Origin of the sequence: Nocardia sp. NPDC049190 (assembly GCF_040648115.1) — a bacterium.
Taxonomy (GTDB): domain Bacteria; phylum Actinomycetota; class Actinomycetes; order Mycobacteriales; family Mycobacteriaceae; genus Nocardia.
In genome coordinates, this window is sequence record NZ_JBEZDE010000037.1 from 1 (window position 1) to 56,495 (window position 56,495).

General features: G+C 64.6%; 41 protein-coding genes and 6 pseudogenes. 25 read left to right on the forward strand and 22 right to left on the reverse strand.

Annotated features, from left to right (window positions below; translation table 11 throughout):
* Positions 1-1,115: 1,115 nt before the first annotated feature.
* On the reverse strand, positions 1,116-2,696 hold the full coding sequence (locus tag AB0B25_RS25775; protein WP_357184354.1) for a hypothetical protein: 1,581 nt from the start codon (positions 2,694-2,696) through the stop codon (positions 1,116-1,118).
* 159 nt (positions 2,697-2,855) lie between these two features.
* Here AB0B25_RS25775 and AB0B25_RS25780 point away from each other — a divergent pair, with 159 nt between their 5' ends.
* Positions 2,856-7,268: an FHA domain-containing protein gene (locus AB0B25_RS25780; RefSeq protein WP_357184357.1), complete on the forward strand. Its 4,413-nt coding sequence runs from the start codon at positions 2,856-2,858 to the stop codon at positions 7,266-7,268.
* Positions 7,249-7,527 carry a hypothetical protein gene (locus AB0B25_RS25785; RefSeq protein WP_357184360.1) on the forward strand — a complete coding sequence of 93 codons (279 nt, stop codon included), beginning with the start codon at positions 7,249-7,251 and terminating at the stop codon, positions 7,525-7,527. Before AB0B25_RS25780 ends, AB0B25_RS25785 begins: the two co-directional genes overlap by 20 nt.
* Before the next feature lie 686 nt (positions 7,528-8,213).
* Here the strand turns inward: AB0B25_RS25785 and AB0B25_RS25790 are convergent.
* Positions 8,214-9,080 carry a hypothetical protein gene (locus tag AB0B25_RS25790; RefSeq protein WP_357184362.1) on the reverse strand — a complete coding sequence of 289 codons (867 nt, stop codon included), beginning with the start codon at positions 9,078-9,080 and terminating at the stop codon, positions 8,214-8,216.
* A gap of 23 nt (positions 9,081-9,103) precedes the next feature.
* Positions 9,104-9,313, reverse strand: a complete 210-nt coding sequence (locus AB0B25_RS25795) for a hypothetical protein (RefSeq protein WP_357184365.1) — start codon at positions 9,311-9,313, stop codon at positions 9,104-9,106.
* 953 nt (positions 9,314-10,266) lie between these two features.
* On the opposite strand from AB0B25_RS25795, the gene AB0B25_RS25800 reads away from it, so the two are divergent.
* Positions 10,267-12,042 carry an ATP-binding cassette domain-containing protein gene (locus AB0B25_RS25800; protein WP_357184368.1) on the forward strand — a complete coding sequence of 592 codons (1,776 nt, stop codon included), beginning with the start codon at positions 10,267-10,269 and terminating at the stop codon, positions 12,040-12,042.
* A 376-nt stretch (positions 12,043-12,418) separates the two neighbouring features.
* On the opposite strand, the gene AB0B25_RS25805 is transcribed toward AB0B25_RS25800, so the two are convergent.
* The 7 genes from AB0B25_RS25805 to AB0B25_RS25835 form a co-directional block, all read right to left on the reverse strand.
* The gene (locus AB0B25_RS25805) at positions 12,419-14,011 is read right to left on the reverse strand and encodes an HD domain-containing phosphohydrolase (protein WP_357184371.1); all 1,593 of its coding nucleotides are present in this window, start codon (positions 14,009-14,011) and stop codon (positions 12,419-12,421) included.
* 58 nt (positions 14,012-14,069) lie between these two features.
* The gene (locus AB0B25_RS25810) at positions 14,070-14,879 is read right to left on the reverse strand and encodes an ABC transporter ATP-binding protein (protein ID WP_357184373.1); all 810 of its coding nucleotides are present in this window, start codon (positions 14,877-14,879) and stop codon (positions 14,070-14,072) included.
* A complete protein-coding gene (locus AB0B25_RS25815) occupies positions 14,876-15,841 on the reverse strand; it encodes an ABC transporter substrate-binding protein (protein ID WP_357184376.1) in 966 nt (321 codons plus the stop codon). Before AB0B25_RS25815 ends, AB0B25_RS25810 begins: the two co-directional genes overlap by 4 nt.
* A 43-nt stretch (positions 15,842-15,884) precedes the next feature.
* Positions 15,885-16,760: an ABC transporter permease gene (locus tag AB0B25_RS25820; protein WP_357184379.1), complete on the reverse strand. Its 876-nt coding sequence runs from the start codon at positions 16,758-16,760 to the stop codon at positions 15,885-15,887.
* The gene (locus AB0B25_RS25825; RefSeq protein ID WP_357184382.1) at positions 16,757-17,605 is read right to left on the reverse strand and encodes a rhodanese-like domain-containing protein; all 849 of its coding nucleotides are present in this window, start codon (positions 17,603-17,605) and stop codon (positions 16,757-16,759) included. The genes AB0B25_RS25820 and AB0B25_RS25825 overlap by 4 nt, the downstream gene beginning before the upstream one ends.
* Positions 17,602-18,975 (reverse strand): NtaA/DmoA family FMN-dependent monooxygenase, encoded by a 1,374-nt coding sequence (locus AB0B25_RS25830; protein WP_357184385.1) that lies wholly within the window; start codon positions 18,973-18,975, stop codon positions 17,602-17,604. The genes AB0B25_RS25825 and AB0B25_RS25830 overlap by 4 nt, the downstream gene beginning before the upstream one ends.
* A 151-nt stretch (positions 18,976-19,126) precedes the next feature.
* Entirely contained in the window at positions 19,127-19,249 is a 123-nt protein-coding gene (locus AB0B25_RS25835) for a hypothetical protein (RefSeq protein WP_357184388.1), read from the reverse strand.
* A 443-nt stretch (positions 19,250-19,692) separates the two neighbouring features.
* On the opposite strand from AB0B25_RS25835, the gene AB0B25_RS25840 reads away from it, so the two are divergent.
* Positions 19,693-20,304: a GntR family transcriptional regulator gene (locus AB0B25_RS25840; RefSeq protein ID WP_357184391.1), complete on the forward strand. Its 612-nt coding sequence runs from the start codon at positions 19,693-19,695 to the stop codon at positions 20,302-20,304.
* A 239-nt stretch (positions 20,305-20,543) separates the two neighbouring features.
* Here AB0B25_RS25840 and AB0B25_RS25845 read toward each other — a convergent pair whose 3' ends face one another.
* Positions 20,544-21,590, reverse strand: a complete 1,047-nt coding sequence (locus AB0B25_RS25845; RefSeq protein WP_357184394.1) for an oligopeptide/dipeptide ABC transporter ATP-binding protein — start codon at positions 21,588-21,590, stop codon at positions 20,544-20,546.
* Positions 21,571-22,572, reverse strand: a complete 1,002-nt coding sequence (locus AB0B25_RS25850; RefSeq protein WP_357184397.1) for an ABC transporter ATP-binding protein — start codon at positions 22,570-22,572, stop codon at positions 21,571-21,573. The genes AB0B25_RS25845 and AB0B25_RS25850 overlap by 20 nt, the downstream gene beginning before the upstream one ends.
* Before the next feature lie 245 nt (positions 22,573-22,817).
* Between AB0B25_RS25850 and AB0B25_RS25855 the strand changes: the two genes are divergently transcribed.
* The 8 genes from AB0B25_RS25855 (at position 22,818) to AB0B25_RS25890 (ending at position 32,266) form a co-directional block, all read left to right on the forward strand.
* A complete protein-coding gene (locus AB0B25_RS25855) occupies positions 22,818-24,026 on the forward strand; it encodes a membrane dipeptidase (RefSeq protein WP_357184400.1) in 1,209 nt (402 codons plus the stop codon).
* Positions 24,027-25,610, forward strand: a complete 1,584-nt coding sequence (locus AB0B25_RS25860) for an ABC transporter substrate-binding protein (protein ID WP_357184403.1) — start codon at positions 24,027-24,029, stop codon at positions 25,608-25,610.
* A gap of 5 nt (positions 25,611-25,615) precedes the next feature.
* Entirely contained in the window at positions 25,616-26,581 is a 966-nt protein-coding gene (locus AB0B25_RS25865; RefSeq protein ID WP_357184406.1) for an ABC transporter permease, read from the forward strand.
* On the forward strand, positions 26,578-27,468 hold the full coding sequence (locus AB0B25_RS25870; protein ID WP_357184409.1) for an ABC transporter permease: 891 nt from the start codon (positions 26,578-26,580) through the stop codon (positions 27,466-27,468). The genes AB0B25_RS25865 and AB0B25_RS25870 overlap by 4 nt, the downstream gene beginning before the upstream one ends.
* 3 nt (positions 27,469-27,471) lie before the next feature.
* Positions 27,472-28,638: a Xaa-Pro peptidase family protein gene (locus tag AB0B25_RS25875; RefSeq protein ID WP_357184412.1), complete on the forward strand. Its 1,167-nt coding sequence runs from the start codon at positions 27,472-27,474 to the stop codon at positions 28,636-28,638.
* A 25-nt stretch (positions 28,639-28,663) separates the two neighbouring features.
* Positions 28,664-29,506 (forward strand): alpha/beta hydrolase, encoded by an 843-nt coding sequence (locus AB0B25_RS25880; RefSeq protein WP_357184415.1) that lies wholly within the window; start codon positions 28,664-28,666, stop codon positions 29,504-29,506.
* Complete coding sequence (locus AB0B25_RS25885) at positions 29,499-30,488, forward strand: Lrp/AsnC family transcriptional regulator (protein WP_357184418.1); 990 nt, start codon at positions 29,499-29,501, stop codon at positions 30,486-30,488. The genes AB0B25_RS25880 and AB0B25_RS25885 overlap by 8 nt, the downstream gene beginning before the upstream one ends.
* 578 nt (positions 30,489-31,066) lie before the next feature.
* Positions 31,067-32,266, forward strand: coding sequence for a lipase family protein (locus tag AB0B25_RS25890; RefSeq protein WP_357184421.1), 1,200 nt, complete (start codon positions 31,067-31,069; stop codon positions 32,264-32,266).
* A 408-nt stretch (positions 32,267-32,674) separates the two neighbouring features.
* Here AB0B25_RS25890 and AB0B25_RS25895 read toward each other — a convergent pair whose 3' ends face one another.
* Positions 32,675-33,853 carry a cytochrome P450 gene (locus AB0B25_RS25895; protein WP_357184423.1) on the reverse strand — a complete coding sequence of 393 codons (1,179 nt, stop codon included), beginning with the start codon at positions 33,851-33,853 and terminating at the stop codon, positions 32,675-32,677.
* A gap of 236 nt (positions 33,854-34,089) precedes the next feature.
* Positions 34,090-34,725, reverse strand: a complete 636-nt coding sequence (locus AB0B25_RS25900; protein ID WP_357184426.1) for a GNAT family N-acetyltransferase — start codon at positions 34,723-34,725, stop codon at positions 34,090-34,092.
* 607 nt (positions 34,726-35,332) lie between these two features.
* Here AB0B25_RS25900 and AB0B25_RS25905 point away from each other — a divergent pair.
* The 4 genes and pseudogenes from AB0B25_RS25905 to AB0B25_RS25920 all read left to right on the forward strand — a co-directional run bounded on the left by AB0B25_RS25905 (position 35,333) and on the right by AB0B25_RS25920 (position 38,843).
* Complete coding sequence (locus AB0B25_RS25905) at positions 35,333-35,968, forward strand: BTAD domain-containing putative transcriptional regulator (RefSeq protein WP_357184429.1); 636 nt, start codon at positions 35,333-35,335, stop codon at positions 35,966-35,968.
* Positions 35,969-37,695: 1,727 nt separating this feature from the next.
* Positions 37,696-37,911: a hypothetical protein gene (locus AB0B25_RS25910; protein WP_357184433.1), complete on the forward strand. Its 216-nt coding sequence runs from the start codon at positions 37,696-37,698 to the stop codon at positions 37,909-37,911.
* 147 nt (positions 37,912-38,058) lie between these two features.
* Positions 38,059-38,298, forward strand: a pseudogene (locus AB0B25_RS25915) (hemerythrin domain-containing protein); the annotation flags it as partial.
* A 23-nt stretch (positions 38,299-38,321) separates the two neighbouring features.
* On the forward strand, positions 38,322-38,843 hold the full coding sequence (locus AB0B25_RS25920; protein ID WP_357184469.1) for a hypothetical protein: 522 nt from the start codon (positions 38,322-38,324) through the stop codon (positions 38,841-38,843).
* Between the two features lie 1,076 nt (positions 38,844-39,919).
* Here AB0B25_RS25920 and AB0B25_RS25925 read toward each other — a convergent pair.
* The gene (locus AB0B25_RS25925) at positions 39,920-40,267 is read right to left on the reverse strand and encodes a hypothetical protein (protein ID WP_357184435.1); all 348 of its coding nucleotides are present in this window, start codon (positions 40,265-40,267) and stop codon (positions 39,920-39,922) included.
* A gap of 1,915 nt (positions 40,268-42,182) precedes the next feature.
* Between AB0B25_RS25925 and AB0B25_RS25930 the strand changes: the two genes are divergently transcribed.
* The 4 genes and pseudogenes from AB0B25_RS25930 (at position 42,183) to AB0B25_RS25945 (ending at position 45,594) form a co-directional block, all read left to right on the forward strand.
* Entirely contained in the window at positions 42,183-43,175 is a 993-nt protein-coding gene (locus tag AB0B25_RS25930) for a DUF4226 domain-containing protein (RefSeq protein ID WP_357184438.1), read from the forward strand.
* 711 nt (positions 43,176-43,886) lie between these two features.
* Positions 43,887-44,213, forward strand: a pseudogene (locus tag AB0B25_RS25935) (leucine zipper domain-containing protein); the annotation flags it as partial.
* An 86-nt stretch (positions 44,214-44,299) separates the two neighbouring features.
* Positions 44,300-44,722, forward strand: a complete 423-nt coding sequence (locus tag AB0B25_RS25940) for a hypothetical protein (protein WP_357184441.1) — start codon at positions 44,300-44,302, stop codon at positions 44,720-44,722.
* A 545-nt stretch (positions 44,723-45,267) separates the two neighbouring features.
* The gene (locus AB0B25_RS25945; RefSeq protein WP_357184444.1) at positions 45,268-45,594 is read left to right on the forward strand and encodes a hypothetical protein; all 327 of its coding nucleotides are present in this window, start codon (positions 45,268-45,270) and stop codon (positions 45,592-45,594) included.
* 341 nt (positions 45,595-45,935) lie between these two features.
* On the opposite strand, the pseudogene AB0B25_RS25950 reads toward AB0B25_RS25945, so the two are convergent.
* From AB0B25_RS25950 to AB0B25_RS25975, 6 genes and pseudogenes are all read right to left on the reverse strand, one after another.
* A pseudogene (locus tag AB0B25_RS25950) lies at positions 45,936-46,163 on the reverse strand (hypothetical protein); the annotation flags it as partial.
* Positions 46,164-46,532: 369 nt separating this feature from the next.
* Positions 46,533-47,071, reverse strand: a pseudogene (locus AB0B25_RS25955) (SAM-dependent methyltransferase).
* A gap of 2,077 nt (positions 47,072-49,148) precedes the next feature.
* Positions 49,149-49,511: an IS30 family transposase gene (locus tag AB0B25_RS25960; RefSeq protein ID WP_357184461.1), complete on the reverse strand. Its 363-nt coding sequence runs from the start codon at positions 49,509-49,511 to the stop codon at positions 49,149-49,151.
* Positions 49,512-49,736: 225 nt separating this feature from the next.
* Entirely contained in the window at positions 49,737-50,318 is a 582-nt protein-coding gene (locus AB0B25_RS25965; protein WP_357184447.1) for a helix-turn-helix domain-containing protein, read from the reverse strand.
* A gap of 863 nt (positions 50,319-51,181) precedes the next feature.
* A complete protein-coding gene (locus AB0B25_RS25970; protein WP_357184449.1) occupies positions 51,182-51,991 on the reverse strand; it encodes a hypothetical protein in 810 nt (269 codons plus the stop codon).
* An 834-nt stretch (positions 51,992-52,825) separates the two neighbouring features.
* Positions 52,826-53,563 (reverse strand): helix-turn-helix domain-containing protein, encoded by a 738-nt coding sequence (locus AB0B25_RS25975; protein ID WP_357184452.1) that lies wholly within the window; start codon positions 53,561-53,563, stop codon positions 52,826-52,828.
* Between the two features lie 1,201 nt (positions 53,564-54,764).
* Between AB0B25_RS25975 and AB0B25_RS25980 the strand changes: the two genes are divergently transcribed.
* Complete coding sequence (locus AB0B25_RS25980) at positions 54,765-55,040, forward strand: glycine--tRNA ligase subunit beta (protein ID WP_357184464.1); 276 nt, start codon at positions 54,765-54,767, stop codon at positions 55,038-55,040.
* On the opposite strand, the gene AB0B25_RS25985 is transcribed toward AB0B25_RS25980, so the two are convergent.
* Entirely contained in the window at positions 54,928-55,287 is a 360-nt protein-coding gene (locus AB0B25_RS25985) for a hypothetical protein (protein ID WP_357184455.1), read from the reverse strand. The two genes, AB0B25_RS25980 and AB0B25_RS25985, sit on opposite strands and share 113 nt — an antisense overlap.
* On the opposite strand from AB0B25_RS25985, the gene AB0B25_RS25990 reads away from it, so the two are divergent.
* The 4 genes and pseudogenes from AB0B25_RS25990 to AB0B25_RS26005 all read left to right on the forward strand — a co-directional run.
* On the forward strand, positions 55,219-55,569 hold the full coding sequence (locus tag AB0B25_RS25990; protein ID WP_357184466.1) for a glycine--tRNA ligase subunit beta: 351 nt from the start codon (positions 55,219-55,221) through the stop codon (positions 55,567-55,569). The genes AB0B25_RS25985 and AB0B25_RS25990 overlap by 69 nt on opposite strands.
* A 53-nt stretch (positions 55,570-55,622) precedes the next feature.
* Positions 55,623-55,670: pseudogene (locus tag AB0B25_RS25995) on the forward strand (hypothetical protein); the annotation flags it as partial.
* A 58-nt stretch (positions 55,671-55,728) separates the two neighbouring features.
* Positions 55,729-56,055 carry a glycine--tRNA ligase subunit beta gene (locus tag AB0B25_RS26000; RefSeq protein WP_357184458.1) on the forward strand — a complete coding sequence of 109 codons (327 nt, stop codon included), beginning with the start codon at positions 55,729-55,731 and terminating at the stop codon, positions 56,053-56,055.
* Positions 56,018-56,495, forward strand: a pseudogene (locus tag AB0B25_RS26005) (transposase); the annotation flags it as partial. The gene AB0B25_RS26000 and the pseudogene AB0B25_RS26005, both read left to right, overlap by 38 nt.

The window sequence follows — 56,495 nt, forward strand, 5'->3', positions numbered from 1 at the left end:
ATTCGGCGCTACATCATCTGGCGGAACAAGCACGTCGAGGACCAACGGCTACACGAAATCGTCAACAGGGCAAACGTAGCCTGATGCGGCACTAGTCCGTGGCATCAGTCCTCGCGTTGACGGTTCTCTCGGCGCCTCGTTTTTCAACAGAAGCCGATGACGACGTTGCGTCGACGGGTCCCGGTAGTCTTCGCCGCAATTCGGGCGGTTATGCCGTAATAGGTTGGTAGAGAGCCGCTTTCGTGTGGTGATTCGGTTGGGTTACATCCGTGGCGTGGGGCCGCTGACGATGCGGTGGATGGTGGGAACGGCCGACGCTGTATCCCTCGGCGAGGTCGGCCAGGCTCGCGTCCGGGTCGTGGTAGCGGCGGTGGATCGTTTTCCATACTGCCAGAGGCAGTTTCGGCCGCTTGTCCTCGAGCCGGTTTAAATCTCGACGTCTTCTTCGTCGGTGGAGCAACGGCAGTATCCGACGCGGAACGGCTCGCTCATGCCCTCAAATGTTCCATATCGCGGGTCCTGACCGGGACAGTGCGCGGAACACCCTTGTACACCCCAGCATCGCCGGGGACATCCCGAGGTCCGGCACGATTTGCGGGCCGAGCGAACCCACCAGGAACAGCTAGAGCATCGAGAACGCCATCGCCGCGGTCAGCGCTCCGGTAACGGATGCCGTCGCCACCCGATCGGCGCGCATTTGTGGGTGTGTCCGCAGCATTGTTCTCCTCCCGGCCACAGCGCCATTCGACGGTCCCGAACCCACGTAGTCGGTCAGGAGGTGCTCCTGGTTCCCCGCGAAACTCTTGGGTTCACCATCCGACGAAGACGCGGCTACCGGCGACCAGCAGGAGTCGGCCTGCGGGGTGGTGAAGAACCAAAGAGTCCCAGCGCGATCACTTCGGTGGTCGATTCATGCCCACCCGGGGCGTTCGCGCACACACCCTTCCGGGCGGGGGACGAACGCTCACAGAGTTCGTCGATCTCCGCAGGCTGTCACCAGCGCCAGCCGAGTCGCTTCGTCATCCTCGGCAAGCCTCGGCACTGATCGCCGGTTCGATGGAATGCCTCTCGGCTATTGCGCTGATGCGAAACGGTGTGCCCGCCAACAACTGATCTCAATCGGCGGCGATCGGCGGGGGTGATCCGGCGGTGCGGACCAGCAGGCCGTGTAGCACCTGCGCGGGCGGGGTGGCGCGGGTGGCATTGAGCACCACGTCGGTGAATGCGTCGGCCAAGGCATTGGCGGGGTCGAGTAGTCCGTAGCTGAAGCTTCGGCCGCTCAATTGTGACCGCCAGGCTCGGTAGCCGGACACCGTGCGGTTCACCGCTCCTCGGTCTTCGCGATCATGCAGCGGTAGGTATGCCGTGATCAGTTCACGTTGGGCCGTGCCGTGCGCGCGGAAACCACCAGCCGCATCGAGGGCCGCGCCGAGTTCGCGCACGATAGCTGAGAATATTGGCCGCTGAGCAGATCCGGGTGGCGCACTATCGGTGTGCTCGAGCTGGTCGCGGTTGGTCGCCGCGCGGACCGCCAGCACGATGCGTGCGCTCCGCAGTGCCGAATCCCATTCCAGCCGTGTCGGTTCGCCATCGCCGAGTTCGTCGATACCAATGGCGTGCAGGTTGACCTGCGGATATCGCGGCAGTACATCGTCCACCGCTGCGGCCATCTCGGTCAGCACCAGTTCGGGCACGTCGGGCGTATCGAAGCCGAACGCCTGCACGCCGTGCCGCTCGCCGAGCTCCCTGGCCAGGCGCGCCGCGAGCGATTCGCCGGAGTTCGATTGTGCGGTCTTGCGCTCCGGCTCCTTGTCCTTGCCGGTCGCTCGCGCGAGCGAGGGCCCGCCCGGAACGCGCGGTGGCATCTCCTGCCGACCGGCATCCGGGGCACTGACTCGCGGCGGCCGCATCGTCGGCCTGGACCATGGCGTAGGGGCCGCTGCCGCCCGGGCGTTGGACCATGGCGTGCTGGCTGCTGCGGGTGTACCGAACGCGGGCGCGGCGGTCCGTGAACTCGCTGCGGTACCCGTTGCCCCAACGCCCGCCTGCGGAACCGGCTGCATACCCGTGGCAGGCGGCCCCGCGCTGTCGGCGTGAGGTTGGTCGAAGTTCGGCTGATCGGGGTTGGGTCGGTTCTCTGCCGTCTGATCCGGCTGCTGGGGGCTCGGCGCCGAGGTCGGTGCGGCATTGTCCGTCGGATGGGAGACGGTGGGCCTGATCGGCGAGGTCGGTACTTCGCGTACCGGCGGCGCCCCATCCGGTGCGGTCGCCGTCGCGGATGGCTGCGGGGCCGTCCGTTCTGTCGCGACGTTGTCCTGGATCGGGTGCGCGGCTGTTCCATTGCCGACTGTGACGATCGGTTCAGCGCCGTCCTGGGTTTGCTTGTCCGCGTTGCTGATCAGGCGTTCGCCGAGCAGATCGCCGTCCTCGAAATTGTTCGCGAGTTGGCGTAGATCGCTGCCGGATTGCCGCAGTATCGCGACAAGGGCGTCGAGGTCGGCCATGGTCTGCTGATGTTCGGGAAGATAGGACTCGGCGAATGCGCGGCCGGCGTCGTCGCTTCCCCACGGCGCGCCTTCCGCGGACAGCGCGTTGCGCAGATCCCGCACGGTCGCCGCGACATCAGCGGCGATGCGCTCGTGTTCCGGCGCGCGGGCACGCAGCGCATCCGGGTCGGCGTAAAACGGCTCGCTCACCTCCGTCCTCCCAACACCCATGCCACTTCGAGGGGCCCGATTGTTGGGGATATTTCCACTATTCTGAAATTTGACCAACCCCGTTCCCCATCGTGGGAATACCTGTTTACCTGGCCGTATCAAGCTTGTCCCGAGCCGGGTGGGTGCCGGGAGGCTGTGGTGGATGCGAGTGGCCTGCTTGCCGAGGTGCCCTCGACTGTGCGTGACTTGGTCCTGGGGCATTGGCCAGAGACCGATGTCGGCGGTATGCGCCGCGACGGGGACGCGTACATGCAGGCCAGCCGCAAGATCACCGCTTCGGCCGACCGATACGAGGCCGAAGCGCGACGCACCGAGGCGACCGTCAGCGGAGCCGCACGGGATGGAATGTCCGAGCGGCACCGCACTGTCCTGCAGGCCATGCGCAACAAGGCCGCCGTGTGCGAGAGCATGGGAAAGCAGTGCTACGAGGTGGCCGACGCCACTGTGCAGGTACAGCATTTGCTGGTCGCCATGGGGATCGCACTCGCCGCACAACTGGCCTACGACATGTTGCTGTTCTTCCAGGGTGGTGGCGCCAAGGCGCTGGTCGACCGACTCGAGGCCGAGGAGGCGATGCGTGCGGCCGCGGTGAGGTTCACCGCGGAGGTGGGGGAGCATGTGGCTATTGGTCAGGTCGAGCGGACCGCACTGCACGGCGCCATCCATGCCGCCAAGATCGGTGGTCTGACCGGTGCGGTAACCAGTGCGGGTGCGCAGGTCTGGGACATGATGACCGGCGTCCGCGACGAGTTCGACATCGGGTCGTTCGTGGAACTGATACTCGGCGGGGCACTGGGCGGTGCAGCGGGCGCGGAAGTCGGGCGCAGAGTCGCGCCGCACGTGTTGGAACTCCTAGGCGGCAGAGCTACGAACACTGCGGGTCGGCTCGCGACGCATATGGGTGGCACCGTGCTGATCGGTGGTGCGGGTGGTCTGGGCGGCGGCGTGGTCGGCGCGGTGCCGTCGGTGTTGCTGCATTACAAGGATATTCACAGCCTCGAGGACCTGTTCGGAATCATTCGCTCCGCCGCCGTCACCGGTTTCGCCGGTGGTTTCCTCGGCGCGGCGACCAGTTCGCTGCGGGTCCACCAGGCAGGGCGTGATGCGTTCCGCGGCGATAACGGCATCTCCCGGTCCGGGCTGCGGCAACAAGAGTTCGGCACGCATGTGAACGAACTGTTGCGATCCGGCGAAGCGCCGCGGGTCGAGACGATCGCGCGCGCCACCGCCACGGGAGACTCGGCACCGGTGGCGAAGCACCTCACCTTTCCTGACGGTACTCAGGTGATCCACGAGGTGGTGTCGGATCGGCAGCATGCACACGCGCAATTGCTGGTCTCGCGGGTCGGCGACGCGGTCGGGGTGCGCATGCCTGCGGTGCATGTCGTCGGTGACCATGTCTATACGGAAGTGGTTCCCGACCACAATCTCACGCGAGCCGACGTGCACCAGATCAGACAGCGGATCGACGAGTTGCGCCCGGCATTCATCTCCGCTGGGCAACCGAGTTTGCACGATGTGGTGGTGCAACGGCTGGACGCGCTCGATGCGCGCGCTGTCGATACTGTCGACCCCCGCCGGTCCGCCGCCGCGCCCGTGACGGCACCACCGCGTGCGGGTGAATCACCAGTTCGGGCACCGGAAGCCAACGGTCGAGGACCGAGCGGTGAAGGCAGGGACGTGTCCGCCCAGCCGCGCGTGGACCGGCCTGCGCCGATCCCGGACCACCCGAGCCAGGGGCGACCCGGAACGCCCCCGCATCATGCCGGGGCGGACGTGGTGGCGGACGCTCCGATACCCGCGTCGTCACCTGTCCATCCGGATGCCGATGGTCCGGTCGTGCGCGAGGCCGATCCGCACCATGAGGAGCTGCTCCCGCACGACGGCGAGCCGACCGATGAAGGTCCACCGACGCTGCGGGAGATACGCATCGATCCGGCCGAACCGTCGGCACGGGACTATGAACTGGCCGCGATGCCGAAGCCGCCCGGCGCCACCAGCGTCTACCACCATCCGGACGGCTACGTCGATGTGGTGTTGAGCGGGCCGGATGGTGCTCAGCTTCCGCTGCGACTGGTCGCGGGCCAGGAGTACGTCTTGGGCCGCGGTGCTCGCTCGCTACTCGAGCACATGGCGACCGAGGGCGTCTCCCGTCAGCACGTGACCGTCACCGTGAACGAGCAGGGCCATGTTCTGATCCGCGACAACGAGTCGTTGAACGGCACCTTTGTCGATGGCAAGCAGGTGGTCGGCGAGAACTGGGTACGCGTCTTCGACGGCCAGGATCTGAAACTCGGTCGCGAGTTCGAACTCGGGCTCACCTTCCAGCGCCAGATGGCCGAGATACGGTTGTTCGGCGATGATGGTCCGTCGGTCCGCCTCTATCGTGGCAGGACGATCGATCTCGGCCGCAGCATCCTGCATCCGGACACACCCGGACGCAACACCGTTTCGCGACACCATGCCATCGTCGGAATGGACGAGAACGGCCGGGTGTGGATCCAGGACAGCAACTCCTCGAACGGCACCCGAGTCAATGGCGAGGAGCTCGCCCCGGGTGAGCAACGCACCCTGCGACCGGGCGATTCGGTCGAACTCGGCGAATATCGCGGTGAGACGCAGTTCGTGCCGGCGGATGGGGCGATCGAGCAAAGTCCGGTTCGGGTGTTGATCGGTATGGGACCGAATGCGACGCCGGTGCGGCTCGAGCCTGGACATACGGTCCCGGTCGGCACCGACGAGAACTCGCCGTTCGCGGCGCATCTGCGGGGCGTCCATGGGGTCGATCCGCGGCACGCGACGCTCGGTCTGGACCACGACGGCCGACTGTGGATTCGCGATCACGAGGGATCGGCGGGTGTGTGGGTCAACGGCGACCGAGTCGCACCGAACCAGAAGATCACCTTGACCGAGGGCGACAGCGTCAAGCTCGGGCCGGACTTCGTCGGCACGACGCATATCGGAGTCGGTGACCCTGCCGATCTCGGGCCGGTCGTCCTGCATTTTCCGCCAGACATGCATCGGCGTCCGATTCACTTGGAACCCGGTCAGGAACGGATCGTCAACATCGGCGAGCTGAATGGGCACACCATGGTGTGGCGGAATGGCAAGCCCGTGGGCGGCCATGAAGTCATCGTCGGACGCGACCTCGATGGTCGAGTGTGGGTGCGTGACCCGGCGCCAGGGAGCTTCGTCCGCACCGAGGTCAATGACGAGACGATCCCACCGAACGAGAAGCGGTACCTCGACAGCGACGACAAGGTGAACTTCGACAATGTGTCCGCGCGGGTGCAGATGGGGGAGGAATCACCACTGGCCGTACGGCTGTTCGATGACGCCGACGCCCCGGCGCTCTCGCTACGGCGGGGTGAGGAGGTGAAGCTGGGCCGTGGGCTCGACTCGCCGCTGGCCGGGCATCTGACCGACCTCTCGGTGTCCCGGCATCACGCCACGATCTACCGCGACGAATACGGAAATGTGATGCTCCGCGACGAGCACTCCACGTACGGAACCTGGGTCGACAACCAAAGAGTCGATCCGGACGCGGGCCCCGTCCGGCTCCGGCCTGGCGACACGATCCGGATGGGCGACTGGATCGGCTCGGCACAGTTCGGCGGCGATGGCTTCCGCGAGCCCCCGGTGCGTGCGGTGCCGATCAAGCTCAACAGCTCGCATGGCGAGTTGGCGCTCGATCTGGTGCGCGGCGGGGAGCCGGTGGTGCTCGGGCGGCACGACTCGCGGTTGCCCGCGAACCTCCCGCACTACGACAGAATCTCCCATCGCCATGCCAGCGTCGGCGTTCACCCATCCGGCCGGGTCTGGATCCGCGACGAGGGGTCGACCAATGGCACTTACGTCAACGGCACGAAGATCAAGTCCGGCACCATGGTGACACTGCGTCCCGGCGATCATGTGTCACTGGGGGCGGACGCGTACGACTTCACGGTCGGCTTCACCCCGGCCGAAGGTGGCCCCTTCGTCAATGTCATCGACTCGACGCCGCAGAGCAGACAGGTCCTGCAAGATCTGGCGCGGATACCCGATCATGTTTTTCAGCGGGTCAGCGATCATATGAACGCGGTGCCCGGTGGCGGCATTGTTATCGGGAAGAAGCCCGTAGCGGAACTGCCCGGTATCGAGTCCTTGATACAAGCGCACCCCGAAGGTCCCAACGACAAGTTGAAATGGAAGAACGTCGCCGGCCTGTATTCGGGCGGTCAACGGCGCTTCTACGTCAACTCCAATTTCTCCGACAACACCACTCATGGGAAGATTGTCTGGCACGAGTTCGGCCACGCCGCCGATGCCGCGTACGGAACCGGTGGTCGCTGGCTGAGCGAGGAGCAGGGGTGGCAGGATCTACACGCGGCGATCAAACAGGAGATCGGGCAGCATCCGGACTGGTGGCACTACGCCGACACGCCGGTCGAGGGGTTCGCCGAAGGATTCGCGGCATGGGTGGCGGGTCCTAAGCAGCTGCTCAGATTCGCCTGCGGAAACAAACGCATCGCCACGCAGCTGGAGGAGTACTTTGACCGAGCATTCACATGACGCTGTTGACCACCCGTTCCTCGCCGAGGACGGCGTGACGATCCTGCGACGGGTGGGCGGCAGGACCGACGACGGCGTACTTTTCGACGGTTACGAGGAATTCCATCCCGGCGACCCGGCCTACGACGAAATGCTCCCCGCTGCCCGGGCGAATCGGGAAGAGGCCGACGAGCCGCCGGAACGCCCGGTCGACCCCGACACCCTCGCTCGCCTCTTGCGTGAATCCGGTGTGGACGCAGCAGATTTCGACGAGGAGTGAACCCGCAGTCAGCTGACGGCAGGGTTGTCGGAACTCGACGATCGGTAGGACCAGGACGGTTGGCGCGTTCGCGGGGGCGACGAGGCCGTTGGTGGGCGATGGGCTGGATCTGTTGGTAGGCAACGCCTTGCGGGGGACGCAGATCATGCTCGCCTTTGTCAGGCTAGTAGGCGGCGGTGATGGTCAGTGAATCGCTTCCGCGAGTCGATCGGATTCGGCGCGGCCGAACATTTGCCGCTCAGCGCCCACGTAACCGGTGTCCGCGATTTTCGTATCCATCCCCGAACCACCCTGTGGCGAATAGGGACCGAGGGCTCGAGACGAGCATGATCGCGACCTGCCTGCACGACGCCACCCGCGTGTCGACACCGAACCACTTAAATACCACTTGACCGCGTCATTTGCAGATATTTCGGCGAGAGTTTCTACCGCCATTTCTGCGTCCATCGATCGATGATCATATCTGCCTCGGATTCCGTGATCTCGACGAAGTCGAAGTCGTCGTAACCCAGCCAGTCCAGGTAGAGAGCTTCCGTTCGATGCCACCGAAGGTCGCGATGCAGAGCCTCGTCGACAGGCAGCGGCTCAGTATGTATGCGACGGAATAGACCGGCGGGATCCGAGCGCGGGTGAGATGGGGTTATACTGGCATAATAGGTTACAGTGATCATTCAATTCGCCACCGTTCATGGATCTGATGATATTTGTGGTTCAACTATGTTGCGCCAACCTTCCGGCCGGGGGACCTTTTTGAATATGGTATTCGATCGCGCCTCCAGCGCGGCAACAGTCGCCGGCTGATCCCTCAGTCGACGTCTCTGTTCATATATGTGATGCTCTTTGACCGCCGCTTTATAGCTCTCCGGCGTGTGCATCTGAACCTCGAAGCGCTGGCCCGTTCGATGGTCGACCCAGTATGACCTGACCCCTTTGAAACCTGAACTAGCCCACGTATTTTTCCATCGGATGAGTCTGTAGTTTTTCGATTTCAATCCGGAAACAATGTCGTTCACGCCGCTCGTATACCTACCCGAGGGAATCCGTGCAGTATACCTCAATAGGTCAGGAGGCGATAAAGCCGCTTCCTCCATTGTGCAATTCGGTTTATCGACGATATAGCGCTCAACCCTTTCAACGTAAGGACCCAATTCCTTGATTCGTTTTTCCATGCCTACAGGTTTTCCGCCGCGCACATTCCGTATCACGTCTTTCACATCACGGGTGATAGGCGGCTCCGCCGCTTCCGCCCTCGCAAGCTTGGACTCGAGCAGTTCTACGTCGATTTCGGGCTGTGCGGCGACTGGTTTCGCGACATCAACTGGACCCTCGATCCTATCCATTGATTTGGGTTGCGGCTCGACACCAGGGGCCCGCCTGACTGTTTCCTCGAGGCTTTCGTCTGTCTCTGGGTATACACGAGATGCGTCATACAATGGGGCGCTGCCGTTCTCTCGGACCAGGCCTGAGGCGGCGTCACCGCCTCTTGTGACATCCCCCTTCAGGCGATCGCGAACTGTTCTCCACGCCTCGATTGCTGCCCTACCAATGGTCACGGGGAATCCTGTGTGGAGCGCATTCAGGCGATCGAGCCCCGCATATCTGTGGGTAGGGTTAGGTTCCCGTTGGTGATGGTGTCGCCCGCTGGGCGCATGGCGTGGCCGCATTGGAGGGTGCGACAGACGAAGGGCCGGGAGATGGCGAACAGCTCGGCGAGGTCGGCGATGGCGTACTCGCCGGTGCCATGTGTGTGCCACGGCACGTCGCGGTGCTCGGTCCAGAGAGGCACACCAGCGAGGGTATGACGTCGAGTTCGCGCAGCCGATCGCGTTGGGCAGTGAGATCCTTGGGCGGCGGTAGAGCAACGAACGTAGCCGATCAACGTGCCGGTCATCGTCTGAGTGTAGCCATGTCGGTGTCGAGCGAATACTGATCGAGATGTGCCCGCCGAGGCGGGTTCGTCGCCTCGATAACGGCGGGTCAGCGTGTTCCTCCCGGCAGTTGTCGCTGCGCTGTCGTCGGCGTTGCTGGTGCGCAGCGCGCGGTATCGACGCAATCGCTTGCCCCGCTGGCGTTTTCGTCCGTGCTTGTCGCCGTGCGTGCCGCACTGATCAGTTGCCGCGCTGGCTTCGCGTGATTCCGAGGAGTTCGGTGGCGTTGTTCGTCGGGTTTGCCCCTGTCGCGGATCGTTGTCGCGGACAACGGCTGCAGGGTGCAATGGCTCGCGATCTCCTCGCCGGCATACGATTGTCGCGCCGTGACCTGTCGACGTAGTGCCTCAATGTCGCTGTCTCGTTTGGCTTCCCAGGTCGCGATCACTGCCCGGGCCGCGAGGGATTGCTTGACTGCGGTGGTGATGACTTGCTCGCGTTGGCGGGCTCGGGCGCGAACGCGCCCGACGCCGTGCGCGTGAATGTTCAAGGCGGTCAAACACTTCCGGATGCAGTGGCGTGCGCGACGAGTGCTTCGGACCGATCGCGGGCGTCACCGACTCCTTGGCAGCCCGTCTCCCGGACTCGCCCGGCAAACACGCACCGCCCGAGCACGAGTCTCCTCATCGAACTTCCGTGGGTGCGCCCACCAACTCGTCCACACCGCGCGGCACAGTTACCTCGCGCACCCCCCGCCGCCCTGAGGCCACCGCGTGGCCCCGCGGCCCGGTGAAGCGATCGATTCCTGGTGGGCGCGATTTGAGGCAAACGCCTCATGCGATCACGGTAGCCGCGGACCGATGATCAGGGCATGACTAACCGAGTTCAGGAATCACCCAGATCAGCGGTCACGACCGAGTTGGCATTCGAACCACCGACCGTCGAGCGATTCGGTCAGCGCACTTCAGATCACGCACCTGGAGTGCCGGGCGGAGGGCGGATCGATGCAGTCGACGTCAGCCGGCGTGTGGGGGCGCGGCAGATTCTCCAGGAGCTGTCGTTGTCGGTCGAACCAGGCGAGTTGGTCGCCATTGCCGGCGGCAGTGGAGCGGGAAAGAGCACATTGCTGGAGATCCTCGCGGGACTGCGACCACCAACTGCCGGGGAGGTTCGGCATGACGGCATCGTTCTCGGGGGCCGAGTCGGCGCTGATTCTCGTATCGGCTACGTGCCCCAGGACGACATCATCCATCTCGAGATGCCCCTGCGCCGCACGCTGCGCTATGCGGCGCGGCTACGGCTGCCCGCAGGTACATCGTCAGCCGAGGCGGACCAGATAGTCGAAGAGACCATGAATGACCTCGAGCTGGCTGATCGGGCCGAGGCGCCGGTCCGTGCGCTCTCCGGCGGCCAGCGCAAGCGGACCAGTATCGCCGTGGAGCTACTGACCCGGCCGCACCTTTTCTTCCTCGACGAACCCACCTCCGGGCTCGATCCGTCGACCGCGGCCCACGTGATGCGCCTGCTGCGCCGACTCAGCCAGCGCGGGGTCACAATCGTCCTCACCACACATGAGCCGGCCGGCATCGACCGGTGTGACCGGGTGGTATTCCTGGCGCGCGACGGCCACCTGGCCTTCACCGGCAGCCCGACCGAGGCTCGGCGCTACTTCGGCGTGGCGGATCTCGCCGAGGTGTATGACCGGCTGGCTCGTGAGCACACCCCGCAGATCTGGGCCGAGCGATTCGCGGACAGCCGTGCGAAGTCGAATGCCTGGCCTGGGTCGGCTCTACCGCCCATCCCTGCCACCCGTTCAGATGTCAAGCGAACGGGCACGGTCCGGCAATGGTGGCTACTCACACGACGCAATGTCGATGTACTCCTGCGCAACCGGTTGACCCTGGCGGTTCTGCTCGGCTCACCGGTCCTGGTCACGGCGATGATGGCGACATTGTTCAAGCGCGGCGCGTTCGATCCGCGTAGCGAAGCCGACCTCGGGCCGGCCCAGATCGTGTTCTGGATCGCATTCGCGGGCTTCTTCTTCGGCCTTACCTACGGCCTGCTCCAGATCGTCGGGGAGATGGCCATCTTCCGGCGGGAGCGGCTGGCCGGGCTCAGCGTGGGCGCCTACGTGGCCTCCAAGGTGACAGCCCTGCTTCCGGTGCTGGCTGGGGTGAGCGCGGTGCTCCTGGGTGTGCTGCGGGCGCTTGGTCGACTCCCCGCTGTCGGATGGGACGTGTCCGCCGCCCTGTTTGTGACGATTGTGATCGAGGCTACCTCGGCACTGGCCCTCGGATTGCTCGCCTCGGCCGCGGTCTCCAACGCCGCGCAGGCCGCCCTCGCCCTCCCGATGCTCTGCTTCCCCCAGGTTCTCTTCGGTGGCGCCATAGTCCCGGTTGACGAGATGGCCCTCCCGGGACGAGTGATGAGTCTCGGCCTGTCCAACCGCCACGCATTCGAAGCATTGGGTCACGATCTGGATCTCGACCGGTACACCGCCACGCTGCCGGCCATGTCCGCCTACCGCGACACCTTCCACGGAAGCACCGGCGCCAGTCTCCTCGCGCTCGCCTCATTTGCCGTTGGCCTCATGCTGGCCACAGTATGGGTCTTGGACCGGCGGTCCCGACCCGGCGCACCCCGGTGATGAAGGCCCAGCGCAGCCGGTCCCGCCCGATGTCTGAACAGAGGTCGGCGGGCCCCAGGCGTGCGACATCGACGTTTTCCGATTGCACAGCCCGACGTCCACACCGGCCCGTCAGGACGAGTGCAGGTGGGCCGAAACGGTGCCAGGTCGATGTCTGGGCCACGAACCGGACGCGCGCTGTCGGCTCGGCCAACCGGTTATCGGGTCCCAACCGTGCCGATCAGCCGGGTATTCGGCGCGTTTCGCACGCTGATCTGCCCGTCCGCCAGCCGTCCACCCGGGCGCGCATCGACTTTGTGCCGAGCCACATCGCGCCGGGCAGCATCCTTGGTGGTTTGCGGTTGCCGCGCTGAAGTATCCGGCGCGGCGGATACTTTCACTTTCCCACGGCCGCGTTGACCCGGAAGCCCGCCAGGCCGCGATCGATCGCTGCGAGACTGGCCTGCGTGCGGTTGTTGACGCCGAGTTTGGCGTAGACACGTTCGATGTGGTTGCGTGCCGTTTTCTCGGCGATGAACAGTTCGGCGGCGATTTCTCGGTTCGACCGGCCCCGCGCGACGAGTCGCAGGATCTCGACCTCGCGGCTGGTCAGCCCGGCGGGCCAGGACGTCCGCCGCGATATCCGCGGACCGGCCACCGCAAGCACGGCCGCAGCCGACTCGGCGTCGAAGCGTCCGGCGCGCGCATCCTTTTGTAGCTGATCAGCAGCACCCCGAGGATCGTGCGGCGGCCGGTGGGGACGCGGCTCGAGCAGTCGCTGATAAGCCTCCGCTGCGGCAAGCAGCCGGTCCTGCGCGGTCAACTCCGCGCCGGTGATCCCCCGGGGAAAGCCGGACCCGTCGATCCGTTCCCGATGCTTCATCGCGACGGGCACCACCGACTCCAAGCCGTTGACTCGGCTCAGTATCCGGCCGGTCAGATCCGGATACATCCGTACCCGTTCCCATTCGGCCGTAGTGAGCGGCCCCTTCTTCTCCCAGATCTGGTTGGACACTCCCATTTTGCCGAGGCCGTGCACCAGGCCGGCACGGTAGAGCTGCGTGATGTCCGACGGCGACATGCCCAGGTGTCGGGCCGCCCCGGCCACCAGATTCGCGACGCCACGCGAATGCCCCAGAGTGAACGGACATTTGAGATCGACGAAGTCAGCCATGGCCTCGAGTAACTCGTCGCTCTCCTCGTCCGTCAGGGTTCGGTCACGATCCGGTGCCTGGGCCAACGCACTGGTCCAGACGTCGATTTCGAGCAACCCGTCCACGATGTCCGCCGCGTCACGATCGAACACCGCCGCCACAGTTGGGCTGAACTGACTGCCGCGCCGAGAACGGAGGACATCCTTCGCGTGCTCGAGCCCGCCCGTCCGCAGGTGCACCTCGACGACGTCCGCGACGTGAGCGATGTGGATCTCGACCGGGATATCCTCTCCGCGGGAACCGTTGGGCAACCCCCGGCCGTCCCAGCGTTCGAAGACGTAGGCCAGAGCCTTTCCGACCTGCCCGTCCAAGCCCATCCGATCGGAGAGAACCCCGGCGGAACTGCAATGCGACTGGATCAGTGTGGCGACCTGGCTGCGCGCCGTGACCAGAAACGCCGTGGCGCGGATGCCACGTTCCCAGCCTGGCAATCCGCGTCCGACATGACTCATCATCAGCCGCAGAAACGGCAGGCCGGTCATGTCCACCGTGTAGGTGTCGGCCCGGAAGGCGATGTCGTCACCGAAGAGCGCCGAGAGTTCGTGAGAGTCGGCGTGACAACCGATCCACCCGACCAGATTGGCGTAGTACACGGTCGCTCGCTGTCGCGGGTCGAGCCCCATCCGCTCGGCGATCCGCGTCGCGATCAAGGACGACCGAAGCATGTGTTCCATCGGCTGCCCCAGACCGAGGTCGATCGCAAGCGATATCGCGGCCAGCAGTTCGGCCCTGCTCAAACCCTTTCCCGACCTGGACAGCGTCCCGTGCGGGTGCATCTTCCCATTATCCATCCGGACAACGACCATCTCGGCACGAAAGCCGTGAGACACCGGCTCAGCCCGAAACGCCGAGCGCGTCGGAAATGGCGTCGTGGAGATCCCGGTATCTCGGGGTGAACCTCAGCTCGCGGGCGTTGCGCGGGCGCTCGAGGGTGACCGGGAATTCCCGGTGCACACGCCCGGGTGCCGGGCTCATGACGACGACCCGGTCGGCGAGCAGGAGAGCTTCGTCGACGTCGTGAGTCACGAAGATCACCGTTGTTCGCAAGGTCTCCCACAGTCGCAGAAACTCGGCACCGATACGCCGCCGGGTCAGCGCATCGAGGGGACCGAACGGCTCGTCCATGAGGAACAGGACAGGATCCGCGGCGAGTGTCCGCGCGAGGGCGACGCGTTTGCGCATGCCGCCGGACAACTGCTGCGGCAGGTAGCCGGCGAACTCGGCGAGACCCACCTGGTCGAGCAGGTCGCGAATCCGCGCGTCCTGCTCGGCCCGGCGGCCACCGGCGACCTGGAGCGGGAAGCGCACGTTTTCGTAGACGGTCCGCCACGGCAACAGCGCGTCGTTCTGGAACACCATTCCGACCCCTGGCGGCGGCCCGACGACGGGCCGCCCACCGATCGACGCCCCACCGGTCGCCGGTTCGACGAGCCCGGCGACCGCTTTCAGCAGTGTCGATTTGCCACATCCGCTGGGGCCGACGAGAGCGACGAACTCGCCGGCGCCGACGGTGAGATCCGCTCCATCGAGCGCGAGATGGCGGCCGTCGCGGGTGCGATAGGCGACGCGCAGATCGCGCACGGCGACGTCGGCAGGCCGGGAGGACAGCACGGTGCGGGAGTCACGCGGGCGGAGCGCGGTCATCGGTGTCCCAAGAGGCTGAAGTCGAAAGCGTCGGAGAACGACGGGATCTTGTCCCGCTGCGCCTGTCCGACCTGAACCAGCACGTCGGCGGTGTCCTGGTAGAGGCCCTCATCGATGGTGAGCCCGGGGGGCGCCTGATCCAGCGTCGCCTGCAGTACCGCCGTCAGCACCTGCGGGCTCAGGGCGGGTGCCTGCTTTCGCGCGGTGGCCAGCGTGCCCGGCGGGTCCGACTTCGCCCGCTCCTGGGTGGCCCGCACCGCCGTCAGGAATGCCTGCATTGCGGGCTTGTGACTGTCTACCCACGACGACCTGGCGATCACGGTCAGGGCGATGAAACGGAACGACGGCTTCCAGGTCACGGTGAACTCGCCTGACTGGACCATAGTCGTGAGCAGGGGATCGCTGACCATTCCGGCGGCGGCGCCCCCCTTCTCGACCGTGGCCTGCATGGTCGCCCCGGTACCTGCGGCCACCACGTGCAGTCCCTTGTAGGGGATGCCCGCCTCGGCCGCCGCGCGCTGGAGTTCGGTGTCCGACAGACTTCCTGGTGCGGTCACGGCGACCGATTTCCCCGCGAGGTCGGTGACCCGCTCCACCGACGCCGAGGCCGGGCTCACCAGGGAGTACGGCGGTTTCTCGCTGACCACCGCGTAGCCTTTCACGTCGAACCCCTTGGCGCGGTTGTTCACGATGTGGTCAGCGGATCCGACGAAGGCGTCGATACTCCCGCCGGCGAGTGCCTGGACGGCGCTGGAGCCGCTGTCGAAACACACCTGTTGCGCCTGAACTCCGTCTGGCAAACCCCCTTCGTCGATGGTGAGTGCGGCCAGGCCGATGCCGCCGCAGACGACGCCGACCCGGATGGTCGGCGCGCCGGAAGCGGTGGAGCAGCCGGCGGCGAGCACGGCGGTGAGGGTGAGGGTGAGCGCGACGATCCATCGCCACGGCTTGATGCCGCTCATTGGTTGTTCCTTCGTTCTACGCGGAAGTTCTTTCGAAAGTCGGTCAGTGCCGGCGCACTACGTGCCGCTCGGCCCACTTCAACAGCTGGTCGAGGCCGGTCGCCAGAACAGTGATGACGGCCAGCCCGGCGAAGACGCCGGTCACGTCCAGCAACCCGGAGGCGTATTTGATGTAGTAGCCGAGTCCCGCGCTCGCGGCGATCATCTCGGCGATGACGGCCCCGATGAGTGCGATGCCGATGGACAGCCGCAGTGCGGTGATCAGCCACGGGACCAGCGAGGGCAGGACGATCCACAGCGCGGTCTGCCAGCTCCTGGCGCGGAACGAGCGGGCCACGTCGAGTAGGTCGGTGTCGATCTCTCGCACACCTTGGTAGACGTTGTAGAAGATCACGAAGAGGACCATGGTCACGACCATGGTGATCTTCGACAGCAGACCAACGCCGAACCACACGATGAACAACGGCGCCAAAGCAACTCGCGGGAGACTGTAGAGCGCCATCACATAGGGCAGTAGCCATCCGCTGAGCAGTTGGGAGAAGCCGAGGGCAGCGCCGAGAACCACTCCGACGGGGACACCTACGAGCAGGCCGGCGCCCACCTCGATGAGAGTCTCGGTGAGATGCGGCCACAGCTCTCCGGTAGTGACGAGGTCGACGAGCCGGCCAGCGATCGCGGCGGGCGAGGAGACGTAGAACGACGGGACGACCCGGTCCGAGGACAGCTGCCAAGCCCCGAGCACGATCACCGCCACAGCGAGCCGTCCGGCCAGGACCGCGCCGCGGAAGCGCAGCGCCAGCCTGCGATCCGCGTCCAGCAGTGCGTCACCGGCCGCGGAGATCCCGGGCAGTGTGAACTGATCCTCATCGATGGACGTGGCGGTGACGAACGTCGTGCCGACGGGACCGAGGTCGGTCATCGCGCACGCTCCGCTGGGAGCAGATCGGGTTCCGGTCCGGCCTCGATCGGGCGGCGCGGATCGGCGCTCCAAGCGGAGAACGAGCCGACATACAGCGGAGCCGTGAAGCCGAGGTGCGCCAAGACCGCGACCCCGAACGCGCCGGCCACGCCACCCCCGCAGGACATACCGGGGACCGGCGCGTCGAGGGCGGCGACGCGATACCGGGCGCGCAACTCGGCACCGGCGCGCAACGTGCCGTCGGGTGCGAGCGCGTCGCGGGAGCTGATGTTGCGGGACCGAGGGATGTGTCCCGCGCGGTAGGCCTCCTCGGCGCGCGCGTCGATCAGCAGGTGGCGGGCGGCGAGCGCCGCGGCGTCGTCGGCGTCGAGCTCGGGCAACTGCCCCGCCCGTAGCGTCACGTCGCCGGGGGTGATGTGCTCGGCAGCCGGGCCCACTGTCCCGCCCGCAGCAGTCCAGGCCCGCAGCCCTCCCTCGAGGATGCCGACCCGGGCCACCCCCGCCCAGCGCAATACCCACCAAGCTCGGGCAGCGACCAGCCCACCGCGGTCGTCGTAAACGATCACTGTGGAGTTGTCGCGCAGGCCCCAGCGCCGGGCCGCCCGCTGCAGGTCCTCGACACGGGGGAGCGGGCGTCGGCCCTGCGTCAACGGTGCGTCCGTGCGGGCGAGTTCCGTGGCCAGGTCGACGGCAACCGCCCCGGGCAGGTGATCGAGCGGACCGGCCGCCGCCGACCCGTGCGATTCGTCGCGGATCTCCAGCAGCCGCACGCCGCCAGGATTCGATTGGAGCAGACCAGCAAGTTCCGCCACGCTGACGAACACCGGCACCGGCGACTCGATCATTCGGACACCGCCGCGCGTTCGGCCGTCACGGCGAACCGGTTACGGGGCCGCCGTAAGCCGAGGTGATCGCGCAGCGTCGTCCCCGCGTACTCCCGATGGTGCAACCCCCGCCGCTGCAGCTCGGGAACCACGAGATCTACGAACGCCTCGATGCTGTGCGGCACCCGCGGCGGGAAGATCATGAACCCATCGGCCGCGCCGGTTTCGAACCACTCCTCGAGGACATCCGCCACCTGCGTCGGCGACCCGACGACCTCCTTGAACAGACCATTGCGGACTAGGGTGGCGGTAACCTCCGCGACCGTCACCCCGTCACGTCCGTAGAGTTCGCGAGCCGACTCCACGAGCCTGCGTGCTTCCGGGGCGAGATCAGCCAGCTCGATGACATCACCGAACGCCGCGTCGCCCCGCGTCGCGGTGAGATCGGTGCCGAGCACCTCGGACAACTGCGCGCGCCCAGCCGACCCGGTCTCCAGTAATCCCTGCAAGGTCGAGTACGCCGTGCGCGCTTCCCGCTCGGTCTCCTCGACATAGATCGCCATGCCAGGAATAACGAGCTGGTCTGCGGCCGCGCGACCATACTTGGGCAACCTGCTCTTCAGGTCCGCGTAGTACGCACGGGCACCGGCGAGCCCGAGCTGCGATGAGTTGGTGAACCGCAGGTCCGAGTACTCGGCTCCGAGTTCGCGGGATCGCTCGGACGCTCCCGCGTTGACGATCGGAAGCTGTCCCTGGACGGGACGTTCGACGTTGAGCGGTCCGTCGACGGAGAAGAACTCGCCCCGGAAGTCGATCCGATGTACCCGTTCGGGATCCACGAACTGGCCTGTGCCGGGATTCGCGATGCGGGCGTCGTCCTCCCAGCTGTCCCACAGCAGCCGCAGGACCTGGATGTACTCGGTGGCCCAGTCATATCGGCGGTCGTTGTCCCAATGCTGGTCGCGGCCGAAGTTCCGAGCCGCTTCCGCGTTCTTCCCTGTCACGATATTCAACCCCACCCGGCCTCGGCTGAGGTGATCGATCGTCGCCGTCGCCCGCGCGACGTTGTACGGGTCGGAATACGTGGTGTTGATCGTGGTGATCAAGCCGATCCGTTCGGTCACCCCGGCGATGTTCGATGCCAGCGTCAAAGCTTCCGGACGCAAGACCTCGTTGGGCGCCGCGAACTGGGAGGCGGTCAGCCCCACCAATCGATCTCCGATAAAGAAGAAGTCGAACAACCCGCGCTCGGCGGTATGTGCGGCCTGCTGCAACAGCACGGGGTTCGAGTTGCCATCGCTGGGCGCCCCGGGAATTCGCCAGGCCGCGGGATGGAACCCGGTCGGCCAAATGGTCAGGCCGAGATGCATACGTCGAGAAGGATCGGACATGGCGGTAACTGCCTTTCGGCACAGAGGAGGAATCAAGGAGGAAGCAGCCACCTCCGTTGGGCGGCGCGGAGACGAGAAGCGGTCTTCTCGAGAATTCGGGGGACGGTCGGGCCGTTGCGGTGACACCGCATCGCGAGCGGCTCGAGCCTGGTCAGGAGTAACAGAGACAGCTGGAGATCAGCACCAGGTCCACACTCCAACGCCGGACCAGCCGAACCTCGACCGGGACGGCGCCGTGGTTTGCCGAGCGGGACCGCAGGACATCGTCGATCATGCGCCTCCTTCGATCGAGGCGTGTATACGAGCGTATACGCTACTCGGATGTAAGTGCCGTCGGATGACGCCAACACTTCGATATTTTTCTCACCTGGCGCACCAGACGACAGCCTTAGAATCCGCGTGGTTCGAATTCTCACCCCTCATGATTCCGGGCTCGGTGGGTGCACGAGAACCGCCTGGCAAGGACTGGACATCACGCACACGGACAGCTCGGCGCGGACCTGCTCGAAGGCATCGAAGGAACGCATCGATGTCCGCGGCGGGACGAGGCAGAACTCAGCCTGCTGTGATCACGGATGTATTCAGCGACCGCGCAACAACCTCTGAAATCGATGCCGCGACGTGGTGCGGGGCCGGGTAAAGTGTTGCTGCCGGAATTGGCGCGGGTGGGAGGCATGGTTGGGCGCGGAGGACATCGGTGGTGGATCGTCGCCTGATATGCATTACCTTCGAGTGAAATCCGATCTGCTCGGCGGGCGGTTCCCGCCGGGGACGGTGTTGCTCGAGACCGCGCTCGGCAAGATATACGGGGTTTCCCGGACGCCGATGCGTGAGGCGCTGGCCAGGCTCGCGCAGGACCGGCTGATCGAACGGTCGGCACGCGGGTTCGTGGTCAGGGAGCGCTCGCCGGAGGAAATCCTCGCGATCTACGAGGCCCGTATCCCCCTCGAGACGACCGCCGCAGCTTTAGCGGCGGAGCGCCGCGGCAGTGTCGACCTCGAACGGCTCGAACATCTTCTCGAGGCGCGGCGCGCGGCACAAGACCCGGCCACGCACAGCGCGTTGAACGAGCAGTTCCATCGCGCGCTGCGGGCGGCCGCCCGCAGCGAGGTCATCGCTTCGACACTGGATCAGCTCGACGATCTCCTGACGGTATACCGGCCGAACCGATCATCGACGAAGATGGTCGACCGAACGATCGAGGAACATGAAGCGGTGCTCGACGCCGTACGCGCGGGCAACAGCCAACTCGCCACTGCCGCAATGTCGGCGCATCTGACACGGATGCGTGATCTGCGAGTGGCGAGCCTGGTCCGACGTTCCGGCTGAGACGTAATCGGGCGTGGGAGCGCGCTTTTCGCCTCATCCTCCGGAACGTCGTGGCTCGAACCAGGCTCGCCTGTGTCGACTGCGAACCCCTTCCGGCGACCGAAGTGCACCGCACAACACTGCAGCCGCTCGCCCGCTACCGCCAGAAAGGCCGTTCGCACAATTCGCTTTCCCGCGCCGGTAGCGTTCCTGCGTCACGGAAGTGGTCATGGCTGACCCATGTTGCGTGGTGCGGGTCGTCACCTGACGGTCGCCGGTCGGCCGACCTGCGTCGGCGGTACCACCGAGGCCGATATCTCCTCGGCGAAGTGGCAAGCTACGGTCCGGTCCAGGCCGGAGTCGAGCGGGCGCGGCACCGGCTGCTCCTCGGCGCACCGCTGCTGGGCGAACCTGCAGCGGGTGTGGAATCGGCAGCCGGTGGGCGGATTGGTCGGGCTGGGCGGGTCACCGGCGAGCATGATCCGATCAGCCAGCCGGCGTCGGCTACGGTCCACTACCGGTGCGGCCGACAGCAGCGCCCGGGTGTACGGGTGGGCTGGATCCTCGTACACCGTGGTCGTGTCGCCGATCTCGGCGAGCCGGCCCAGGTACATCACCGCGGTCCGGTCCGCCACATGCCGGACCACCGACAGGTCGTGGGCGATGAACAGCAGCGCGATGCCCATCCGCCGTTGCAGGTCGCGCAGCAGGTTGACCACCTGCGCCTGGACCGACATGTCCAGCGCGGAGACCGGCTCGTCGCAGACCAGCACCTCGGGATCGAGCGCGAGTGCCCGGGCGATGCCGATCCGCTGGCGTTGCCCGCCGGAGAACTGGTGCGGATAGCGGTGCATCAGTTCGGGCGCCAGATTGACCAGGCTGAGCAGTTCGGCGACCTTGTCCCGGCGGGCCGCGCCGCCGGACACCCGCTGGTGCACCACCAGCGGTTCGGAGATCAGGTCGAGCACGCTCATCCGGGGGTCCAGCGAGGTGTACGGGTCCTGAAAGACCATCTGCACCTGCCGGCGCAGCAGCCGCCGGTCGCGCCCCCGGACCCGGGTGACGTCCCTACCGTGGATCTCGATGCTGCCGGAGTCCGGCCTTTCCAGGCCGACCAGCATTCGGGCCAGCGTGGACTTGCCGCAGCCGGATTCGCCGACAATGCCCAACGACTCACCGGCGTGCAGCCGCAGGGTCACCCCGTCCACCGCGCTGACCCGGGACCGGCGCAGACCGGACCGGCCGGTGCTGTACGTCTTGTGCAGGTCTCGGGCGTCGAGCACCAGGTCACCCGGTGACGTGGGCATGGCGGACCTCCTCGGTTCGGTGACAAGCCGCGGTCCGGCCGGCGGAGACGACGGTCAGCTCGGGACGTTCGGTCCGGCAGCGGTCGATGACCATCGCGCACCGGGGATGGAATGGGCAGCCGGCCGGTTGATGCGCCGGGCTGGGTGGGCTGCCCGGGATGGCGTACAGGTCCTGGCCACGCTGCTCGACCTGGGGCACCGAGCGAAGCAGCGCCTCGGTGTAGGGGTGGGCCGGCTGGCTCAGCAGATCGTCGGCGCCGCCCGCCTCCACCACCCGACCGGCGTACATCACCATCACCCGGTCGGCCACCTCGGAGACCACTCCGAGATCGTGGGTGATCAGCAGTACCGCCATGTTCAGTTCGCGGCGCAGCTTGTTCAGCAAGTCCAGGATCTGGGCCTGGACGGTCACGTCGAGTGCGGTGGTCGGCTCGTCGGCGATCACCAGTTCGGGGCGGAGTGCGATCGCCATCGCGATCAGGATGCGTTGCCGCATGCCGCCGGAGAACTGGTGTGGGTAGTCGTCGACCCGGCTCGCCGGGGCCGGAATGCCGACCTCACCGAGCAACTCGATAACGGCCGACCGGGCCTGCCGGCGGGAGGCGTTCCGGTGTTCGCGGAACAACTCGCCGAGCTGGTCTCCGATGGACAGCACCGGGTTCAGCGCGGAGAGCGCATCCTGGAAGACCATGCTCATCCGGTTGCCCTGGATCTCCCGGCGTTGCCGGTCGGGCAGCGCGAGCAGATCGGTGCCGCCGAGCTGGATCCGGTCGGCGGCGACCGTGGCGTTGCGGGCGGAGAGTCCCATCATCGCCCGGGCGGCGGCCGACTTGCCCGAGCCGGATTCGCCGAGCAGCCCCACCAGTTCACCCGGGGCAACATCGAGGTCGACGCCGACGACCGCCGGTACCGGCCCGCGACGGGTACCGAAAGTGACCGAAAGGCCGCGGATATGCAACGCGGAGTCGGGAGGGTCACCCATGTGTTTCCTTCTGGTAAATAATTCGGGCGTTTCTGCCCGTAGATCACACATCTAGCACCTCTGGTGCCGATTTCTCTTTTGCATCTTGACTTCTGCACCGGATTATTGCAAGCCTTGCATGGGTCACCCCGCTGCTGGTACCACCGGCGGCGGCGACAACATTGCGACATCACCGGGTGCCGAAATGGATGACACCAAGAATCACCAAAATGTTGACGTCGCGCTACTGCCGACAGGGAGCATCAATGCTTGAGAGCGCAAAGCGATACACCGGCTACACCGCCTACGACTATCTGGAACCGGGCAAGGACTACAAGGTCTTCAAGTACGCCGAACAGATCAGCCGGGTGCCCGCCTACCAGGGCCTGGAACTGTCGGACAGCCAGCGGATGCGAACCGTTCGGCTGCTCACCGACGAGATCGTGATCTCCCTGCACGACCATGTCCAGATTTTCCCGGAGGACATGGGCCAGCTCCGCGAGCACATCCGGCAGGGCCGGGAACCAACCGGATACCAGGGCCTGGCCCGTTCCGGCATGACCGCGGTCTTCGACAACGGGATGGACGGCACGTGCTGCATCTCCAGCGACGCCGGCTGGAAATACCAGGACGTGCTCTTCGATCTCGGCGTCCGGATGGCCGACCTGGCCCATCAGGACTACGTCATCAAGGCGGAGTCGCTCGAGGACATCTACTACGCGCACGAGACCGGCCGGCTGGCCCACGTCTTCGCGCTGGAGGCGGCCACCCCGATCGAGAACGAGGTGGACCGGCTCGACGTGCTGTACGGCTTCGGCGTACGGCAGATCGGCATCGCCTACTCCGAGTCCAACTACCTCGGCAGCGGGCTCAAGGAGCGGGGCGACGGCGGCCTGACCTACTTCGGCGAGCGGGCCGTGGAACGGATGAACAAGCTCGGCTTCGCCATCGATATCTCGCATTCCGGTGACCGCACCGCGCTGGACGTCATCAACTACTCCAAGAAGCCGGTTCTGATCACCCACTGCGGTTCCCGTGAGGTGTGGCCGACCAACCGGATGAAGCCGGACGCCCTGATCAAGGCGTGTGCCGAGCGCGGCGGCGTGATCGGGATCGAGGCGGCACCGCACACCACCCTGTCCGCAGCGCACCCGAGCCACTCGCTCGAGTCGGTGATGGACCACTTCACGCACCTCGTCGACAAGATCGGCATCGACCACGTGACGTTCGGTCCGGATACCCTCTTCGGTGACCACGTCGGTCTGCACAACGCGTTCTCCAGCAACCTGTCCATCGCTCAGGCGCACGGTCACGTCGAACACCCGAAGGTGGAGTACGTCGACGGCCTGGAGAACCCCGCCGAGTGCTTCTACAACATCATCGGATGGCTGGTCAGCCACGGCTACTCGGACGACGAGATCCGTAAGGTCGTCGGCGGTAACACCCTCCGTGTCCTCGAGGAGGTCTGGGTCTAAATGCGTGTTCGTCTTCCCCTCGTCGCGGTCGCCGCCCTCGTCGTGGCGTCCGCGGTCGCCGCCTGCGGCCCGTCCGCCCCGTCGAACTCGGCCAGCGGCAGCGACGCCGTACTGACCATCGCGACCACCACCGATGTGGTCAACTTCAACCCGTTGGTCGGCAACAGCCGGACCGACAACTGGATCACCAGCCTGATGTATCCGCGGTTGCTCACCATCGACGCCAACGGCGCCAAGCAGCCATCCCTGGCCAAGTCGTTCGGCTACAGCGACCCGAGCACCGGGTTCTACGAACTTCGCGACGACATGAAGTGGAGCGACGGCAAGCCGGTCACCGCCAGCGATGTCGCCTACACCATCAACGCCATCCTGAAGGACAAGCCGGCCGGCAACACCACCTACGGCCAACTGGTCAACGTCGACTCCGCCTCGGCGCCGTCGCCGACCCGGGTCGAGTTGACGCTCAAGACCCCGGACTCGACCGTGGTCAGCGAGGCCGGGTTCTGGATGAACGTGGTCCCGCAGCACGTCTTCGAGCCGGCCGGCAGCGTGGCCACGTTCGCCAACAACAGCAACTGGGTCAGCGCCGGCCCGTACAAGTTGACCAGCTTCGCCAAGGGGCAGAGTTACACCCTGGAGCGGGTTACCCCGTACCCGTTCGCTCCGAACAACACCCCGACGGCGTCGAAGATCGTGTACCGGGTCTACCCGGACGTCAACACCGAGATCCTCGCGCTGAAGAACGGCGACGTTGACCTGATCGCCAACGCGTTGCCGCCGGCGCAGGTGAAGAACCTGCAGGCAGCCAGCGGGATCAAAGTCGAGGAGGTGCCGGGCCTCGGGTACGCGCACATGGCGTACAACATGACCCGCAAGCCCCTGGACAACCTCATGGTCCGGCAGGCCCTGGCACACGCGGTGGACTACAACGCGATCCGTTCGGTGGTGCTCCAGGGTCAAGCGGTCAGCACCGGCTCCAGCCCGATCCCGCCCGTGCTGAAGAACTTTGCCGACCCGTCGCTGCAGGAGTACAGCTTCGACCCCGACCTGTCGAAACAACTGCTCGCCGAGGCCGGCTACGGACCCGGCAAGACCCTCGCGCTGACGATGATCTACTCCTTGCAGGACGCGGTCACCTCCCAGTGGGCGACCATGGTCAAGGACGACGCGGCCAAGGCCGGCATCACCATCAACCTGCAGGGTATGGACCGCAATACGTACCTGGCCAGGACGGCAGCCGGTGACTACGACATCTACGCGGGCAACTTCGCCATCATGGATGACCCGACCACCAACATGGCGCTGGCCTTCCTGCCCGAGGGCGCGATCAATTACGGAAAGGTCGACGACCCAGTGCTGAGCGCATTGATCATTAATGCACAGACGACCACCGACCAGGTCGAGCAGAAGCGGTTGATCCAGCAGGCCGCGAAACTGGTGCACGACAACGTCTACGACAACGTCATGTACATGCAGAACCTGTACAGCGCGCACAGCGACAAGTGGTCCGGGTTCGTGATCAAGCCCAGTGAACTGCTCTCCCTGGTGGATCCGCAGTCGCTGGCCAACGTGACGAAGAGCTGACGCCGATGCCCCAGGTTGTCCGATTCGCGGTGCGCAGGCTGGGCAGGGGAGTATTGACCCTGTGGTTCGCGGCCACGGTTACCTTCCTCCTGCTCCGGCTGCTGCCGGGTGACCCCGCGCTGGCGGTAGCCAGTCCGAATATGACGCCGGAAGCGCGCCAGATCCTGCTGCAGCAGTACGGTCTGGACCAGCCGCTGCTCGCCCAGTACGGCAAGTATCTGTGGCAGTTGCTGCACGGCAACCTGGGGATCTCGTTCACTCAGCAGATCTCGGTCACGGATGTGCTCATGGGGCGCCTGCCGTGGACCCTGCTGTTGACCATCACGTCACTGCTGGTGACGGTCGCCGTCGGCATCCCGCTCGGGGTGATTGCGGCGACCCGCCCGCACGGCGTGCTGGACCGACTGGTCCAGGTCGGCGGGGTGACCGGCCAGTCGCTGTTCGTCCCGAGCGTGGGCATCTCCCTGCTGTTCGTGTTCGGGCTGCAGTTTCACTGGTTACCTATCGGTGGCGCCTACAGTCCCGGGGTCTACGGCGCGGCGTGGTACGGCGACGTCCTAGCGCACCTGATCTTGCCCTGTTTCAGCTTGGTTCTGGTGCAGCTCGGCTCGTACGTACTGACCCTGCGCTCCACCCTGATCGGATCACTCGGCGAGGACTACTGCGTACTGGCCCGGGCCAAGGGACTGCCGAACCGGAAAGTGGTCTGGAAACACGGGCTGCGCAACGCGCTGCTGCCCACCACCACGCTGGTCGGGCTGCAGCTGGGCTTCCTGGTCGGCGGGGCGGTGCTGACCGAGACCGTCTTCGCCTACCCGGGGATCGGTCGGGGCATCTACGAGGCGGTCACCCAGCTCGACTTCCCGGTCCTCCAGGGCGCGTTCGTACTGCTCGCCGCCGCCGTGGTGGTCGCCAACGTGCTGACCGACCTGGCGTATGGCCTGCTCGACCCGAGAGTGAGAACCACATGACCGCCACCGGTGTCACCGCCGAGCCGCTGGAGACGTTCGCCACCGACCAAGTGTCCGCCGCCGGGGCCACCTGGTCGGCCTTTCGACGCAACCCGATCGGTCTGATCGCGGCCGGGATCCTGGCCCTGCTGCTGATCGTCGGCGTCTGCGCGCCGCTGATAGCGGACTTCCCGTCCGGGTACGGCGACCAGGTGCTGCACCCGCCCTCCGGCGCACACTGGTTCGGTACGGACAACCTCGGCCGAGACATCTTCGCCGAGGTGGTCTGGGGGACCAGGATCAGCATCGTGGTCGCTGCGCTGTCCTCCGCGCTGGCGATCATGCTCGGCGTGCTGATCGCGGTGCTCGGCGCCTACTTCCCGAAAGCCGACACGATGATCGGCACCGTGGTCGACCTCTGCCTGTCGCTGCCGGTGCTGCCGCTGATGATCCTGGTCGCGGCGCTGGCCGGCCCGAGTCTGGTCACCGTCGTGCTGGTCATCGCGTTCTTCTCCTGGCCCGAGGTGACCCGGGTGGTCCGTTCCCAGGCGTTGTCGGAAGTCCAACTGCCGTACATGGACGCGGCCCGGCTCACCGGCGGGTCGCCCGTCTGGATCATCCGTAAGCATCTGCTGCCCGCGGTCGCCCCAGTGATCGTGGTCTCCGTGGTATTGACCGCCTCCCGGGCCGTACTCTCCGCGGCCGGCCTGGCCTTCCTCGGCCTCGGCGACCCGACCAGCTGGTCCTGGGGACGGATCCTCTACGAGGCACAGCAGTCCGGGGCGATGTCCAGCGCCTGGTGGACCACTCTGTTCCCGTCGCTGGCCATGCTCGCCCTGGTGGTGTCGGCGACCTTGATTTCGATCGCGTACAACGACGCCCGCAATCCTCGTACCCGGGAGGACTAGTCCATGCTGGACACTCAACGGCTGCCCACCACCTTCTACACCGCTCTGCAAGACGACCTCCGTGGCGAGTTGACCCGGCTGGGCTTGGACGCGATACTCGCCGACGATCCGTCGGATGTCGCCTACCTGACCGGGTTCTTCCACCACCCCGGCGAGCGGCCGGTGGCGGTGCTGCTCCCGGTCAACGGGAGCACCCGGCTGCTCCTGCCTGAACTGGAGCGGGAGCACGCCGAGGCGCAGCACACCATGGCCGAGCTGGTCGCCTACCCGGAGTTCCCCGGGCTCCACCCACCGTTCACCTACCTCGATCGGGTGGCTGGCCGGATCGGCTACGCGGGCAGCATGAGTGTGGACCGGTTGGCCGAGGTGACCACGGCCTTCCCGGGCGCCACCCTGGTCCGTACCGACCTGCTCACCCGGACCCGGCTACGCAAGCGACCGGAGGAGATCGCCCTGCATACCGAGGCGGCCCGGATCACCGACCTGATGTTGGCCGCCGGCCGCACCCTGATCGAGGATGCGCTGGCCGCCGGCGGTGACCTACCCAGCGAGGCCGAGCTGGCCGGCCACATCACCGGGGTCGGCACCCACACGATGTACGCCGAGCACGCCGACGTGGTGGTGGTCTCGCCGCTGGCCGGCGGGTTGGTCTACGCCGGGCCGAACAGCGCCCGCCCGCACGCGCTGCCCTCGGGTTACCGGCTGCGCCCTGGCGACGTGTTCATGCTCTCCCTCGGCTGCGCGGTCGGCGGCCGGTTCGTCGAGGGGGAGCGCACGTTCATCCTCGGCGAGCCCACCGCCGAGCAACGCCGCTACTACGAGGCGGTAAGGCAGGCCCAGCAGATCGGCGGCGAGGCGCTGCGCCCCGGCGTGCCCTGCGCCCAGGCGAACAAGGAGTGCCTGGACGTGATCCGGACCGCCGGACTGGCGGAATTTCTGCGCCACCGGCAGGGCCACGGCATCGGCCTAGGCATGCACGAGCCACCGTGGCTCTCCGACGGCGACGACACCCCGCTGGCCGTCGGCATGATCGTCTCCAACGAGCCGGGCATCTACGTGCCGGGCCACGGGGGCTACCGCATCTCCGATTCGATGCTGATCACGGAGGACGGCGCCCGACCGTTCACCGCGTACCCCCGCTCCCTCGACGACGTCGTCGTCGCGCTCTAGGAAGCTCTAGGAAGAAGGAAGTTCTGTGCGGCTCACCATCAACGGCAACGAACTCGAGGTCGAGGTCTTCGGCCCGGATGACGCCCCGGTCATGATCACCCATCACGGTGCGCCGGGCCTTGGTTCGCGGTCCGAACCGCGCGCCACTTTCAGCCCGTTCGCGGACACCTTCCGAGTGATCACTTTCGACGCCCGCGGATCCGGCGTCAGCGAGGGGCGGCCGCCGTTCAGCCATGAGCAGTGGGTGGCCGACGTGGACGCGCTGCGCGAATGGGCCGGGGTGGACAGGTTCGTCATGGCCGGCGGCTCGTACGGCGGGTTCATCTCGATGGAGTACGCGATCCGTCACCCGGAGCGGGTGCGTGCGCTCGTCCTGCGCGACACCTCGGCCGACCACGAGAATGACAAGGCGGCCCGCCACAACGCCGAGACCTCAACTCGGGTCACCATCGACTTGGCCAAGCTAGACCGAATCAACACCGGACAGACCCGCGACGACGAGGACCTGCGCGACTGCTGGCGAGAAATTCTGCCGCTCTATGACCACGTGTACGACCCGGCAAAGGTGGCCGAGCGGGTCGAGGCAACGCCGTACCGGTACCAGACGCACAACCACGCGTTCGCGGTCAACATGCCGAACTACGACATCAAGCCGCTGCTGTCCCGGATCACCTGCCCGACCCTCGTCACCGTCGGCCGACATGACTGGATCACGCCGGTGGCGAGCAGTGAGATCATCGCATCCCTGATTCCGGACGCTAGGCTCGTCGTGTTCGAAAAGTCCGGGCACTCACCGCAGATCGAGGAGGCAGAGCAGTGGCGACAGGTGGTGCGAGACTTCCTTCACGAGGTCGGCGCCGATGACTAGTACCGACCACCTGGGCGACCTCGATCGGCGGATCATCGCCGCGTTGCAGGGCGACGGTCGAGCCAGCTGGACGGAGATCGCGGAACTCTCCGGCAGTTCGGTCGCGACCGTGGCTCGCCGCGGCCAGCAGTTGCTACGCGACGGGGTGGTCCGGGTCGCGGTGGTCCCCAGCACCCACCACGCCGGAGCGGATCTGTTCGTCCTCCGGATCACCTGCGCGCCAGGCACCCAGATGGAGGTGCTGACCGAGTTGGTCCAGCACACCAATCTGCGTTTCCTCGGCCTGGTGACCGGCGCGTACGACATCCTGGCCGAGCTGAATCTGCCTCGCGAGGAGTCGCTGCAGGGCCGGATCGTCGAGGGAATCCTGGCCATCAAGGGCGTGCTGCGTTGCGACACCGACCTGACCCTGCACGTGTACAAAGTGGCGCACGACTGGAGCCGGCAACTGCTCAGTGACGTCCCGCCGGAGCAGGTGGCGGAGGCGCACCAGTGCGATCCCAGCCACTTCGATTCGGCGGACCGTCAGATTGTCGAGCTGATGCGCGAGGACGGCCGCTCCAGCTTCCGGACCGTGGCTGCCGAGGTGGGGCTCAACGAGAGCACCGTCCGCCGTCGGTTCGAGACGCTCCTGAGCCGCGGCTGCATCCTGGTAACCACGCTGGTCCCGGCGCCAGCGCTGGGATTCGAGTCGGAGATCATCCTCAGCATCACGGTCTCACCCCCGTTCCTCGACTCGGTGGCGCGCACCCTCTCCCGCTACCGGGGCGTGCGGTACGTCGCCGCGATGCTGAGCAGCAACGCGTTGATGTGCGAGTTGATCCTGCCGAGCACGCAGGATCTGTTCGATTTCACCACCAACACGCTCGGCCGGCTGGAAGGGGTGCAGGGCTGGACCGCGAGTGTGGTGCTGCTCGTCCTCCGCCGTGGGTTCGTCGAGACGCCTTGGTGGAGGGAGAGTCTCGAGGGCACCCAACTGTGAGCGACGTCGACAGTGAAATTGAACTGTCGACTCTTCTTGCCGCTGTCTCGTCGCGGAGATCGCCGAGCAACTTGTCCGCAATAGCGCGCAGCTCGTTCGTTGATGTCTCGGATCGCGGGGCGGTTCTCGCGTTCCGCAATTCGCGTGCGCGACCCAGCCGCCGACACCGCCGTTGAGCGTGGATCATGCCCGATCCGACCCGATCGACAATCACCACACGCCCGGCATGATGTGGGCGCGATCAGTCCCTGCGCCGCTGCGCTTTGCCTCACCTCGACCGAAGAGAACTCCTGCATTCCACGCTATTCAATTCGATCAATGATGTGACAAATCATACAGTACCGATCGGTTTGGTTGCCCGATCGGCTGGCTGTCGGATAGTCTCTCGATTGTTTTCCGGCACACATCGTCTTCCCGGCGTACCTATTCCACATATGATTCCACCGATTTTGATCTCTTTCATTGTTTGAAACAACTCGTAGAAGCCCGGCAGGTTCGACCTGCAGATAGCTCACCGGTCGCCTCGGGCTGCACCGTGGAGGTATCAATCGAGCATGCGTCAGATATCACGAGCCGGTATGATCGCGGCTGCGGCGGCAGCGATATTTTTATCGGTGAACATCCCGGCGATCGCGGAAAACGACCTGATAGGTCGAGCGCATACCGAGATCGATGAGGGGCAGTTTCTGCCCGATCCGACCGGAGATCCCTATCTCGATCAGAAATTCCCTGTGACGAATGCGATGCCGAACGGCACCATTCTTTCGTCTCGTCCGATTAATGCCGATATCAGTGTCCCGCTCCCCGACAACGGCGATGTCCGAGCATGGCAGGCGTGGTACAAGACCACTGCGGGCGACGGCTCCCCGTCCGCCACCATCGTCACCGTGCTGAAGCCGGCGCGCTGGAACGGTGGGATCATCGCCAACAACTTCGCGATCGACGGTCTCGGCGTGCGGTGTAATCCGTCCTATCAGATGACCCACGGCGACTTCACCGAGATTCCTCCGGTCGGCCCAACCCTGTTGAGCCGGGGATACGCCCTGGTGATCAGCGATTACGAGGGCCCGCGGATGGCCTACGCACACGGCCCGACCGAGGGGCGCGCCGTCCTGGACGGAATTCGCGCGGCACTGCGCCTGTCGGCTGCGAATCTGTCGGGCCCGGTTGCGCTGCTGGGTTACAGCGGCGGCGGTATCGCCACGGTGTGGGCGGCGCAACTCGCGCCGACATACGCACCGGACCTGCATCTGATCGGCGCCGCGCCCGGCGGCGCGCCGACCGACCTGGACCAACTGCGAGGGCCGATGGACGGAAAATTCGCCGCCAGTGGCTTCTATCTGTTCGGCGCGCTCGGCCTGGCGCGTGCCACCCCCGGCGCGCTACAGCAGTTGAACCCGATCGGCGCCGAGCTGGCCAGGCAATTCAGGAATTCTTGCGTATACACCGCGATGGCCGCGGGCGCCGTACCCATAAAACTGACCGCCCTTACCGACGGCTCGCTCTACAAAACCGATCTCGCCGATCGGATCTTCCAGGACACCACGCCAGGACAATTGACACCGAACATCCCGATCTTCTTCTGGCACGGCGCGGAGGATGAATTCATACCGATCAGCGGCGTCGAGAAACTCTCCGCCGAATGGGCGGCCAGAGGCGTGAACAGCACAGTCGACGTTCTCCACTGCGGCGAGCATGTGACCTGCGCCATGGCGCCTGAGGGCATGCAGGCCATCGACCGATGGATGGCTGCGGCTGGTATCTCTACGACCCGATAGCGCAGCGCGCACAGCCTCTGGACCGGATGACACCACCCGGCCTCGCCGCGGCGAGTTGCTCGGCGAACGGAGTACTCGGGTCGATACGCTTCACGGCTGCGAGCAGCTGAGAACCGCTCGATACGCGGTGTCGGTTCAGCGTTGGGCCACACCGCGCCCTCGACGTAGTCGACGATCTTGTCCCATCACGATGGTGTCCCCGAATCACCGCCATACAGGTTGGGGATCTCGGGACGTTTCATTCACTCCCACAACCCCGGTGGACACGAATATCATCGGGGGCGCCACCGATGACCTGGAGCTGGTTGGCGTTGGTCGAGCCATCCAGCCGGTAGCAGAATCATCCGTATTCAGCGGGGTTCCAGGTACGGGTCGGCTTGTTGGTGATGATGAACCGCAATGCCTTGATCATGATGTCACCTCCTTCCTGGAGCTCGGTCGGGCGTGGACAGGGCTTGTGGGGGTACGCCGCAGGGTGAACGGCCTGGGGGTCGCGGCATTGGTCACGATCGGGCGGGTATCACCGCCGCCGATGACCCGCAGGGAGGTGTTCTCGATGAGGGTGGTGGCTGCATCGGTGACCAGATCGTGGGCGACCGCGGCGCCGGCACAGGTGAAGGGGCCGTAACTGAAGGGCACAAATGGGCCGTGTTCGCTCGGTCGAATCCAGCGGTCGGGTTGGAATGCCCCTGGCCTGGTCCAGTGCTTGTTGTCGTGATGGAGCAGATAGGGGCTGACGGACAGCAAGTCGCCGGTCTGGAAGGCGATCCTCCCGAATTCCGCGGGACAGGGGACGGGACGACTGACCATCCAGGAGACCGGCCGGTGCCGCAGGGCCTCACGTACCACCCAGTCGACGGGCCAAGGCCATGGTGAGCCGGGAGAGTGGAGACTGCCCAGCAGCACCGACCACGCGAGCGAGTAGCCCAGCGGTCCCACAATGGACCGGAACATCAGCACATACAGCTGCGCCACCGTTGTATCGGCGACGCCGTCCGGACAGGCACCGATCACGGCATCGAGCAGATCCCGTGGTTCGGCGTCCGCAGTGCGGCCGGTGGCGCTGCGCCGGTCTCGGATCTGCTCGTCCAGCGCGGTGGACAGCTTGGCGCGCAGCAGCTGCGCCCGCGCCCGCTGCGCCATTCGGGCCGGGCGAAGCGCCCCCACACGCGCATTTCGCTCCAGTAGCTGCCGCAACTCGGGAGAACCATCGGGGTGCAGCAACACGTCCGCGGTGCACCGATACACCAGCTCGACCCCCGCCGCGGGCCAGCGGGTGACGGAGGGCATTTCGATTACCGCCGCCGCCAGGGACTCGCGATACGCGGGCGTATGCGTCCGCAGCATCGCGCGCACCGCGCGGCCGAAATCGACCTGAGCAGACCGCGAAGGCAGCATAGAACCGAAGAAACCGGACTTCCCCGTATTGAAAGCGCGGTCACTCAACACCGTCAGCGCTAGACCCGTATCTCCGACACACCACCCGCCCCACGGCAGCCCGAACACCTCTACCGGGCTGGTCCGGCGCAGATTCTCGAGGAAACCCAACGGATCACGCCGGAACCGGCGCATCTCTGCAAAACCCATCGGACGGTCCTCTCATCGAGAGGGTGAGCAATTCATCAGATGTTTTCGAGCGGATCTATCCACTGGCTGTGCGTACAAACGCAGATCAAGCATAGTCTCGAGTAATTTCGCAAGCGAGGCCGTAGAGGTCGACCGCGAGGCGAGTACCCCGGCACCGCCGGGGCCTGTCGAACACCGTGCAAGCAGTGATATCGGCCCACGATCACCCGCGACCGCTGGCAACCGGTCATTGAGGTCTAACCGGTGCCAACCCGATCCGCCTCGGCGAGAGTTCCCGTCGCCAGGCGCGCGTACATGAACATGTCGCGGCGTCGATTGCCGACCTTCTGCCACGATCTGAGGAGCCCTTCGCATTCGAAACCGGCGCTCTCCGCAGTGCGGATCGAAGCGCGGTTCCACGGTTCCACATAGAGCTGGAGCCGTGGGATATGCAGCTCTTCCAGCGCCCAGGTAGCCATTGCCGCCAGAGCATGCGCGGCGATGCCATGGCCGCGAGCAGAGCGGACCACCCAGTAGCCGAGTGATGCGCGGCCTTCGTCGATATCCTTCAACCACAGGCCGATACTTCCCACTGGTGTGTTGTCCCGCCGCCGGACGATCACCATCGGGTATCCGGCTCGATCGGTCGCTCGTTGCCACTGGCGTTCGACAAACCGCGTTGCGGCCTCGCGCGTGAAGGGCGCCGACACCGTGGTCATAGGAATCAGGTCGTCGGCATAGGCTTCCCTGACAAGCTCGAGGTCTGCCGCGGACAACGACCATGGACGGAGTTCCAAGTCTGCGGTGGCTCTCAGACGCGGTATTTGCAGAGCATCGTCCATGGTCAGCCTCCCCACAATATGCACAGGATATCGGCCCGGTGTCACCACCATTACCACTTCCATTTCCGAGTACCGCAGGCACACGCCGACCCCCGCAATTCGATCGCCTCCGGCCGGCATCGACCGGTTCACCGCGCGATAGAGGACGCGGCGGGCAGGGCCAGGTGGCTGTGTTCGGTGACGCCGGGGCGGCTGTCTTGGGGCGGGTATCACGATCAACCCGCCGGTGATCCGCCACCACAGCGGGTCACTGGGCCGCCATTCCGAGGCCGTCAGGACGGCCTTGTCGACCGGCGCCCTTTGGTGTCGACTGGGCGGATGCTGTGCACCACCGTTCGCTGCGGCGGGTAGCTCGACGTTCCCCAGCGGCGTTCCCGGCGTGCCGGGAACCGTCCGTCATTACCGGTGACGGTGAGTTCAGAGAACGACGGAATGACGGGCAAGAGTGCCGTCATCGGTCAGGTTCACCCCGCCGGGGGCAAGGGCAACGACGAGCCAATGAACATCAATCACCTACAGCGGCGTCCTTCTGTTCGCTGGACGAACGGACCCAATCATCTACGATTGGGCCGGTCATGCAGCTACGGGTGCTCGGTCCGCTAGAGGTCGAGTCGACACAGGCGGACCGGTCGACCTCGGCGGCCCCCGCCAACGCGCTGTGCTCGCGCTACTGCTGGCGGCCCGAGGCGAGGTGGTCTCCGTCAGTCGGATGGTCGAGGAACTGTGGTGGGGCGACGCGCCGACGCGGGCGGTCGTCTCCCTCCAGGTGTACGTCTCGCACCCGCGCCGCGTGCTGGAGCCGGCACGCGAGCGCCGCGCACCGGCGCGAGTACTGGTCACCGTGGCACGCGGTTACGCGCTCCGGATGCCCGCCGACGCCGTCGACGCCGGTCGGTTCGAGACGCTACTGGCCGAGGCACGCGCGGTCAGCTCCACCGATCCGGGGCGCGCACGCGTGCTGCTGCGCAGCGGGCTCGATTTGTGGCGTGGTCCCGCGTACGCCGAGTTCGTCGGAGAGCCGTGGGCGCAGCCAGAGATGATGCGGCTGGAGGAACTGCGGCTCGGCGCCAGGGAGCCGCTGCTCGACGTCACCGTGCGCGGCGGCGATGCGGCCGAGGCGGTAGCGGATGGACGCCGCTGCGGCCCACAAACCGGTCGCCGTGGTCCTCGACGACCTGCACGCCGCGGACGCCGAGACGCTGCTCCTGTTGAACAGCGTCACCGACATGACTGTTGGCGCCGTGCTGTTCGTCGCGGCGCCGCGGCCCGCCGACAACCGGGAGCGGCTCGCTGATACGATGGCCGTCCTAGCCCGCCGGTCACCCCACCGGATCCAGCTGGGCGGTCTGACCACGTCCGAGGTCGAACGGCTGCTCGGGGCGTTGGCCCGGACCACGGTCGATCCGGACACGGTGGCCGCACTGGCCGAGCGGACTGGCGGCAACCCGTTCTATGTCCGGGAGTCGGCTCGGCTGCTCGCCGCCGAGGGCACCCTCGTCGCCACTTCCGACGTACCAGAAGGCGTACGTGACGTGCTGCGCCGCCGGCTCCTCCGCCTGCCGTCGGCGACGGTCTCGGTGTTGCGGCTCACCGCGACGGTCGGGCGGGAGGCGGACGTCCGGACGCTTGTCGACGCCGCCGGCACCGACGAGGACACCGTTCTCCAGGCGCTGGAGGCGGGGCTGACCGCCGGCCTGCTCATCGAACCGGCGCCGGGGCGGGTGCGGTTCGTGCACGGCCTGGTCCGCGACACCATCTACGCCGACCTGCCACAGCTTCGTCGGACCCGCCTGCACGCCCAGATCGCCGCCGCCACCCGTCGGATGAGTCCCGACGACTACCCGGCCCTGGCCCACCACTACACCCGCGCCGCGTCGGCCGATACCGCACCGCTCGCCGTCGACTACGCCGTCCGCGCCGCCGAACTGGCCGAGCGGCGGTACGCGTACGACACCGCGATCGAGCTGCTCAGCAACGCCGTCGACGCCGCCGCGACGGTACCTGGGGATCGCGACGCGCTGCGGGTCGACCTGCTCGGTCGGCTGTTGCGCGCCCAGGCTCGGGCTGGTGCCGTGGCAGCCGCCCAGCAGACCCGCACCCGGGCGATCGACGTCGCCACCACGTTGGGCCGGGACGACCTGCTGATCACAGCGTTCACCGCGTGGACCGTCCCCACCCCGTGGCTGACGCACGAGTACGGCGTCGTGGACCACCTGGTCGTCGAGTTGCTCACCCGGCTGCTGCGTGTCGGCGACCTGGAGCCGGTGACCCGCTGCCGTCTGCTCGACGCACTCGCCGCCGAGCTGGACGGCGAATCGGACCCGCGCGGTGCGGCGGCCGGGCTGGAGGCGCTGGCGATCTCCCAGCGGCTGGACGATCCCGAGCTGCGTGCCCTCGGGTTGGCCGCCCGGATCCGCACCATGAGCTATGAGCTGGAGGCACCGCAGCGCCGGGAGCTGGCCCTGGAGCTGCGCGGCCTCGCCGACGAGCACGGGCTGGTGACCTACCGCTGGGTCGCCGAGCAGGTGCTCGGCCACGCCGCCGCCGCGCTCAACGAGCCAGACGAGTTACGCGACAGTGTCGCCCGGCAGGGGTGGCTAGCCGAGACATACCAGCTGAACGAGGCCCAGGTGATCCACCTGTGCTCACTGGGCGCACTCGCGCACATCTTCGGCGATTTCGTCACCGCGCGGCGGCACTACGATGAGGTTGCCGAGCAGATGCGGCGACAGGGTTCGCTGCATGTCGAGGCTTTCCACTATTTCGCCGTGGCGACCCTGCTGATCAGCCAGCGGCGTTTCGGTGAGCACCTGGAACCGACCCGACGGGTGCGCCCGTTGTTGGGGCCGATCGTGGACGACCTGCTGGCACTGGCGCTGATCGAGAGCGGCCGGGTGGACGAGGCCCGGGCGATGCCGATCGGGGCGGCACACCTACCACCCCGACTACTTCGAGTCGTCGCTGCTGAGCGTACGGGCGATGGTCATCGTGGCAGTGGGTCGACCGGACCTGGCCCAGCCCGTGATCGACGCGCTGCTCCCGGTACATGATCAACTGGCTGGTTTCTCCACGACCGCAGCCGTGGTGCGGCCGGTCGCGCTGACGCTCGGGGAGCTGTTCCGGCTCCTGGGCCAAACCGAGGAGGCGGCGTGGCATTTCACGCTGGCGGCCACGGTGGCCCGTCGGTGGGGGTCGCCGCACTGGCTGGCCGAGGCGACGGCGGCGCTGCCCGACTGACTCGTCCCGGTTACCGGATTCCAAGCCGCTTCCAAGCGACATCACACATGATCGACGTGTTCGACCACTTAAGCCGCCGGAAAGGTCACCGTGAACCAGAACCACCAGAACCACCAGGAAGCCATGGCGGACGTCCGCGACATGTACATGGTGCACATCATGTTCCGTCGCGAGTTCGGCCTGCTTCCGCAGCTCGTCCGCGACGTGCAGCAGGGTGACGTGAAGCGCGCGGAGGTCGTCGGCGCCCACGCCGCGCTCATGTGCCAGCATCTGCACCTGCACCACGAGGGCGAGGACCTGTTCCTGTGGCCGCCGCTCGCCGAGCGCGGTGGCGCGGAGGCGGCCACCATCGTCCCCACCATGCAAGCGCAGCACCACGCCATCGACACGCCTACGAGGCGGTGGTCGCCATGCTCCCCGAGTGGCGCCGCACGACGCACGACGGAAAAGGACTGGCTGACGCCCTGGAGCGTCTGCGCGCCGTGGCGACCGAGCACATGGCACTGGAGGAGGCCGAGATCCTGCCGCTGGCGACGAAGTACGTCACCGTGGCAGAGTGGGCGAAGCTCGGTGAGCACAGTTTGGCCGACACCCCGAAGAAGGACCTGCCGCTGAGCTTCGGCATGGCGATGTACGAGGGGGACCCTCAGGTGATCAAGGCGGTGCTCGCGCACGCCCCCGGCCCGGCTGCTCATGCCGATCATCGCGCCCCGGAACTTCGCCAGTTACTCGAAGCGGGTCCACGGTGTCGCCACGCCGCCGCGCGTGAGCGCCACGGTCCGTTGATCGACGTCGACGGTCGACTGGCAGCGTTCGATGCTCGGCGGATCTGTTCAGTTGACGGTGTGACCTCGGGTGTGGCTGCAGTGCACGCCGCCGTGCCCGGCTTTGTGGCGTTGAACATCGTCTCTGCTACATGGCCAAGTCCGTGAGGTCCTGATGCGCTCCGTCGGACGTGTTGGAGGGCGTGTCCACGCGTCCGGTCTCGGAAACAGCAGCGGATCGAGTCTGAGTCGGCGGTGCCAGTGTCGCTGCGATTGGCTGAGCGGGCGAGTGCGAGTAGCGCGACGGTGGACTAACTAAGCCATGGAGCCCTCGATGATCAGTGGCCATAGCCCCACGCCTCGTCGGGGGGTACACCGGCCGTGATCGCCAGCAACCGCAGGGCGGTGAACGACAGCCAGAACGCGCCGTCGGCGATGAGCGCGGTCATCGCTCGCGATCAGGTGGGTAGCCCGTGCTGCTGCGTGCGCACGCAGGAGCACTGCTACTCCGTGGACGGCGGCCAGCAATGCCAGTGGTGGGATGATCGCGACGGCAGCGGCGACTGCGGGTAGCGCGGTGTCGTGCAGGAGGGCTTGGGTTGCGTTGCCGGTGATGCTGACTGTGGCGGTTGCGGCCGTTCGGTGAGGTCTTACATCACCACTACCGCCAGTGACGCTCGAGCGCGTATTCGCCTCCCCAGCGCCCTCAGATCGGAAAGAACGCCGATCCCGAACGCTGTCATCAGGCACCCACCCCCGCCGAGCTACACGTCGCCAACCTTATGTACGCCCAACCGCGAGTGCCGTTGCAGTATCAGCGTGCTGTAGGAACCCAGGGCGGGCTGACTTGTGAACCGTCCATCGCCCTTGCGGTCGACTTGCCCGTGAGATGTCTGCCCGCCCGGTCTCAGTTCACAGTCCGACTGAGAAGTGGTGCTGTGGCAGTGTCGCGATTCTTCCCGGTGACGCGGTCGATTCTACACTGACGAATTATCTGACACCGCGCACAGCCGATGTTGGCGCGCCAGTGAGGTGAGTCCACTCCGCGCAGTCACCGGATCAGTGCAAGTGACAAAGAACGTCGAGGCGCGAAACTGTTGGATAATGTTGAGGCGTGGCCACGCCCGTACACAAAGAAGTTAAGCGGCCGAGTAGGCCGGGCGGTTCAGTCCATGTTTGATAAAGCGACTGCTAACGGAACGAAAGGGCCCGCGACCTATGAACAGACCGTCAAGATTCGCAATTTATAGGCGTCGAACTTCGACGGAGGTCATCTTATGATTGTCAATCTTCTGAACCGGTTGGTCAACATATTGGGCGAGCACGGTCACCCTACTGCCGGGGCAGCGAGTATCAAGGCTGTTGCGCCCGACGAAGATATGGACTTGTCTCAACGCGAGTCGGAGTTTCAGAAGTATCTGTTGGCCAGAACCGCCGCTCGGGTGACCAGTGGTGCGTAACGGAGCGAGCGCTCCCGACGATTTCTCGACCAGACGTTCGGCGTTGTATAAATTGTCGATCCAGTCGGCCATGGCGCTGGTCAACTCAAAGGTGGTCGGCCACTTTCTGGTGTTCAGCAGTTCAGTCTGCATGCGGTCCCAGAACAGTTGCCAAATATGACGTCAGCGGTGCACGAGGACCGGGTAGGCCGGGCACCGATCCACCCAGGGAGTCGACTCGCCGGCATGGGGGCTGGGCATGACGAACACAGGCAATTCGGCAACACCGACATACGAAACTCCTGACGATCCTTGGCCTCAACAACCGTGGATCTACCAGCAGTCCTTCGTGTTTGGCACACGCCACGCCCAAGCCGAAGATCTCAGACACTCACTAAGACCTGGGACATCGCCCGATCACAGTCTACCGAATTCGTACAAGTGACAAGGCGCGCCTGGGAAGGACAATGTCCGCATGTCAGTTCGCTGCTGTATTTACGACAGTTTGCCCCTAGCGGCCGCGCTCTGGGCGGTGATGTTCAGATCTCGCCGAAGGACGTCCGACAGTTCGGTGAATATCCCCGCGATCAAAAATTTCTCGGACACCATTTCTGTGCCATTTCATTTGCGGTCTGGGTTGATGCATTTTGATTAATCACCTTGTAATTTGTTTCCGCTTTCAGTCGAGGAGGTTTTGTTCGTGCTGAGTGGCCGTCGACGGGCGGCGCTATGCGCACGTTGGTAGCAACGGTGTTCAAGCCCATTGCACCGTGATTTATGTCGCAGTCAATCCCATGGCGACCGCGCGGAAAGCTGAGCCGTCAGTGAACCCACACGCTTCGTTCGAAGGCGACAATCGGCAACGTCGGGCCGGAATTTAGACAATCGTGACTTCACTCCGATTCAACTGGAGGAGCTTATATGCCGCGAATGGTGGCATCGTTACGTTCACCCAGTTACTCCGGCTGTGGTTCACCATCAACCGTCGTTACGCTGGGGTCCGGAATCAACGCCTTCGGTCGTATCCGGGTATTCATTACCCGAGCAGGCCATTGGCCGGGATCGATATTCACGAGCGTGAAGAGTCTTGGCCGGGACGGCGGGTGGAGGTGTGAGAATCTAGGCACGCCGGGTCTCCGCGCCAGTGCAGTGATCCTTGTCACCGGCCTATTCGTCGAAGCGAAGTTCTGTCTCCGCATCGACGCACTTTCTCCATCACGGCATGTTTTTCAGTGTCCGAAGTGGTCATCGAATTGATCCATCTCCGCGGAAAAAATGTCGAACTACGCAGCCTAACCGACAGGCCTGCACTTGATCTCTCGTTCACTGTCGGGTTCGCGCATGCTGCAATATTGGCGAGCTCGGCTTTGAGTTCCGAGATGATAGCGGTAGTGCGATGTATTCGTGGATGTGAATCTAGTCGTCTTTTTCACTTGGCTGCTATTTCACGGCCATCCACGTAGCCACCGCCAGACCTTAAATTTGAAGTTACACCACCAATCCGTATCAGATGTACGAGATATATACGGCGATTCAGTTTTATCAAATGTAGGAGGTAGTGTCGGATGAATCTCCGTCCCAGGTTTTCTACAGACTCGCTGGCGTTGACCGGTGCAAGACCGCAGAAGTTGCCATGACCAGCTCAGAGGCGTGGCCCGCCACCCCTGAGACCGAGCCGATCATCGACAGTTCCCCCGTCGTCGGTGAAGATTCACCGACGCCGCCGGTGTCGCCGTGGTCGAACCGGCCGCAGCAGGATCGTTCTCGCCCTGGTGTCGGTGTGCCGGCGGGCGTGCCAGGACAGCAGCCTCTCGCGTCATCGTCTGGTCAGAGTGGTGGGTCGTCTTCTGGGTCTGTTGGGCCGGGGCAGGGTTCGGGTGCGCCGGTAGCACCCCCACCGTCGGGGTCGAGTCCTGGTGGGGCGACGGCGGGCGCGGTTGTGTCGGCGGATCCGAACACAGGGCAACCGCGCCCTGCACGGCAGGTGGGTGAGCCTAGCGCGCTGGCGACTCCGACTGTTGGGGCTGCTCCCGCACCGCCGCCTGATCCCGGGCTGGATCTGAATACTTTGGCGCAACTGGCGCCGGCTGCGGCGATGATGCTGCCCATGCTTGCCTCCTCTCTGTCGGGCCTCATGGGTGACAACGGCAGTAGCGGCGGCAGCGGCGCCGGGATGTCGCCGGAATCTCAGCGAGCACTGCAAGTGTTGAAACTCCTCGAAGCGGTCTACGGCAACGGTGACGCCAACGACCCGGAGGTAGGTCAGCTACGCAGCCAACTCGGTGTTACCGGGTCTGGTTCTGCCGCTACCGCTATCAAAGCCAGACAGCTGTTCCAGCGCAACGCAGCTACCGCGTTCAACAACCTCGACAATCAACTGTGCTCTTACATCACCAGCTTGAAGGGATACAACAAAAACGACAAGAAAGCTGTCACCCAGCTCTTGCGTGAGGTCAACATTGCCTTGGCCGAACTCGGACCGCAAGCCTACACCAAAGAAGGCCGTAAACAGGTCCACGCCACTCTCACCGCGGCCTTGAAAAAGGCCAGCACCATCGTGGCGGGTACCCAGTCCAGCAGTGCCGACGTTGCCGGCGCTATCAACCGGCTCACCAACCAATACCTCTACAATATCGCCGGTAAGACATACCCCGCTGCCGGCGGGGCAATTGGGGGGAGGGCGAGTTCGATAGGGCAGCGAGCGGTACAGGTGGCGCTGGCCCAACTCGGGAAGCGATATGTCTTTTCGGAGGAGGGTCCGAACGTCTTCGACTGCTCGGGGTTGGTACACTATGCAGCCAATAAGGCCGGCGTGAAACTCCCGCGCTTGACAGCGGACCAGTATTTGCGGAGTTTACCCCGGGTCTCCGCTGGCCAGATTCGGCCGGGGGACCTGATCTTCTCAACTTCTCACTTCAAAGGCGGCCGTGCGACGCATGTCATGATGTACGCCGGGGTGGACAGGTCCGGAAAACCAATATGCATCCAGGCATCGAGTGGTCGCGGCAACGTCAACATAACAAGTTTGCCAAGGAGCTACTATGCCGCGCGATTCGCGTAGCTGCGCAGTAGTCGACCGGCGTGTTACGCCTGGGTTTTAACACAATCAGTCCCGCACTGGAAGTCTCTGCACCAGAGTCGATTACCTGCGCCGGTTAAATTCGTGCTCGTGGTTGACCGACCCCGAAGGGTCATTTCTCGAGCCGCTGCTGCTACCGCCGGCGCCGGTGTCCACCCTGAGGCCAAGGCACCCAGTGTGGCCGCGGTCGAGCCTGCCGACTGCCTCTAGCTCAGGTCCGTGCTCGACGCGATCTTGGTGCCTCGCCTCAACCGCGGGAGCCCGCGGACTCAGCGGGAGCACCTGCGCGCCGAAAGGCCTACAGTCCCGCAGCGACCGCACACACCTGCACAAGCGCGATACCGTGGAGGAGTGAAGCATTCGACCAGCTGAAGGAAAACCATACTGTGGCAGCTCGATTCGACCAACTCGCCGTCGGGTCCGGCCGGTCGGGCAGACGCCGCCCCCTCGCTCAGAACGGACCCGACTTTTACGACGGAAGCCGCACACGGTCGAGAAAAGCGAACCGCGACCGGGCGAATTCGCTTCGACCGATCCCGCGCGGAAATGACGGTGAGATTCGAACTGTAACTGTGCAGTGGGGCATTCGTCTGCCCCAACCCAGGTGTCAGTATAAAACTGACGGAGATGCTTGACACCCGGATCCTCTGAGCCGTAGGGAGATTCGGGCGTCATGTCGAGGAGGTCACCGGCAACGTCGCGATGACCTGCCGCTACTTCGGCATCAACCGTCGCACGTACTACACGTGGCTGCGCCGGCAGGAGACCGAAGGAGTTGATGATCTGCGCGAGCGATCGCGGCGACCGCGGACCAGCCCGACCGCGACCCGTGTCGAGGTGGTCGAGAAGATCATCCACCTGCGGCAGCATTACCACTTCGGCCCGAACAAGTTCGGATGTACCTCGAGCGCTACCCACGACATCGAGATCAGCAAATCCGGTGTCTGGCGAATTCTCAAACGCCTGGACATGGGCCTGCTGCCGCCCCCCAGCGCTACAAGCGGCACGACCGCCGCTTGAAGCGGTACGGAGAAACAGCGCCCCGGTCACATGCACAGATCGATGTCAAGTTCGTTGAACCCCTGCCCGGGAAGACCGGGAGCCCGGTGGCGAAACCGGTTGGCAGGCGCGGGAAATTCTGTCAGTTCACCGCGATCGACGACTGTGCACGGCAGCAGATCCTGAAGATTTATCCGCGAAACAGCCAGAAGACCGCGATCCAGTTCGTCGACTATGTGCTGTCGCAGCTGCCATTCGCAGTCGAGACGATCCAGATCGATAACGGGGCCGAATGCCAGTCCGGGTTCCGCTGGCACGTGCCGGACAAGGGCATCAACCACTGCGTCTATATCAAGCCCCGCACGTCCCGGCTGAACGGCAAGGTGGAGCACTCGCGCCGCATCGCCGCCGAGGAGTTCTACTGGCTCCTCGACGGCGTCTACACATTTTCAACGCCAAACTCAAAAAGTGGCAGAACTATTACAACTACCACCGGCCCCACGGCGGGCTCGACGAGCAGACCCGTATAAGAGACTTCGTCAGAAGACGCAAACCGGGGACCGGGTGTAGCTGATCTTCGTCAGCGGCACACCGACACCAGGCGCTTGGAACGTCGCCCTGAGTGCAGTCTCCGGCCGCGACTTCTGTTCGTTGGTTTGCGGAGCTGTGCAGAAGGTACAACGTTGCAGCGAGCGACGAGCGTTCCGGCCACGGTCGGGCAGTGACGAGCGTTGCGATGCCTGGGATCACGGCTCAGCCCGCGCGGTCGCCGTCGTGTGCGGGTGGGGCATTTCGTCAGTGTGGGCGTAACAGTCGACGAGACAGTGACTTCACGCTTCGATTCCGGCGTCGTAGGTACATATCGGTATGTGACCGATGTGGGTTTGTGGGGGTCGGTGCAGGGTGGCTGTCGTGGAGGAAACGCTAATGCCCCGAGACACCACTGGACGAGCTCGACCTGTGTATGTCGAGCTATCGGTGACATGGGTCGCACATCGCCCCCGCGATAACAGATCCGCCCGGCTCGTAGAGACAGAATCTGCTACGATCCGGACTCGACCAGAACCGAATCATCATGACAACTCTATTGTTACCCCTTGCCTACGGATATATGCGTGACGATCTCGTCGATGACTGCGACGTGTGTGCGAGTGAAGACCGACTGCGTGACACTGCCCGCTTGCTGGGCTTTGAACTGGGTACGGTATTTCACGAGCCGGCACCGCAGAACGTGACATTGCCCCCGGCGTTCGTCGATCTGGTCCAGGAATGCCGGCGTGCGGCTGCGCACACGGTGATCACCCTGCGTGGGCACATGTCGCAGATGGCGGTGTGCCGGATGGTGCTGCTGGCGATCCTCGATGTACGAGCCGGCGCCGCAGTACACGAAGTTGCGGCCTGAACCGATACCTCGACGTCTGTGTCACTCATCGACGGTGCAGATAGCTCGGCACGACATGGGCTGTGTGACTTACGTCCTCATCCACTCCTGTTAGGACATCGATGTCCCGATCCGAACGTGTCAGCGCAGTCACCGAATTTGCACAAGCGGCGCTCATCGGATCCAGACATCGTGATCGTCACGAGTGAATTGCTCGGCACCGCGAAACCCTCATCTCTCGTCGTGCCGCGCGCAGTACTGCGCGAATCGCGCAGGTCTCACTCGTGATACGCCGCCCCCGGCCCGCCGAACGCCGCGGTGTGCCGGGGGCGGACCTGTCGTTCCCCATCATTCCTAGTGGATTACATCACCCGGGACCGAGGCCAGTGGAAATGAATCCGCACGATGTGCGAATTCATCACACAACAGCCGAGACGGATGGTTTCGAATTCGATCGGGGTCAATCGACCGAGTCGGGTTTGACGGCGTCGGCGGTGGTGGTAGGTGCGTTCGATCCAGGTGACTATCGCGATCCGCAGCTGTTCATGTGTGTCCCACCGCCGCTTGTCCAAGACATTGCGTTGGAGCAGGCGCGACGGTCGCCGCCGAATTGGGCGTACCTGCGCCACCATCTACCGGCAACCGTGCTGGCCCGTCAAAGCTGTTGTTCGTGCTGCAAACCCACACTCACTCACACAGTATGAACCGTTGGCTGCAGAATCTTGCCAATGACCGGCATGAGCGGTCTAACCGCAGGGCAGCTGCGTGAGTTGCTTCGAATGGTAGACAAATTTACCAGCACCCGACCAACACGGGTACAGCTGCAGTATTAATCGTTCGCTGACGAGTCAGTGGGTGTGGCGCTCGCGATCCGCTAGAAATTAGGGACGCGCGCTGTGGATAGTCTGTATTGTGTCAGGACTTCGGGAGTGGCGAGATCGGCGGTGAGGTCCCAGCCGCTATCCGCGAGGTAGTCGGCGAGTTCTTCTGGATCGAAGCCGAACACGAAAGGTTCCCCAGCCCGCTCGACGGAGCGGATCCAGGCGGACCCGCGGGGGAACTCGCGAGGTTTTGTCGAGCATACCCTGGTGAACATAGTTGAATATCTGGCCGCTGCCAGGACCACTGATGCCGCTGGCCCAGCGGATGGTGTTATCGACTGCTTTCGGTGTCAAATAGCTGGCCACTCCCTCCCAAACGGTGAATGTCGGCTGTCGCGCCTCCAGTCCGGCCTCGGCTAGCGCGGGTGCGAGCGGCTGACGATCGGAATAGATCGGCGCGAACGTCACGTGAGTAGGCAGTGCTCCGAGCTGCTGAGCAGGCACTCGACGTTTGACAGCTCGGGTCGCGGGATGATCGACTTCGAACACCGCACTTGCCGCATTTCGTCCAGGCGGTCTGCGCGCGTGTCGTAACCCGCGCCCAGGATTACTCCCTGCTCGACGCCGCTCGCGGCGGCGGCACGAAGGGCATCGTCGATGTAACGAGTCCGAGCCATCGCGGAAGCGCGGGGTCCGGGGACCTTCCAATCGAGCAACTACGCAAGGACCCAACCTCCCAGGCAGACCGCTCACGCCGACCGCCACCCGGAAAGGCCTAGCGAGGAAGTGCTGAGCCAGACGATCGAGGAACAGCCGCTCGATGGCTGGTCGCCGTGACTCCAAACTACGAAAAATGCCATGTACTGAGCGGCCTTGCTCTGCTGTCCTGGGATCACAAGTCGCACGAATGCCACGCGCGATCGCCTCGTCGCTCATGGAGGTACCGCTGCTCTTGGCCCGAGAACTTTCCCGCCCCTTCGGGTTGAATTCAGCTCGTTCCCTGCGGCGAGGTGGGCTCCCGCTCGCTGCTCTCCCCGAGTCCCAAGCTGAAACATCTGCGCGCTGCCGAGTAGGACTACAACACGAAGAACGGATTTTCCCTGGGAAGGTGTCGAAGAGAGGCCGTTTTCGTACAAGTATGCTCTCGGGGCTAACAATAGAGTGACATGCGATCTCCGAATGGAACAGTTCCTATCCGATCAGATACAGCCGGAAGTGGGGAGGTTCTGCGTTTTGCAGACGACGCCCTGTCGGCTCAATCAAATGCGGATTCCGAAAAGTTCGTTGGCTTACTTCCGAGGTGAACGCCGAGGCCAGCCCCTGGCTCCGAGTTGACCTAAGTCCTCGGCGCCCACCGAGCGCTCCCCTTAACGTCAATGCAAGGATGCACGTCAATGACCGAACCCGCAATAGTCCTCATCGTCGTAGCTGGGACAGCCGGGTTATTCGTGCTATCGTTCGTGGTATTGCCCTGGTTAGTCGAGCGGTTTGACGAGCCCGACGAGCCTGCGCCTTTCGATGAGTTGATGTAGCGTATCGAGCGGGAGGGCCGCGGTGACGCCGCCTTGCCGGCACCGAACTCGATGATTGATTTCATCGGAGTCGTCGCCCACGATCTATGGACAGGTGCGTCAGACTTGCCTTTACTGTCGGGCTGCGTTTGAGCGTTATAGTACCGCTGCAAACGAACGGATAGCAGCTCATTTGTGGAGAGGCCTGCAGGCTGCGGTGGTTAATTCGGCCAGCGGTTAGAACGATTGGATGGCCAGCTCCGACCGGCAGCGTTGCATCGCATCGACGGGGCATCAAAGCCGCCATGGTTCTGAACTTCGCCAGTGCGCCGCGGGGGGTTCACTGGCGGATCGAGACTTTGAACAGACTTGGCTGTGCCGCTTAGGGATCAGTTTGTCATCCACTCTAGGATAATGATAGATCTTGTCATGCAGCTCCTGCTATCGCGGATCAGCAAGTGCCCAGATCTCGCGAACCACCCCGCTCGAAGGCACATTTCGCACCTACGATCGCTTTGATCAGATGGACTAACAATCCTTTCCGGTGCAAGGTCGGCCGGCACAAAACTTGGCGGGCAATAGCGCGAGTAGATATCTGGGAATGCCGTCGCCGGCACGCCCGCCCTGTTCTCGGTTCTCAGAATTCATAGCTGATCGACTACCACTAGATACGGTTCGCGGGTTTGTGGGGTGTCGTCGAGGGCGATGCGTACCCATGCCAGGTGTTGTCGTGTAGGCCGCTCTACCGTTTCTCGGGTCGTAGCATCCCCGAATAACAGCGCATCGCATTCGCGCAGTGGCACATCAACGTCGCAGCTGCGGCACGATGGCGCGACGGAGTCGGGAGCCGCTTGTCGCGGCTTATGGCACGTGCCGTGTCGGCGGCCAGTGCGAGATCCGACCGGCCGAACCGGCGGCGCTGCGGCCACTCCCGCAACAGTGCGATCACCACTGTCGAGTTCGTTCGCGCAGATGGGCGTCATTGCGTCCATGACCTCCGAGGTTATTGAGAGAACTATCGCAGGCTGGCAGTTCCAGGAAAGATGAGAGCCGAATGACCCGCACAACACCGACCGCCGTCACCGTTTTCGACAGGGGCTCATGGAGCCGCGACGAGTAGCCGAGTTCCGGCTGACTCGACAGAACCATGTCGAACTTGTCGCGTCCGGCTGAATACTGACCCTCTGGTTCCGCTTGGGTTCAAGGGCGGTTTCGAGTCGTCGTCGCAACACGTGAACGGATTTCATCCTGCCAGTTCGGACTCGAAGACCTCTGCGGCGGTTCGCCACCCGAGGACTCTGCGCGGTCGGGTGTTGATTCGATACTCGGCTTGCCGGAGGTCTTCGACGCCGTGAAGGGACAGATCGGTGGTCTTCGGGAAGTATTGGCGTAGGAGTCCGTTCGTGTTCTCGTTGGTGGCGCGCATCCATGGCGATCCGGGGTGAGCGAAGTAGATTCCGTCGGTGAACAGGTCTGCCAGCAGATCATGGCGGGCCATCTCGGAGCCCTGGTCCCAGGTCAAGGTCAGCCTGGCTTGCGCAGGGACTGTGGCCAGCGCTCCGAGCGCGGCGGCTGCGAAAGCTTCGGCATTGCGGCCATCGGAGATGGACCAGGCGCACGAAGCGGCTGCGGCGGTCGACTAACGTCGCGATCGCCCAACCGTTCCGGGCGCCGACAATGAGATCACCCTCCCAATCGCCGATGCGGGTGCGTTGATCGACGACGGCGGGACGCGCCTCGATCAGGTTCGACGGAGTGATGAAACGAACCGACCGGACATCGGCACGACGACGCCGGCGCCGCAGGGAGCGCCGAGTCCGCAGACGCTTGGTCAACGCCCTGGACAACCCGGATCTTTCGGTAGATCGTCTCGTGGCTGATATGCAAGCCCGGTTGCGCAGGGTATTCGCGGCGAAGCCAGACACTGATCTGCTGCGGACTCCAATCCAGTTCCAGCTTGGCCTGAACGACAGCCCGCAGTTGAGGATCGGTCAGCAGCCGGCCCGGGCGGCGCCGGCAAGCACGGTGAGCAGCCCGAGAATGCGCGAGGTCGGCGTCGTAGCGGCCGCGGTCGTGACCGTAGGGTGTTGCGGCGTACTTCGCGGCTGACCGTCGAAGCGGCCCGGCCGAGTCGGCGCACGACCTCACGGATTGAGAGTCCGCGTTCTCGCAGGGTGGCGATGCGTTGACGTTCGAGCAAACTCAGGTATCGGTCCGAGCGAATCTCGTCGGAGATCCGCGAGGGAGGTAGTCCACCGTTCTCATGCCGCCATCGATAACCGGTCTTGCGGCCGATCCCGACGCGCTTCGCTGCCTCGACCGGACCGACACCGGAAAGGATCAACTCCCAGTACTGCGCCTCCAACACCAACCGCCGCTTCGCGCCACGCTTCCCAACCACTCGCACACCCATCTACTACCAGGAGTGTTGCGACAAGATCTTGAACCCAAGCGGACAGGGTGGGTCAAAGGTTCGCCCGACGTTGACAACGGCGACCGCGTCCCGTGAGGTGCCGATGTGGCACGTACTTTGCGCCCGGCAGGCGGTGTCCCGCCGCCGATTGTTGACTTGTTGGAGAAGGTGCAGGCCGACCACGATCCAGTCGATGTCGATTGTTGTCGACGAGCGGTATCGCTTGCTGATTGGTCGACCGTACGTTACGGCGGCGAACACGACCTGAACTCTTGCCGTCCCGATCCCGCTACCCGCGCATGGACTTGCGGTTCGGCGACAACATCATCGACTGGGCTCAAACGCCGCTGGACCGATCTGCTGCGCCCGGCCATCGCGATCCGGGGGCGCCGGGTGTCGCTCGGTGACTCTGCTGCGCTGGCCGGGTAGTCACTCGCACAAGAAGCTGCCTTCGGGCATTCCGTGAGGTGAGCCGTGTGACGAGCCACGATCACGCCGCTAAGAATCCTTTGGGAAGCGGATCACCGTGATCATGAACAAAGCTGCAACGTTTTACGTTGCGCGGATCTGCTGATGATCGGCGACCATTCATCGGTCACTACGACCCGACCACCAGGAACGCGTAGTCAAGTTTGACGAAGTGCTCGCCGAACGCGCGATCTACTCCAACTTGCTCGACATCACCGACGCGGCCAACCAGCTCGCAGCCGAAGGTGACCCGGTCCAGTGTGAAGACCGAGCCACAGTCACCCCTACATCCGCCGCATCGGGACCTCGTCCCACCCGAGGCCGCACCCACCCACCTGCCTCGCCCTGGAAACGCGAGTACTGTTTGCCCCGGGTATCTGACTGGTGAGTCTCGTTCAAGGAATATCGCCAGCTGTGGATCCATGTGTGTCTGGTGCTCTTGCTGCGACAAGAGAGTCGAGCACTCGCGGGTTCATGACCTCGAGATCGGCCCAAACCAGGTGGTGGTCGGTATCGGTGGTTTCGACCCCTCGGTTCAGTGTCTGGAATTCCCGAGACGAGTAGATTTGGTCCGGCGCGCCGTCCCAGCCCGGAACTGTCCTGGCCTCTGGATCCAGTGCTGCGCTCATGCCCATGTCCTGGAATGTGCTTCCATACACCGCTCCTGGGCGATCGGTGTTGAGGTCCGCGGCGATCACTGTCGGGCCATCGACGATCTCGCGCACCACAGACCCGATCTCTCGAGCATGCTCGACGCCAGCACCCTGCTCGTAGCTGTGCCCGAAGAACCCCAGCGGCGACGGCTGCAGGTTGACCACATTGATTCCACCGACGGTGACACGTTGCGCATACCGGTCGTAGGGTTCCACGGATCGACCGCCGACTTTCAGGTCGAGTCGGATGGGCGGTAACCGCTGCGAGCGAGCGTCATCGATCGGTAACCGGCTGATGACCGCGAGGCTCAGCGCCTTGCCGTCACTGATGTGTGAGGGGCACATCTCGGTCTCATAGACATGTGGGTAGCCCAGCAGTTCAGCCAGATCCCGAGCCGTCGAACCGTTCGGGCCGATCTCCGATTCCTGCACGTTGATGACATCAGGATCAACCCGGCGCGGCCAGTCGGCGAAATACGGCAGATCCACCTCGTCGTAGTCGAATGCGTCCGTCGACAGAGCGCGGCGACCACCCACGATATTCCACGTCACCACCCGAAATGGTCGTCGCCGAGGATTGGTTCCGGTCACGGCAGACGACCGCTCGCCGACGTAGGTTTCGAGCGGGCGCGGGGATCGCGGTTCGCCGGCGTTGGGTTCACCGTGGCGCCGCTTGTCGGCGTTTGATACTGATCGGGCTGCATTCTCGGCGCCACTGGCCACGGATCGGACGCCACCCTCGGCGCAAGTCAGTCCGAATCACGTAATGTCGTTGCTCAATTTTCGGGCGGCTCGAACCGCTGCCTTCGCGATCTCGTATTTCTTCAGCAAACAATGCCCTTCACCTGCCCGAGCTTCCTGGTCCTGTCCCGGCACTAACTCCTGCGGTTGGGTGGCCATGCGATCCGCGGGTGATCGGTCGTGCCCGCGATTGCGATCGCGCCGAGCCCTCAAATGCCATCAACGGGGGTGTCTCCTTGCGTATCTGTTGGGTCGGGGTTGCTGTTGGTTGCGTTGTCACCCTGGCTATGTGGCTCGGTCGTGCTGAAGGGTGCAACAGCTGGTCGGTCGGGAGACGCCGAACAGTTCGTCGGAGTCGGACCTGGCGTACTCGCCGGTGGTGCGCATGCATCGAAGTTCGTTGCGTTGATTGGACGAAGCTTGGGCGCTCGGCCGCGGAGGCGGCCCTTGGCGTGGGCTGCACCTATGCCTATGCGAGTGCGCACTCGCATAGGCATAGGTAGCGACTTCGAGTTCGGGGAAGGCGGCTCAGGAGGTTGACGAATGTCACGAGCCTGCGTCACCAGGCGGACCGCTGTGACCGCCTGATTCAGCCTGTCGCGCTGACGTTTGGTGCCGGTCAATCCGTGATCGGGATAGACGCCCTCAGGTGCACGTGATGGTCCGGGCAGCTTGGGAAGGGACGATGCCGAACATTTCGTGGCAGACGCGGTTGAGGTGAGCGCTGTCTGTGAACCCAGCGGAGTGGGCGGCGTCGGTGAGCGTGGCGCCGGCGCGGGCGACCTCGACGGCGCGGATGATGCGGGCCCAGCGGAGATAGGTGGGAAAGGTCACGCCGAGGTCGCGGGCGAAGAGTCGTCCAAGGCGGTCGGCGGAGATGCCGACCGCTGTGGCGATAGACGTAATGCGGACTGGGCCGTCAGCGAGCAGAGTGGGGATTAGGGCGGTTGCGGCGTTCACACACGGGTGCACGGTAGGCCGGTTTGATGGCTTTCCGAGGAGCGTGGCCAGCACCCCGTCGACACTGGCGACGGGGCCTGAGGGTAGGTCGCTGGCTGCGGCGATCCAGTCAGAGGCCAGGGTACGTCTGCTGGGAACGATGCGCGCTGTTGCAGCGATGGCAGCGCAGGAGGCGGGTTCGAGATAGATCACGATGCCAGCAGCGCCAGCAGTGCCCACGGTGTCGATGCGGTGGCTGGCTCCAGAAGGGATGATCGCGGCGGCGGCGTGGAGTTGGGTGCCGGTGTGGTCGATGAATGCGATCTGACCGCTGGTGGCAACTGTTATTTGCACAGCGGCGTGGTTGTGGATATGCGTATTGCCGAACTGGCCGGTGTAGACCAGACGGCCGGGTGTGATTTCCAAAGATCCGTGCCATCCCATGCCGCGGGAGTCTATATGGAAATGCAATTTTGCTGCTACTTGGGAAATTGGGTTTAATCACCGGATCGGTACAAGCGTTAGGGCAGTGTTGGGTTTTAGGGCCGTCGGCATGTCGACAGGTGCCCGTGTCGATCACTCGCCATGCGGGCCGGAAACTTTGATAGTACCGCCAGCTTCTGAGGAAGTGGACCATTCGCTGCATCTACTTACACTGGGCCAATTGCTCCTCTATCGCACCGCGTTCAAAGCCCTGCGCGGCTCGTGCCAATCCTCCGTTCGCGGTGCGCCTCACCGTAACCACGCTGACCATCAAAGGCGTCGCACTTATACCGGCGTCGCAGACGGCAAGTTCGTCCGCAATCCCTGAAACGAATACCAGACGCGCAACCAGCAGTAGGCCACTTCGCGTCCCGCAGTCGCCGGATGGGTACAAGCGACAAGGGGCCTTAGGGTAGATACTGTCGGTATGGATTTCGTTGCTGCATCGGAGTGTCCGCTGGTCGTGGTGCTGTTCGCGCCCCGTGTCGATGGTCGGCTCCCGGTCCGGCGGATAGCTTTGCGACCGCAGAATTTTTGAATCGCGAATTCTTCATTGCTTAACTTTCCAGTCCAGTCGATTCAATCCATTTCCGTACTACTGTTGACCAAATTTTGGAGCCGATTCCAGGGGTGAGATTCATATCTGCTATGGATTAGCACTCTCTTGAGATGCGGCTTCGAACGGACTTCAGGGGGCGAGTTCTGATTTCTGATTATGGGTTGCTTTTGCGCTAAATCTCTACATATCCTTTGGGCGCCTAAGCGTGCCCGTGTTCGGAGTGTCTATTCCAGATGACTCTCCGAGTAATTATAAGTACGGCTTTGGGGTGATTTTTCGCAGCGTTCACAGTCAACGCTCGTTGAGGATTGCGGGAGGCGGAAGTGCCGATTTGGGAACGCGCCGAGGTGTCAACAGCTCCCAGTGTCGATTGCCTCGTGCGCGTTTGAAGCTGGGGTCGGAAATGATTGCGGAAACGCTCGACGCAACCAGGTGTGGATCCCACGATTGGCGTATCCATAAAGGGATATTGCGTGGCCGCAATGTGTGGGAGGTGCTGAATCTCATCCAATTACTGCATGAGCAGGGTATCGGGGTGAAATCTCGGGCCGATCCGGTGCTGCTCGACACCGCGGTAGCGTCGAGCACGTCGCTGTCGAGACCATCAGGCGCGGCCGCACCGCACCGGTCGTCCCGACAGATGTCCACTCACAGCTGGTAATGGGGTTGCGGTCGGACACGAACATGCGCTGGAACGACCCCGCCCTCACCTTCGGCCGCCCCATCCGATGGCTGCTCGCCCTCCTCGACGACAACGTACTGCCGGTCACTGCAGGAGGCTTGGTCGGTGACCGAAACTACTCGCAGCCACCGGCATATGCAGCATCCGGAGATCACTGTTGGTCACGCCGCAGACCACGACGTCGTGATGCGAGCTGAAGGGATCATCGTTGATCGTGTTGAAAGGCGGTCCGTGGTGCAGGCAGCAACCAACCTTGCCCGCGAACACGGGTGGTTCGATCGATACTGACAGCGAGTTCGCTTTGATCGACGAAAACACCATCTGGTCGAGACACCAATCGGTGTTCTCGGTCGATTCGACCAGCGGTTTCTGCAGCTGCCCAAGCAGACTCTCACGACGGCCATGCGCAAACACCAACGCTATCTTCCGGTCCAGGCCAACCACGGCACCCTTCTGTCACTGTTCGTCACTCTCGCCAACGGCGTCTGCGACCTCGACGTGGTCCGCGATGGCAACGAAACGTGCTGCGTGCGCTTCGAGGACGTCGCATTCTTCTGGAACAGCGACTTGAAGATCCCGCCCCGGCAGTTTCGGGCCCGGCTCGCCGAGCTCACCTTCGAACAACGACTTGGGTCCATGGCTGATCGCGCTGATCGCACGCCGCAGTCAGCCAGGTTCTCGGTACACGAACAACGACCTTGTCCGCCAACGAGTCGGCCATCCTGATTCGGGCAGGTAAGCTGGTGAAATTCGACCTTGCGACCGAGATGGTCGTCGAAATGACCTCCCTCGCCGGCACCATGGCACGCGAGTGCGCACCCGCAGCCGGCGAACCGGATCCAATAGCTGAAGCACTGCTCGATACCGAACTGCCCCGCCATCACAGTGACGAATTCCCTGCCAGCCTCCCCCGCAGCACTGCTCGCGCTCGCCGACCGATTCGATCTACTTGTCGCGTTGCTCGCCCATCGACGCCAAGTTCACCAGACCTCCGGCACTTACGGGCCGCGCCGGGCCGCGACCGGAATCGTCCGAATTTTATGTGCGCATCCCGAGCTCCAAACCTCACTTACCGCGACGGCCCTCGCCGCTGCGGCGCGCCCTGACGGGACTGTGGATCTTATGGTGTTTCTGGCCTGGTTCGCTGGGCGAAGTTCGTCGGGAAGGTGCCGTGATGACGACACTGAATGCCGTGGCGAGGAGAGAGGCTGAGGTTTCGGCCGAGGAGCTGGCGGTGGCGGAGTTGGTCCGGATGGCCAAGGAACGGATTTGTCTCTGGCCGGGCCCGACGGGCTGCTCGAACAGTTCACCATGGCGGTCCTCGAGACCGCGTTGGACGAGGAGATAACCGAGCATTTGGGGTTCGAGCTGAACCAGGCTCCTGCGACCAATTTCGCCGAGATCTATGGCGCGTCGGTGTCGAAGGAGATCGTCTCTCGTATCACCGACAAAGTGGTCGCGGAAAGGCAGGAGTGGTCATGCCGGCCGCTGGATGAGGTCTACGTGGCGATCTTCATCGATGCGATCGTGGTGAAGGTCCGCGATGGTCAGGTCGCCGACCGGCCGATCTACGCCGCGATCGGGGTCAGCGTCACCGGGGAGAAGGACGTACTCGGATTGTGGGCCGGCAGCGGTGGCGAAGACGCGAAATT

Bases quoted from the DNA above. Each gene is read 5' to 3' on its own strand.
- AB0B25_RS25800 (WP_357184368.1), top strand. From the start codon at position 10,267: ATGACTAACCGAGTTCAGGAATCACCCAGATCAGCGGTCACGACCGAG.
- AB0B25_RS25805 (WP_357184371.1), bottom strand. From the start codon at position 14,011: ATGCACCCGCACGGGACGCTGTCCAGGTCGGGAAAGGGTTTGAGCAGG.
- AB0B25_RS25810 (WP_357184373.1), bottom strand. From the start codon at position 14,879: ATGACCGCGCTCCGCCCGCGTGACTCCCGCACCGTGCTGTCCTCCCGG.
- AB0B25_RS25815 (WP_357184376.1), bottom strand. From the start codon at position 15,841: ATGAGCGGCATCAAGCCGTGGCGATGGATCGTCGCGCTCACCCTCACC.
- AB0B25_RS25820 (WP_357184379.1), bottom strand. From the start codon at position 16,760: ATGACCGACCTCGGTCCCGTCGGCACGACGTTCGTCACCGCCACGTCC.
- AB0B25_RS25825 (WP_357184382.1), bottom strand. From the start codon at position 17,605: ATGATCGAGTCGCCGGTGCCGGTGTTCGTCAGCGTGGCGGAACTTGCT.
- AB0B25_RS25830 (WP_357184385.1), bottom strand. From the start codon at position 18,975: ATGTCCGATCCTTCTCGACGTATGCATCTCGGCCTGACCATTTGGCCG.
- AB0B25_RS25835 (WP_357184388.1), bottom strand. From the start codon at position 19,249: ATGATCGACGATGTCCTGCGGTCCCGCTCGGCAAACCACGGCGCCGTC.
- AB0B25_RS25840 (WP_357184391.1), top strand. From the start codon at position 19,693: ATGCATTACCTTCGAGTGAAATCCGATCTGCTCGGCGGGCGGTTCCCG.
- AB0B25_RS25845 (WP_357184394.1), bottom strand. From the start codon at position 21,590: ATGCCCACGTCACCGGGTGACCTGGTGCTCGACGCCCGAGACCTGCAC.
- AB0B25_RS25850 (WP_357184397.1), bottom strand. From the start codon at position 22,572: ATGGGTGACCCTCCCGACTCCGCGTTGCATATCCGCGGCCTTTCGGTC.
- AB0B25_RS25855 (WP_357184400.1), top strand. From the start codon at position 22,818: ATGCTTGAGAGCGCAAAGCGATACACCGGCTACACCGCCTACGACTAT.
- AB0B25_RS25860 (WP_357184403.1), top strand. From the start codon at position 24,027: ATGCGTGTTCGTCTTCCCCTCGTCGCGGTCGCCGCCCTCGTCGTGGCG.
- AB0B25_RS25865 (WP_357184406.1), top strand. From the start codon at position 25,616: ATGCCCCAGGTTGTCCGATTCGCGGTGCGCAGGCTGGGCAGGGGAGTA.
- AB0B25_RS25870 (WP_357184409.1), top strand. From the start codon at position 26,578: ATGACCGCCACCGGTGTCACCGCCGAGCCGCTGGAGACGTTCGCCACC.
- AB0B25_RS25875 (WP_357184412.1), top strand. From the start codon at position 27,472: ATGCTGGACACTCAACGGCTGCCCACCACCTTCTACACCGCTCTGCAA.
- AB0B25_RS25885 (WP_357184418.1), top strand. From the start codon at position 29,499: ATGACTAGTACCGACCACCTGGGCGACCTCGATCGGCGGATCATCGCC.
- AB0B25_RS25890 (WP_357184421.1), top strand. From the start codon at position 31,067: ATGATCGCGGCTGCGGCGGCAGCGATATTTTTATCGGTGAACATCCCG.
- AB0B25_RS25895 (WP_357184423.1), bottom strand. From the start codon at position 33,853: ATGGGTTTTGCAGAGATGCGCCGGTTCCGGCGTGATCCGTTGGGTTTC.
- AB0B25_RS25900 (WP_357184426.1), bottom strand. From the start codon at position 34,725: ATGGTGGTGACACCGGGCCGATATCCTGTGCATATTGTGGGGAGGCTG.
- AB0B25_RS25920 (WP_357184469.1), top strand. From the start codon at position 38,322: ATGCTCCCCGAGTGGCGCCGCACGACGCACGACGGAAAAGGACTGGCT.
- AB0B25_RS25925 (WP_357184435.1), bottom strand. From the start codon at position 40,267: ATGCAGACTGAACTGCTGAACACCAGAAAGTGGCCGACCACCTTTGAG.
- AB0B25_RS25945 (WP_357184444.1), top strand. From the start codon at position 45,268: ATGACAACTCTATTGTTACCCCTTGCCTACGGATATATGCGTGACGAT.
- AB0B25_RS25965 (WP_357184447.1), bottom strand. From the start codon at position 50,318: ATGGGTGTGCGAGTGGTTGGGAAGCGTGGCGCGAAGCGGCGGTTGGTG.
- AB0B25_RS25975 (WP_357184452.1), bottom strand. From the start codon at position 53,563: ATGGGATGGCACGGATCTTTGGAAATCACACCCGGCCGTCTGGTCTAC.